The sequence below is a fragment of the Algibacter sp. YIN40 genome (assembly GCF_057219435.1).
This window is the reverse complement of the sequence record NZ_JBXVVC010000002.1, coordinates 634,386-692,056: the sequence shown is the minus strand read 5'-3', so window position 1 is coordinate 692,056 and position 57,671 is coordinate 634,386. Positions and strand designations below refer to the sequence as shown.

The window sequence follows — 57,671 nt, the reverse complement described above, 5'->3', positions numbered from 1 at the left end:
GCTGTTGGTAGCGTATTTGGCATGAACGAATTATTAGGAAACCCATTTAATAAAACACAGCTTACCGAATTTGCAATAAAAGGTGAAGCGTTGGCTAGTAAATGTGAACATGCCGATAACCTCGCTCCTGCTCTTTTTGGTGGATTCACATTAGTTAAAAGTGTTTCTCCTTTACATGTTTTAGAAATTCCAACCCCAGATGATTTGTATGCAACAATTATTCATCCACAAATTGAGATAAAAACGTCTGAAGCTCGTTCCATTTTACCATCTAAAGTCGACCTTAGCGATGCTATTAATCAATGGGCTAATGTTGGAAGTTTAATTCACGCCTTACATACTAGCGATTATAACTTAATTAAAAATTCATTACATGACGGGATTGTTGAACCGCATAGAAGTAAGCTTATTCCCCATTATAATGAAGTAAAGAATGCAGCCTTAAATGTTGAGAGTTTAGGTTGTGGTATTTCTGGTTCTGGACCTTCCATTTTTTCATTAAACAAAGGTTTAGAAACTGCTAATAAAGTTAAAGATGCTATGCAAAATGTATATTCAAATACAGGAATTGAATTTGACATGCATGTCTCAAAAATAAACACTCAAGGTGTTAAGATTATAAGTTAGGATGAACTATTTTGTCACCTTGAGCATTGGTGAAATGAAAATATTTTTTCATTTAAAGCACCTTGCGAAGCAAACAGAAAGGTTTTAAAAACTAATATCCGTCTTCCGTCAATGGTCTTCGGTCAAAATTAAGAAAAAATGATTTACTATTCACTCAACCATAAAGCCCCAAACACATCTTTCAGAGATGCCGTTGTGAGAGGATTAGCACCGGATAAAGGATTGTACTTTCCAGAAAGTATTACGCCGATGCCTAAATCATTTTGGGATAATTTTGATAACCTATCTTATTCTGAAATAGCGTTTGAAGCAATTAAGCAATTTGTTTCTCCTGAAATTCCTAATGACATTTTAAAAACGATAGTCGAAGAAACCTTGTCTTTTGATTTTCCGATAGTTAAGCTGAATGATAATATCTCGACTTTAGAATTATTTCACGGACCAACAATGGCGTTTAAAGATGTTGGCGCACGATTTATGGCGAGATGCTTAGGTTATTTTAATCAGGATAATACTAATGAAGTAACTGTTTTGGTGGCCACATCTGGTGATACAGGTGGTGCTGTTGCTAATGGCTTTTTAGGGGTTAAAGGCGTTAATGTTGTTATTCTCTACCCTAGCGGAAAAGTGAGCGATATTCAAGAGAAGCAATTAACTACGCTTGGCCAAAACATTAAAGCATTAGAAGTTAATGGCTCCTTTGATGATTGCCAAGCCATGGTTAAAACAGCATTCTTGGATGAGTCACTTACTAGTAAAATGCAATTAACTTCAGCCAATTCTATAAATGTAGCACGTTGGTTACCACAGCTCTTTTATTTTATGTTTGCTTACAAACAATTATATAAGAATCATAAAGATATTGTGTTTTCTGTACCTAGTGGAAACTTTGGAAATATATGTGCTGGTATGATGGCACAGCAATTGGGACTTCCTATCAATCATTTTGTAGCATCAAACAATGAAAATAATGTCGTAACACGCTATTTAACATCACAGTTATACAAACCAAAGCCATCGGTACAGACTATATCTAATGCTATGGATGTTGGAGCTCCAAGTAACTTTATTCGTATTCAAGAAATCTATAAAAATGAGTTTCCTACTTTAAAAGAAAATTTATTTTCTTATAGTTTTTCTGACACAGAAACAAGAAAAGCAATGCTTGAAATTTATAATAACTACAATTATGTATCAGACCCACACGGCGCTGTTGGTTATTTAGGCTGTAAATCGTATTTAAAAGAAAACCCAGATGCACAATGTGTGTTTTTAGAAACTGCGCACCCAACAAAGTTCTTAGATGTTGTTGAAGAGGTTATTAAGGAAAAACAACCACTTCCAGAACAAATACAAGCTGTTATGGGTAAAGAAAAAGAAGCGGTTTTAATTTCTACTTATGAGGATTTAAAGAACTTTCTATTGAATTAATCTTGTCATTCAGCTCTTGATGCGAAATCCACATTAAAAAAAATATAATATGACTTCAGTAGACTGGCTTGGTTTTTTAGGTGTTTTTCAAATACTACTCGCATACTTCTTAAATGTTTTGGGTAAAATCTCTAATAACGACTTATCTTTTATGCTTTTAAATCTTTTTGGTGCAGCTATGGCTTGTTTAGCCTCAATTCTTTTAAATTATTGGCCTTTTATAATATTAGAAGCTATTTGGGCTTTGGTGTCTTTATATTCATTATTTAAGTTTAGGAAAAAATTAGCATAAATTGTTTAGAGGAATGAACCAAAATCCTTTAAAACAAAATTTATGTCATTGAAACGAAACTTTCCAAATTTTCGATTTAAAAAGCCAAAATTTTTCAACTCAACTTTAACAAACCTTTTACTCATTCCACGAAATCGTTAATATAAATTTTCAATACATTTGCTTTGATCTAAATTAAAGTAAATTTTAAATGAAAAATACGGCCTTATCAAAAACTCACGATGCTCTTGGAGCTAAAATGGTGCCCTTTGCTGGATACAATATGCCAGTTCAATACGAAGGAATAAACACAGAACATGAAACGGTACGTAATGCCGTTGGTATTTTTGATGTGTCGCACATGGGTGAATTTTTAATAGAAGGAATACATGCACTTGAGTTAATACAGAAAGTATCTAGTAATGACGCCTCAAAATTAACAGTTGGAAAAGCCCAATATAGTTGTTTGCCAAATGATGATGGTGGTATTGTAGATGATTTAATCATTTATAAAATTAAAGAGGAGAGCTATTTATTGGTTGTAAATGCTAGTAATATTGAAAAGGATTGGAATTGGATTCAGTCTAAAAACAATGTTGGCGCAGACATGACAGATTTAAGCGAAGGATATTCCTTACTCGCTATTCAAGGCCCTAAAGCTGTTGAAGCTATGCAGAGTTTATCAAGTCATGACTTGTCGGCTATTAAATTCTACAATTTTGTAGTAGGAGATTTTGCGGGCATTGAACATGTTATTATTTCTGCCACTGGTTATACAGGAAGCGGTGGATTTGAAATTTATTGTAAAAATGCTGAAGTAAAACAGGTTTGGGATAAAGTTTTACAAGCAGGAGCAGATTATGGTATTAAACCCATTGGGCTAGCGGCTCGAGACACCTTAAGATTAGAAATGGGTTATTGCCTATATGGAAATGATATAAATGACAGCACCTCTCCTATCGAAGCTGGTTTGGGCTGGATAACAAAATTCACAAAAGAGTTTACAAACTCTGATGCTTTAAAGGCAGAAAAAGAACGTGGACCAGAACGGAAGCTTATTGCTTTTGAACTTGATGAACGCGGTATTCCAAGGCATGATTACGATATTGTTGATAGTAACGGAAAGGCCATTGGTGTAGTGACTTCTGGCACTATGAGTCCATCTTTAGGTAAAGGAATTGGTCTTGGTTATGTTCCAACCATTTTTGCCGATGTTGGCAGTAAAATAAATATTCAAATACGGAAAAAAGCAATACCAGCAACCGTTGTAAAATTGCCTTTTTATAAAGGATAAATATGCTAGATTTTCAGAAAATACTTAATGGAATATATCAAGAGTTAGCTCATAATTCTGACAAAGGAAAAGTAGCAGATTATATTCCTGAATTAGCAACTATTGATAAAAACAAGTTTGGTATTCATTTAAGAACTTCTAATGGTAATGTTTTTGGGACTGGCGATTTTAATAAAAAATTTTCAATTCAAAGTATTTCTAAGGTTTTTGCTCTTGCTAAAGCTATGGGAATTGTAGGTGAAACCATCTGGGATAGAATAGATGTAGAACCATCTGGACATCCCTTTAATCAATTAGCGCTTTTAGAAGTAGAACATGGAATACCTAGGAACCCTTTTATTAATTCTGGAGCCATTGTTATCGCAGATATTTTATTGTCTAATCTAGAAAATCCAAAGGAAGACTTCTTGCAATTTATAAGAGATTTATCGGGTGATGCCACAATCAATTATAATCCGAATGTAGCACGATCTGAAGAGTCAACGGGTTTTAAAAATTATGCTACTGCAAATCTTCTAAAATCATTTAATAACTTACATAATCCAGTAAACGAAGTTTTGGATTTTTACTTTTATCAATGTTCGATTGAAATGACTTGTAGTCAATTAACTAGCGCTTTTTTCTTTTTAGCGAATAAAGGTAATTGCCTTTTAAATAAAACAAGGCTCACTAAATCTCAAGCTAAGAGAGTTAATGCATTAATGCTAACGTGTGGTTTTTATGATGAAGCAGGAGAATTTGCCTTTGAAATAGGCTTGCCAGGTAAAAGTGGTGTTGGCGGTGGTATCGTTGCACTACTTCCGGACGAGTACGTCATTGCCACATGGTCGCCAGGATTGAATAAAAAAGGTAATTCCTTAATTGGCTTGCAAACATTAGAGCAATTTACAACTAAAACAAAGCTTTCAATATTCTAGAATGGCTTCCTATTGAAGACGGATGTATGATTAAGAGAGAAGAAAAGAATAGAATATTAATTTTAGGTGCTAATGGATTTCTAGGCGGTGCCATTTACAAGGAATTGTGTTCCTATTTTGGAACCTTCGGCACTTATAATGTTACGAACAAACAGTTTGAAAAGAATCATCATTTTTTTCAGTTTAATGTTGAAGAAGATGATATTTATGAGATTTTAGATCTTGTAAAGCCAACAATTATTATTTCGGCAATACGTGGTGATTTTTCAAAACAAGTTTTAATGCATGAACACCTAGCAGAATATGTTTTTTATAATAAAATAAGGTTACTTTTTTTATCGTCGGCTAATGTTTTTGATGCTTACAGTAAATTCCCGAGCTACGAACAAGATAAAACGTATAGCAATAGTATTTATGGTCACTTTAAAATTAAAATAGAAAATATGCTATTGCGACTACCCAAAAAGCAAGTTACTATTTTACGGTTACCAATGGTATTTGGTGCGCAATCACCTCGAATTCAAGAAATTGTTCAGAAAATAAAAGATAATGAACCTATAGAGGTATTCCCTAATTTAATAATGAATGTGACAACAGATTCAAAAGTTACTCAGCAAATTCATTATATAATTAATAGAAATAAATCGGGTGTGTTTCACTTAGGCAGTAGTGATTTGGTGCATCATGATGATTTTGTGAAAGAGATAGTAACATCGTTAGAATTGAAAGAAAGTGCTATTTATAAACGTGTATATACAACTAATGACGATAGATACCTAGCAGTGTTACCAAAGTTTAATAAACTCCCTAAACATCTTCAGCTAACAAGTCAGGTTGTTTTAAAGGAGTTAAAAATTAATTGATTATCAAATTCAAATTCATTAAATTGGTTATAAGTAAACTAAATATATTATGAGTAAATTATCAGAACAAGACATAGAGAAAAAATTACTTCGCTTTCCAGATTGGGATTATTATGAAGATGCCATTCATGCAGAATTTGAATTTGAAAATTTTAAAGATTGTTTTAGTGCTATGAGCAGAATTGCCTTCGAATGTGAAGCATTGAATCATCATCCAAACTGGTCTAATGTATATAATGTACTTACCATATCACTATCAACGCACGACGTTAATGGTGTTACTAATAAAGACTTTAAGCTTGCTGAAGCTATTGAAAATATTGTAGAACCTGATGAATAATTTGTTTTTGATTTGTAGATTTTTAAATTTGTTAAAATTATAATATTAGATTATGGGAAGAGCTTTTGAGTTTAGAAAAGCAAGAAAAATGAAACGTTGGTCGGCTATGAGCAAAGCCTTTACCAGAATAGGTAAAGACATTGTTATGGCTGTAAAGGAAGGTGGTCCAGACCCAGATAGTAATTCGCGTTTAAGAGCTGTTATACAAAATGCTAAGGCGGTAAATATGCCTAAAGACAATGTAGAACGTGCTATTAAAAAAGCAAGTGAAAAAGGTCAAGGCGATTATAAAGAGGTTGTTTTTGAAGGCTACGCGCCTCATGGAATTGCAGTTTTAGTAGAAACCGCTACCGATAATAACACGAGAACCGTTGCCAATGTGCGAAGCTATTTTAATAAATGTGATGGTAGTTTAGGCACATCAGGTTCTGTAGTTTTTATGTTTGATCATACATGTAATTTTAGAATTAATGCAGAAGGATTAGATCCTGAAGAGATTGAGCTAGAATTTATCGATTATGGTGCTGAGGAAGTTTTTGCAGATGATGATGGGATTTTAATTTACGCGCCTTTTGAAAGTTTTGGAGCTATACAGGCCGAATTAGAATCGAGAAAAGTAGAAATTCTATCTTCCGGGTTTGAGCGAATTCCGCAGGTAACAAAGTTACTTTCTGAAGATGCAGCAGCAGATGTTGAAAAATTATTGGAAAAGCTTGAAGAAGATGATGATGTACAAAATGTGTATCACACAATGGAAGAAACAACTGAATAAGCAGGTTTGAATATTATTAAAAAGAAGACATAGTTCCTGTTTTTTTGATCTATTTATTTCTAACATAAATTAATTTAAACCTTCCATTGGTTTGGTCTCTTTGTTCTAATTCAAAATGATCTAAAGATTTAAATAGTGGTGTTAATTTTGCAAAGCCAAAGTTTCTGGAGTCAAAATTGGGTTGCTTTTTCAAAATTAAAGATCCCACATCTCCCAGAAAAGCCCAACCATCGTCATCTGCAGCATCATCAACAGAATTCTGAAGAAGCTTAATAACTTTGGGTGTTATATTGTATAAATTTTCTTTTTTCTTCTTTCCGGACTTTTCACCTTTTTCGTTATCCTCGTCGTTGGCAAGAATTTCTAAATAAATAAATTTATCACATGCCACGATAAATGGATTTGGCGTTTTCTTCTCACCCATTCCATAAACAACCATGGCGGCTTCACGCAAACGAGTCGCTAATTTTGTAAAATCGCTATCAGAAGACACCAAACAAAACCCATTAACTTTTTCAGAATATAAAATATCCATCGCATCAATTATCATAGCAGAATCTGTTGCATTCTTACCAGTTGTATAGCCATATTGTTGTATTGGTGTTATGGCGTTTTCTAACAACACATTTTTCCATTTCGATAAATGCGGTTTTGTCCAATCACCGTAAATTCTTTTTATAGTTGGAGTGCCATACTTAGCTATTTCTTCCATCATTTCAGAAATGTACTTTGATGGTATATTATCACCGTCAATTAATACGGCTATTTTTGTGTCTTTTATCATAGGTCGAAAGTTACTGAAATATAATGATTTATTTGTATGAAGGATTATTAGTTTTATTATGTAAGTTCCAAATAAGGCAGAAAAACAAAAGCTACTCTATATTAGAGTAGCTTTATTTTTTATGGATAGGCGAATGTTTCTTTTTAGGAACAAATAATTGTTTACTTTATGTTTCATTCGTTATACTTTGAATATTACAATTTCTATGCCAGAATCATTATGACATAATATTAAGAGTAGTGAGGTACTTTTCCTTTAACATGCTTAAAGAAGCTTTGCATGTATTCAAAATCGGCATCTTTGTCGTTTGTTGGATAAAATGGTTCTGAGATTTTATTTCGTTTATTTTCAAAATCTAGCGTAAACATAATAATTGGAACATTAGCTTCTTTAGCAATATAGTAAAAACCTGTTCGCCATTTGTTTACTTTTTTTCGGGTTCCTTCCGGTGATAATGTCATTCTGAATTCGTCTTTATTTTTAAATAATTCAGCAATGGCATTTACTTTATTTTCTTTTTTATGCCTATCGATAGGAGCTCCACCAAGTATTCTGAATAGCCAGCCTAACGGAAAAACAAATAGTTCTTTTTTTCCAACAAAATTAGTTTTAATTCGTAATACAGATCTAAGTAATACACCAATATAGAAATCGTGCCAGCTTGTATGAGGTGCAGCAATTATAATAGCTTTTTTTACGGAATCTTTAGAAAAATTGGTATTGCCTTCAACCTGCCAACCTAGAATTTTAAAATATACAAGTTTAGCCAGCCATCGCATACTACATTTTTAAATAAAGTTGTCTTAATTTTTTTGGTGTGATAGTTTTTTTCCAGTTTTTACCAAGTGCATTTTCCCAAAGAGGTTCTAAGCTTAAAGATATATTTATCATTGTATCGATATCTTTATCACTTAAATCGGCACAAATACCAGTAGGCAATTCAATGTTGTGTTTTAGTTTCATTGCCTTAAAAAGTTTTACATCTTCTGGGTAAAACTCCTCTAAATGATCAAAAACAATGCAATTACCAATACCATGTTTTGTTCCTAAAACAAAAGATAAACCATAACTCATAGCGTGAGCTACACCAACTTGTGAATAAACAATACTCATTCCTCCATGCCATGAAGCCATCATAAGCTGATCTTGAGCATCTTCTATAGATAAGTTATCATCTAAAAAGATTTCTTTACATTGTGCATAAGCCATATCTCCATAACTCTTACTAAAAGCGTTTAAGTAAGTACCATTTAAAGATTCTACACAATGAATAAAACAATCCATACCCGTATAGAACCATTGATCTCTAGGTACCCCTTTAGTTAATTCAGGGTCTAATATAACTTGATCGAATGGCGTGAAATCTGAATTTATACCTAATTTTTTTGTTGGGCCCGTCAATACAGTGGTTCGCGAAACTTCGGCTCCAGTTCCAGATATTGTTGGAATACCTACATGGTATATACCAGGATTTTTTACTAAATCCCAACCTTGATAATCTTTTGTTTCTCCTTTATTAGTTAGCATAATAGCAACCGCCTTAGCTAAATCTAACATGCTCCCTCCTCCTATTCCAATAATTCCTGATGGGCGTTCTTTACAATTTAAAATAATATCTTCAACCAGTTTATCTACCTGAGAAGTACTGGGTTCTTCCTTTGCAGATTCATAGATAACCCTGTCATCATAGGATAAAGGGATTCGAGAAGTTAACCATGAATTGCTTTTAAAAACATCGTCTACAATGTAAATAAAAGGGGCTTTCATGCTTAAGCGTTTTGGAGCTATAACCTCGCTTAATTGATTGAAACTACCTCTGCCAAACATTACATTTGACACCATTGGAAAGTTTTTATAACTCATTTATTAATTTTCTTTTGTAAAATGTAAAAATAGCATTATTTAATTTCTACTGGTTTAAATATTCCTGAAATTTTTCTGAAAATATTCCTACATGATAACCGTCTACTAAAGCGTGATTTACACATACTGAAACATTCATTATTAATTTATCTTCAACATATGAAGCTTTGCCAAAAGCAAATTTAGGCACAGAATCTATTGTATTAGAAACTGGTTCTTTATGCCCTGAGAAATTAAGCCATGGCATAGCAGAGCAGTGTATACAATCTAAACTGTTTTTAGGTGGATAAAGATCATTAGAATTTTGAATTCTAAGTTTTTCTTTCTCAAAATTTTTAGCAAATTCATTCAAGTTTTCATCATATTCAATAAATGAAAACCCAAAAGTATTATCGCTTCTCATGATTGTAGGCGATGCATGAATAATTTTATATACTATAACTTTCCCTTCTTCTATTCTATATTTAAAATTTTCAACAGCATTTATTGCTTTCATGCAATCGTGTAAGTATTTTATAAAAAAACTCACATTATTTTGTTTCGAATATTTGTAAGCCTTAGTAACATCGAATGGAATAACGATCGAAAAATAGGGGTCTGACAACGACATAAAATGTTCATAATGCTTTTTTCTATTCCATGTATTAATATCTATTTCTGTCAAATTAACTCAAAATATTTAAAATTTCATTTAAAGAATTAATGGTTTTATAAGCTTTCCCATTGGTTTCCTTCTCACTTACCTCTTCATGTGCCCAAGTGGTATGAAAAGGAACATGAATGGCATTAGCTCCAATATTTACTAATGGTAAAACATCAGATTTTAATGAATTACCTATCATTAAAAACTCATTGGGTTTTATATCTAAATGATTTAGTAATTTAGAATAATTCACTTCTTGCTTATCACTTAAAACTTCAATATGGTGAAAATAATCTGTTAATCCAGATTTCTCTAGTTTACGTTCTTGGTCTAACAAATCTCCTTTAGTGGCTAATATAAGTCTGTATTTTTTTGACAATGTTTTAAGGACATCTTCAACGCCATCTAATAATTCTACTGGTTTATTCAACATCTCTTTGCCAATATTTAAAACAGCGTTAATAGTTTGTGGTGATATATTATTATTAGATAACTCTAAAGCGCTCTCAACCATAGATAGAACAAATGCCTTAACGCCATATCCATATAAAGGAAGGTTGTCAATTTCTTTTTTGAATAACTCTTGGTCTATTTTATTTGGTGTTTCGTACTTCGATAATAACTTGGCAAACTCCTTTTCGGCTTCACGAAAATATGTTTCGTTAACCCAAAGAGTATCATCGGCATCAAAACCTATTACCTTTATGTTTTGAGAATTCACCTCCATAACCTTCTTGCGCGTTCTAGATCTGCTGGTGTATCAATTTCTACGCCTTCAATATCTGTTTCAACCATTTTAATTCGTTTGCCATATTCTAAATAGCGTAACTGCTCAAGTTTTTCAGAAGCTTCTAAAGTGAGCATTGGTAAATTGTAAAAATCTAGAATAGCTTGTTTTCTAAAGGCATAAACGCCTTTATGTTTATAGTACTTTACTGGAACACTTTTATCTCTTTGGTACGGTATCGGGCTTCTAGAAAAATATAATGCAAAATTTAATTGATCTACAATTGTTTTAACGGTATTTGGGTTTTTAATTTCTTCTTCATTTGTAATATGCACCATTAGCGACGCTAAGTCTATCTCTTTATTGGAGTCATTCTTAAAAGCGTCTATGAGCATACTTAAGGAGTTCTTATCGATAAAAGGTTCATCTCCTTGCACATTAATAACAATATCAATATCCATGTTTTCTACTGCTTCTGCTATTCTATCACTTCCGCATTCATGTTCTTTGATACTCATTATGGCTTTTCCACCATTATTAACAACTTCATCAAAAATAATTTCACTATCTGTAACCACAAAAACATCTTCGAATAAATTCGTTGCAACAGTTGCCTCGTAAGTTCGCATAATAACTGTTTTGCCTCCAAGGTCTTGCATAAGCTTTCCTGGAAAACGAGACGCACCATAGCGTGCTGGAATCATAGATATTATTTTCATGCTTTAGAGTAAATTGTATATGAAAATCATATAATAAGGCTTAATTATTTAATTTCAAAAATAGTATAATTATTATTGCTTTTGTTCTCTAGGGGATTTAAACTTCTTGAAGATTCTGAAAATTATAAATAGAATAATAATTACTAGGACAATTGCTAATACAGGCAAAAATATTGACACTATAGACATGACCGCCGCAGTGCCAGTTTCTATGGTAGAAACTACAGGATTTGCTAAACCTCCTGTTGTTACTGTTGATGCTAAGCGTGTGGTACTTGATGATCCAGCAATTGCAGCTGCCGTACCTCCACCCGCAATAATAGCCAAAGACCAAGTAATAACAGGGCTTAAATCTGCAACAGTTGAAAGCATTACAGCTGTTCCTGCCAATGCTGCTAATGGTACCGCAATACTATCTAATAAATTATCTATATAAGGGATAAAATAGGCGGCTATCTCTACCAGTGTTGCTGCACCTAAAGTAACCAATGCGGTTGTGCTCCCTACCCATTGCCAAGATTCATTAAGTTGCCAAACATCAAAATAGGAAGCTAAACTTAACACAAATAATGGTAAAAATACTCGAAAGCCAACAGATGCTGCTAAGCCAACACCAAGGCAAATACTAATTATGGTTTCTACTGTCATGTTTAATAAATATCAAAAACTATTCCTCAAAAAAATCGTCTTTAAAGCCTATAAGATATAACTTTTCTTTTGCTCTTGTAACTGCCGTATACAACCATCTTAAATAATCTTTATCAATACCATTTGGTAAATATGGTTGTTCTACAAAAACCGTATTCCATTGTCCACCTTGCGATTTATGACATGTTATGGCATAAGAAAATTTCACTTGCAAAGCATTAAAGTGCTTGCTTCCTTTAACTTTTAAAAATTTTTTATAGTTGCTAGTTTCATTTTCAAAATCCCTCATAATCTCCTGATATAATCTATTAGAATCATCATAGGGCAAAGAAGGTGTTTCAGCATCTATTGTATCTAACAACAGTACCGTTTCAAACGGACGCATTCTTGGGTAATCTACCATGCGTACTTTTACTTCCGCGAAGCGAAAACCATAAAGTTCTTCTATTTTAAAAATTTCGAGAACCTCGATTATATCACCGTTTGCAATAAAACCTGCCTCAGTTGTTGGTTTAATCCAGAAATAATTGTTTTTAACAACCATCAAGTAATCACCTGCCGACAATTCGTTTTCATTAAATAAAATACGACTTCGTATTTGCTGATTGTACATATTAGCACGCTTATTACTTCTAACTATTATGGCTGTTTCTTCGTTGCCCAAATTACTATAAGCATCGTTAATAGCATCCATAATTTCGTAGCCATCAATAAGTCTAATAATATCTTTATATCCTTTTAAGTCGAATTTAAAAGCCTCATAAAATGCATGTGCTATGGCATCTCGTAATAGTGTAGCATTTGCCAGAATACCAGAGTTTTGTTCTTGCCTTACAACTTCATCAAGTTCCATTTTAGTAACTTCTTTATTGTAATTTAAAGACAGTAAATTTTCATCTAAAGCGGGGCTTAAATCTAGTTTTACTGGAGGAAGTTGTGCTGTATCACCAATTAATAGAAGTTTACATTGATGACCGGAATACACGTACTGCATCAAATCGTCTAATAACGATCCGTTTTCAAATAACTTAGATTCCCCTGGTGTATCAGGTACCATAGAAGCTTCATCAACAATAAAAAGCGTGTTTTTATGCTTGTTTGGTTGCAAAATAAATTTGACGCCTCCACCCTTTTCTTTTTTTGGAAAATATATTTTTTTATGAATGGTAAATGCCTCTTTTCCTGAATAATTAGATATCACTTTTGCCGCTCTGCCTGTTGGAGCCATTAATACAGCGCTCTTTTTCGCTTTCCATAAGTTTGTAACAATTGAACCAACTATTGTTGTTTTTCCTGTACCTGCATAGCCTTTAAGAACATACAAACTGTTAGGGTCTTTGCTAAAAATAAATAGCGCAAGTTGCTGTAATACAATATCTTGCTTTTGTGTAGGTTCAAAAGGAAACTGTTGTTTTATAATGGAATAAAATTCGGATGACGTCATTTACAACTCGAAACAAATTAGAAATAATTCAAAGATAGAAATGATTTTTACCTGCAATGCTTTTACGATTAAAAAAAAATTGTAGATTTGCTAAAACCGTTAATTTAATTTTAAAACATCGAATATGATTTTTTACATTATCCTTGCAATCGCAGTAACAATTGGCTTAGTTTGGTTAGTTGATAAGTTTATACCTTCTAAGTTTAGACCAATAGTAATGATTGTACTATGGGTTATTATTGGATTTTTAGCCTATAATACATTTATGTCTGTATATATGCCTATTCAATTTAACAAAGAAAAGGATAAACGTTATGCTAAAGTAATAGAGAGTTTGGTAGATATAAGAGATGCGCAATTAGCTCATAGACAAGTAACTGGTAAATTTGCTGGAAATTTTGATGGACTTGTAAAGTTTATTGATACTGCAAAATTTACTATTACACAACGTCGTGATTCTAGTGTTTTAGATGTTGAACTAACTAAACGTTTTGGTGGTGTTGAAACTTATAAGGATATTGTAATTATTGATACATTAGATTTTGTATCAGTAAAAGATTCATTATTTGGTGCAGATGCTAGGTACAAAAATATGATGAACGTCCCAGTTGGTGAAGAAGGTGCTAAGTTTGCCCTTAAATCAGGCTTCTTAGAACAAAATGATATTAGAATTCCTGTTTTTGAAGCTTCTGTAAAGAAAGCTGTTATTCTGTTCGATCAAGATAAAGATTTAATTAATTCTGAAAATCAAGTAGTATCTGTTGAAGCTGTAAATGGTGATGCGCTTAAAGTAGGTTCAATGGATGAAGTAAATACTAATGGAAACTGGCCAAAAGTATATGGCACAAACGACTAATACGATAAAAAAATTAAACAATCTAGAACTGTCCATTCAAATTAGTTTGAGTGGACTTTCTTTTTGTATTCTACAGAAAAAAGAAAATAGTGTTTCCTACCTAAAGCATGTTGACTTTGATAAAAAGTTGAACCCTTTTGAAGTTTTGGATAATCTTAAAAATTGTTTTGATTCTGAAGAAGAACTTAAGCAAGATTTTTCCGCGGTAAACGTTGTTCATACAAATGAGATTTCCACATTAGTTCCGAAACCTTTATTTAAAGAAGACTGCTTAGCAGATTATTTAAAGTTCAATTCTAAAATTTTAAAGTCAGATTTTATTTCCTTCGACGATATTGAAATAAATAATAGTGTTAATGTCTATGTCCCTTACGTGAATATAAACAACTATATCTACGAAAAATTCGGTTCATTTATTTATAAGCACTTTTCAACTATTCTAATAGACAATATTTTATTAGCAGAAAAAAAAGCGGAAGCACTTAAAATATATGTTCATATAGACAAAGGACATTTTGAAGTATTAGTTTTAAATAAAGGAAAACTAACATTATACAATACTTTTGAATATAGTACTAAAGAAGATTTTATTTATTACATTCTCTTTACTTGTGAGCAATTACAGTTAAATCCTGAAACAATCGATCTTATTCTTCTAGGCAATATTACAAAAGATGATGAGCTCTACAACATCGCTTATAAATACGTTAGGCATGTTACAATTAGCAATAGACTAGGTACTATTAAACCTGAAGGTGATTTTGCTTCTAATAAATCAAATTACATCTTACTAAATAGCTTTTAATGCGCATCATATCTGGATTATACAAAAGCAGAAAAATAACTGCTCCTAAAAATTTACCTGTTCGCCCAACAACCGATATGGCGAAAGAATCCTTATTTAATATTTTAAATAATCAATATTATTTTGATGATATTACCGTTTTAGATCTTTTTGCAGGAACAGGTAATATAAGTTACGAGTTTGCCTCACGCGGGACTCAAGATATATTATGTGTCGATCAAGATTTTGGATGCATTAAATTCATCAACCAAACTGCTGAAACTTTTAAGATGCCAATAAAAACAATTAAAAGTGATGTGTTTAAGTATTTAGAAAAAGCGACTATAAAAAGTGATGTTATCTTTGCCGACCCACCTTATAACTTACTAGATGAGCAATTCTATAAAATTCCAGAATTAATTTTTAAGAATGAATTATTAGTAGATGATGGTATTTTAATAGTGGAACATTCAAAGCAAACAGACTTATCTAATTTAGAACATTTTAAATACTCTAAAAGCTATGGTGGTAACGTTTTTAGCTTTTTCAAATATACTTCTTAATACACAAATTATTTTATATTTCCTTTTTTTTAAGTACTTTAGAAGTCTCCTTTAAAGATAGCACCCTAAATCTGTCATATCTAAAATCAATGTTTACATTAGTTTTGTGCAAATCCTTCTTATCTATTGGTAGCTATTTATTAACCAAAACCACTAACCAATGAAAAAAATTTTATTACTTGGGTTGGCAATAATTTTATTTGTTGCTTGCCAAAATCAACCACAACGCTATTTTTCTGAATCTGCAGAAATAGCATCCTTTAAAACAAGCATAGAACAATATAAAAATGGCGAATGGGACGCTTGGAGTGCCCATTTTGCTGATACTACAAAATTTCATGTGAATTCTAATAAGGGTATCTCTTTAGAAGAATTTAAAAATGGTCAACACGGTATAACATCAAATTTTTCAAGTTATGGATTTTTAGACAAAGGGTCATTTGCAGAAATGGTTATCGATAAAGATGATGAAACTTGGGTAAATTATTGGGCTACATGGCAGGGAACACTTAAAGCCAATGACAAAAAAATTAATATACCTGTGCATATTACCTGCAGATATATTGATGGCAAAGTAGTAGATTTTTATAATTATTGGGATTCGGCACCTTTAACAACTGCTTTGGCTGAAATTGAAGCCGCAAAAGAAGCAGCTGCAGCTGTAGTAGAAGAAGAATCGGAAGAATAATAATTTATTGACTAACTCAAAATAACTTTAAAAATGAAAAAACTTTTTTTATTAGGACTTACTTTAGTCTTATTTATGGCTTGTCAAGAACAAAAGCCACAACGCTATTTTGCTGATTCGGCTGAAATAGAAACCTTAAAATCTGGCATAAAAGCCTATGAAGCTGGTGATTGGAATACATGGAAAAGCCATTTTGCTGATACGGCAAAAGTATTTGTTAATTCTGTAAAACCTATTAGTATAGACGAAAGAGCAAATGGACTACAAGAAATGGCCAGTGCCATGTCTTCTTATGGATTTAACCATGATAAAGAATTTATTGAAATGGTACTTGACAAGGAAGATGAAACTTGGGTTTATTATTGGTCAGCTCATAAAGCTACAATTGGTGCAAACGGTAAGGAAATAATAATACCAGTTCATTTAGCTGTTCAATTTGTTGAAGGTAAAATAGTTGAAGAACATGTTTACTTTGATGGTACAGCTATGAATGCAGAATTTGCCTCTTTAGCGGAAGCTAAGACTGAAGCTGCTGCTGCCGAAGAATCAACAGAATAATAATTTATTGACTAACTCAAAATAACTTTAAAAATGAAAAAACTTTTTTTATTAGGTCTGGCGCTATTGTTATTTGTAGCTTGCCAAGACAAACCAGAAAGATTTACAACTACTTCTCCAAATATTGATGTCGTAAAGAAATTAGTGGCTGATTACCACAATGGAGATTGGGAAGCTTGGCGCACAAATTATAGTGATTCAGCAAAATTGTATCATAACACTTGGAAAAATTCTGCCACACCAGAAGATATTCGTGATGCCCTAAAAGGATTGCTTGCAAACACATCAAAATATCATTTTGATGAAAGTGAGGATATGATATTTTACGAGCAAATCATAGATAATGAGGATAAAACCTGGGTGAACTTTTGGGGTAACTGGCAAGGTACTTTAGCCGCCAATGGACAAGAATTACAAATACCAGTGCATTTATCTTGCCTTATGAAAGATGGTAAAATTGCTGCAGAATATGGCTTTTACAATCTAGGAGAAATTAACGCTGCATTAAAAGCTATAGCCAAAGCAGAAGCCGAGGCTGCAGAAGAATCAGAAGCAACAGAATAAATTAATTGACTAACCCAAAATAATAATTATGAAAACAATTAAAAAGACCTTATTACTGCTAGTCGCATTATGCTTTGCAGGTAATATCAATTATGCACAAAAAATGTATAATGTGCATCAAGACAATGTTAAACCTTCCATGATGATGGAATATGAAAAGATTGCAAAAAAGTTCCATGAAGCATGTGAAGAGCATAATCCAGATACAAGTTGGTTAACAGTTTCAACTGATGATTTTACTTATATGTATGTAACGCCAATTGAAAATTTTGCAGATTTAGACAAGCGCCCAATGGCAGAAATGGCCAAAGCTATGGGTGAAGACTTTGGTAAGATGTTTGAAGAATTCGATAAATGTTACGACTCTCATGGAAATTATATAATTACATTAGACGAGAAACTTAGCTATATGCCAGAAGGCATTACGCAAGCTCAGGAAGGTCAAGACAATAGGAGTTTTTATTACATACACTATACCCCTAAAAACGGAAAAAATCTTTGGGAAGCAATGAAAGCCGTTAAAGATATGTTTACAGAGAAAGGTTCTAAAAGTTACTATAGAGTATACAGAACAGGTTTTGGTTCTATGGACAACTTCTATATGGTAGCTATGTCAAGTGAAAGCAAAATACATGCGGCTCAAAAAGAAAAAGCAAACGAAGAACTATTAGGTCCAGAACGTTATGAAGTATTCCAAAAAGTTTTAGCAAATGCAACTAAAATGGAAGAAGTTACAGGATCAATAAGAAGAGATCTTTCCTATTCAGCTAAAAAAGAATAATAAAGTTTAAGCTTTTATTTTTAATTAAAACCCTTCTTAAAACTTAAGAAGGGTTTATTATTTTTAAGTAAATCTATAAGCCGAATTCTGTACTCCAAGGAGCCCTTATCATTTATCTGAATGCATTGTTACCAATACACTTTAGCTGTCTACCCTCCAGTATCAAGCGTGCCGCTTTTAAGCACTGGTATACATGACATTGCACCACATAGAGTTTACCTGGTTTCACTACAGCATAACCTGTACATACTTTCTGTTGCACTTTTCCTAGCCTCTCGGCTGGTGGCCATTAACCACTATGTTGCACTATGGTGTTCGGACTTTCCTCCATCTCGATAAATCGAAACAGCGATAAGGCGATTTACTTCTAGCAAAAGTACATAAATTGTTAATAACTCATGCTAAATTCTATCACGTGAATTCTAATTTCTAAATTGAATTTTTAACTTTGTTATGTTAGAAATTTAGTATCGAAAAATACTGAATTCAATTCAATATTTAATGGAACACTTTGTAGTATCGGCTAGAAAATATAGACCACAATCATTTAAGGATGTTGTGGGGCAGCAAGCTATTACAAATACATTATTAAATGCCATTCAAAATAACCATTTAGCACAAGCCTTATTGTTTACAGGTCCTCGTGGTGTTGGTAAAACGACTTGTGCTCGTATTCTTGCTAAAATGATAAATAGCGATGGTACAGAAAATGGAGATGAAGATTTTGCTTTTAATATTTTTGAATTAGATGCGGCTTCAAATAATTCTGTAGATGATATAAGAAGTCTAACAGATCAGGTGCGTATTCCGCCGCAAGTAGGTAAATACAAAGTTTATATTATTGATGAGGTACATATGCTCTCTCAAGCTGCCTTTAATGCTTTTCTTAAAACTCTAGAAGAACCGCCAAAGCATTGTATTTTTATTTTGGCAACAACAGAGAAGCATAAAATTATTCCAACCATTCTATCACGTTGTCAAATTTTTGATTTTAAGCGAATAACTGTAAAAGATGCTAAAGGATATTTAAAATACATCGCAGAGCAACAAGAGGTTAAAGCAGAAGATGACGCACTTCATATAATAGCTCAAAAAGCTGATGGTGCTATGCGCGATGCTCTGTCAATTTTTGATCGTGTTGTTAGTTTTTCTGGTAAAAACTTAACTAGAAAAGCGGTTACCGAAAATCTAAACGTCTTAGACTATGAAACGTATTTTAAGAGCACAGATCTTATATTAGAAAATAAGATTCCTGAACTTTTACTTCAGTTTAATAATACATTATCTAAAGGCTTTGATGGTCATCATTATATTGCTGGTTTAGCTTCTCACTTTAGAGATTTATTAGTTTGCAAAACACCACAGACAATAGAATTGCTTGAAGTAGGCGATCAAACCAAACAAAAATACTTAGAGCAGTCGCAAAAGACATCACAAGAGTTTCTTTTAAATGGTATTAATTTAGCCAACGATTGTGACCTCAAATATAAAACTAGCAAAAACCAACGCTTACTTGTTGAGTTATGTATCATGCAGCTTGCCTCTATCACTTTTGATGGAGAAAAAAAAAATAGCAAAAACTATATAATTCCACCTTCTTATTTTATCAACAAAGGTATTACACCAATTCCAGTTGTAAAACCAGAAATCCCAATACAAAAAAGGGAAGAATCTACTTCTGCTCCAGAAGAAAAGGAAATGGAAGAAAATATAGCTGTTAGTGAACCAGTTGTAGTACTTGAACGCCCGAAAATAATTTTAAATCGAGAAAAAACATCTCCATCAGGCTTATCGCTAAGTAGTATAAGAGCAAAGAAAGAACATCAAATAAAGCAAATGGAAGTTGTTATTGATGAAGAGAATTTGCCAACAGATCCATTTACGGAAAGCGAACTTATAAAAGTTTGGAATAAGTATACCGATGAATTAAAGAATAACGGTAAACACAATTTGGCTTCTATCTTATCTATTGATAAGCCAACAGTTAAAGAAAGCACAATACATTTAGAATTTCCAAATGAAACGAATAAGGTGGAGCTAGAACGTCAACAATATGAACTGCTAAGTTACATTAGAAAGTCATTGAACAACTTCGACATCAGCCTTTCTATAAGTGTTAATGAAGTTTTGAAAAAAAAATATGCTTACACTGCTACTGACAAATACAATAAACTAAAAGAGAAAAACCCTAATATAGAACTCTTAAAAAATACTTTCGGATTAGATGTTTAAGTTATTTTAAATGAAAAAATTAATCACTTTATTTTTAATAGTTTCCGTCGCATTTATTAGTTGCGATGGTAGAGATAGAAAACATAAAACTGATACGCCGAATACTAATGGTAATAAGAACTTAGACTCTTATTCTGAAAGCATTTATTTTCATCCTGAAGAATATTCAGAAGTTACAACGGATACTATTTTAACAAATGGCTTTCAGGTAAAAATAAAAACTGTAACAGACATGAATAATGCTGTTTTACAGCAAAAAGATAAAGATTCACTTAAGTATAAACATTATTTCAGAAAGCTTGTTTCTCATGTTTCGATAACAAAAGGTTCAAAAGAAATTTTCAATAATCCAGTTGATGCTAGTTTTTTAAAACATTTTGATGAAATAAATGACTTAGACATTAAATCGGCAATAATTTCCGCATCGTTAGATGAATCTTCAGAACTCAAAACAGATGATGTTGTAATTCTTTGTATGATTTATCTACCAAAACCTAATAAGTTGAATTTATATAATCTGATTATAAATAAATCAGGAAACTACACAATAGAAAGTGTTTAATTTAAAATGGCATGCTAGGACTTAAATTACCAACCGACCCACGTTGGGTGAACATCGTTGAGAAAAACATAGAAGAGATACTTACCGATCATGCTTTTTGCGAACAAAAGGCAACAAGTACGGCTATTTCGTTAATAGTTAGTTTTCCAGAATACACCGAATTAGTTCAAGAAATGGTAACCTTGGTGAAAGAAGAAATCAGCCATTTTAAGATGGTGCATGATAAAATTATTGAGCGTGGTTGGACTTTAGGACGCGATAGACGTGATGATTATGTGGTTCAACTAGTCAAGTTTTTCCCTAAAGGAGGTAGTAGAACAACACAATTGGTGCATCGTTTGTTATATGCTGCCTTAATAGAAGCAAGGAGTTGTGAACGTTTTAGATTGCTTTCAGAAGAATTAGAAGAAAAAGAATTAGCTGAATTTTATAGAAAACTAATGGTTAGTGAAGCAAATCATTATACCATGTTTTTAGGTTTTGCCAGAAAGTATGGTAATAAAAAAGAAGTTGACACCAAATGGCAGCAACTTCTTGAATATGAATCTGAAATTATATCAAACCTCGGAAAAACCGAAGCTATTCATGGTTAAAACTTAAAACCAAATCCGAATTGAATATTCGAATTCTTAGCCTCAAGAACTTGATCATCATCTAGAGCATTAGATAGTCCTACAGTATATCTTGCATCAACAAATAATTGATGAGATATTTTAAATTCTATCCCTCCAACACCAGAGTAAGCAAAATTCCGAACACCATCCTCATATTCATGGATTTTAACTCCTACTTGAGGACCAACACCTAAATGGAATTTTTCACTCAATCTAAATTTTAAATACAATGGAATCTGTAAATAATCTAATCTAATGGCTTCGTCTTTTCCTCCTTCAGAAGAAAATTGAAGTTCTGGAGAGAATAAAACAGATTTAGATAAACCAAATTCTCCAAAGAAACCAATCATAAATCCATTTCTATGCTTATTTACAAATGTTGCGTCCGGGTCAAAATCTATATTAGATATATTTAGACCTGCACGTACTCCGTATTTAGTGTCTTGGGAAAATCCATAAATGGTTGAAAAACCAACAAGTACAGCTAAGATTAATGTTTTTTTCATAATTAATAGGTTTGGGTTAATGTTTAATAGCAAACAATTATGCAGCGAATATAATTTTTTTTGTTAAAAGTTATATATTTTAAAGGTGAATTGCAGAATTTTACTGTGTATTGCTTGAAACAGTATCGTAATATATACTTTTTATAATACCATCTGCCAATCCAATTTTAGGAACATAAATATTTTTTGCACCACTCCATTTCATTGCAGAAAGGTAAATTCGCATAGCAGGAATGATAACATCTGCCCTATCTTGATTTAGTGCTAATTCCGTGATACGCTCTTCATAAGAGTAGGTTTGAAGCGTGTTATAATAGGAAGTCATGTAAAAATATGATAATGGTTTTCCCATTGATTTTCCGGAAATTTTAAAGATTTTATTAATATTTCCTCCTGAGCCAATAACATCAATTTTATGGTATGATTTGGCATTAGAACCTATCCAAGCTTGTAAATCCTTCCAATCTTCTTTTTTTACCATATCGTTAAGCAGCCTTACAGTCCCAATTTTAAACGACCTAGATGCTACTTGATTTCCTCTGTGAATAACTGTAAACTCGGTACTTCCACCCCCAACATCAACATATAAATATGTTTTATTAGGGTCAATATATTTATTCAAATCTGTAGCAGCAATAATTGCTGCTTCTTCTTCTCCACCTATAACATCTATATTTAAACCAGCATGTTCTAATACTAAATTTACAACTTGTTTACCATTTGATGATTCACGCATTGCAGATGTGGCACAGGCCTTATATTTAACTACTTTGTGCGATTTCATTAATAATTTAAAAGCTAGCATAGTATCTAGTATGCGCTGTGTGTTTTCCTTTGAAATTTTATTCTTTAAAAAAACATCTGCCCCCAATCGAATTGGTACACGCACTAGAGAATTTTTTTTAAATTGAACTGGTTTTCCTTTTTGTTCAATAATATTTGAAATAAGTAATCGTACTGCATTGGAACCAATATCGATTGCTGCATATTTTTTTATTGATAGCATATTAGCTTTGTAGTTTTTTTCGATAATAATCGTATAGTGCAAACTGCGATCTTACTTCTTCGTTATTATCAACTTTATAAGCATTATCCTGTGAGGCATTTAAAATACGTGCTTTTACATTATCGCTCCAAGAAATATTGAAATGATCAATAATTTGTTGCTTGATGTCTTCATCGTATATAGGGCAGCTAACTTCTACTCGGTTATATATATTTCTAGTCATCCAATCAGCAGATGAAATATATACCATAGAATCTCCATTGTTACCAAAAATATACAATCTTGAATGCTCCAAAAATTTATCTACAACACTTATAACTTCAATATTTTCACTCATGCCTTTAACGCCAGGAATTAAACAACAAATACCCCTAACTATCATTTGAATTTTAACACCTGCTCTACTCGCTTCATATAATTTATCAATCATTTTATAGCTGGAAATGCTATTCATTTTAAGCCTAATAACACCATTGTTATAAAGTTTAGCATTTTCAATTTCTTTATCAATCAATTTATGAACGGCACTTTCTGTATAGTGTGGCGAAGTAATAAGGTGCTTATATCTATAAATTTTATAGTTAGTTTCAAAGAAGTTAAAAATTTTATTGACATCCTTCAAAATACTTTGATCTGATGTGAATAATGTGTGATCGGTATATATTTTTGCGGTGGATTCGTTGAAGTTACCAGTACTAATAAATCCATAACGTTTTAGCTTTTTACCTTCTTCTCTTTCGACTACGCACATTTTACTATGCACTTTTAATCCAGCAACACCAAAAATCAGGTTCACACCTTCATCTTCCATTTGTTGGGCATAGTCAATATTGGCTTGTTCATCAAATCGCGCTCGTAACTCAATAGAAACAGTCACGGTTTTACCATTTATAGCAGCATTAATTAATGAACTAGCGATATGAGATATTTGTGCTAAGCGATAAATAGTAATTTTTATAGTTTTCACTTTCGGATCTAATGCTGCTTCGCGCAAAAACTTAACGACATAAGAAAATGTTTGATAAGGTGCATAAAGCAAATAATCCTTCTCGGCAATTGCCTCGAAAATACTCGCCTCAAAACTTAATCCTTTTATAGGAAGCGGTTCTATTTTGTCGTAAAGTAAATCCGTTCTTCCTAAACTTGGAAAACTCATATAATCCCTCCTATTATGATAACGACCACCAGGAATAATACTATCAGTATCTTCAATACCCATTTTTGACATTAAATACTGTAGTGTTTCTTCATCTATTGTTTTGTCATAAACAAATCTTACTGGCTCCCCAATTTCCCTGTGTTTTACACTATCAGATATTTTATCAATAAAACTCTTACTTAAATCACTTTCAAAATCAAGTTCTGCATCACGTGTTATTTTAATCATGTGCGCAGAAACACTTTTATAGTCGAAGATGTTAAATATATCAGCCAAACAATGCCTAAGTAGGTCGTCTATCATTATTATATAACTCTTATCACCTTGTTTTGGTAGCTCGACAAATCTATTTATATTCTTTGGTATTTCTATTAGGGCGAATTGTTTTGAATCATCAACCATAAACATTTTAACCGCTAAATACGCACCACTATCTTTTAAATTTGGAAGCCTTACATCATCATTTAATATTATTGTAACCAATGCGGGGCTTACCTTTTGAATAAAATATTTTTTAATAAAATCGTGCTGATTCGCATCAATTTGACTTTCATCTATAATATATATATCCTCTTTTTCAAGACAAGATTTAATATTATTTAAAATTTCTAAACTTTTACTTTGTTGTTTAATAACAATTTGAGTGATTATTTCTAATAACTCCTTTGCTTTAATACCACCAAGCTCACTTTTACCACCTTTACCTGCTTCCACAATACGCTTAACAGTGGCATACCTTACTTTAAAAAATTCATCTAAATTATTAGAAAAAATACCTAAAAAACGTAATCTTTCTATCAATGGAACACTTAAATCTGAAGCTTCTTGAAGTACTCTTTCGTTAAATTGTAACCAACTTATCTCTCTATTTATGTATGTATTGTCCGCATCGGGGCTTGGAGTCATGCTTATCTATTCTAATGAATCACAAATATATTGTATTTGAGAATAAATTTAGTCTAAATGTATTTGATTATTGAAAATTAAATTTCATGAATTACAGCTTATAAATATATATTGTAGAATTATTTTAATTATATATTTTGTTTTAAATCTCTAGGAAACAATGTATCAATTGTTTTACCAGGTTTTAAATCTTTCCAGTTTTTAATTTCAAACTCAATAATTACCACACCACAGGTAGGTACATTCTCTATATATTTATTGCCATATGAGTTCACAAAGGCAGTTATAGCATGATTATGCCCGAAAACCATAAGTCTATCTACTTCATAATTACAGTTTTTAATTGTGTTAATTAAATTATAACCAGAAAAATCATATAATTCATGGCTGTATTCAATAATTTGACTGTCTATTTTTAGAGCTTTTATGAATTGATCCGCTGTTAACTTGGTTCGATTAGAATCACTAATCATAACCTTATCAGGGTTTAACCCTTTGTTTATGAAGTAATTTGATACCATTTTAGAATCAGAAACACCACGATTATTTAGTGGTCTTTCATGATCAATTACATTATGTTTCCAAGATGATTTTGCATGTCTTATTATAATTAAGGTTTTCATAAAATGTCGGTAAAGAGTTAATTTTTATCGATAAAATGTTGTTTTTCTCGTTTAAAAGGATTTTATTTGCTTATTAGAATGATAAAAGTATAAACTTTAAGTAACTAAATTAAAAGAATTATGGATTAAAAGCACCTTTAATTAAATGGATTTAATAATCTGTTGTCGGCAAATCATACAAATTAACCGATTAAACGTGTGAGAAACACCTCTTGTCGACTTTTTGAGTGATTTAACATATTTTTTTGAATTAATAATAACATATACGTTGTTTTGTTCTAGCTATTAACTGAAAGATGACCCCAAATCTAATTTCACATACAAAGTTCTTGACGACCCTATTGGGCGTCTTTCCCTCATTACTTTTTAATAATAACGAAACATGCATGGATAGCAATGAAGCTATGCCATCATTTATATATTTAAAAGTTGCTAAAGTCAATACAAATCTACAAGCTTATGAAAACTAATACTTTTCCAAATATGAAAAAAATCACACTTACAGGTTTATTAACTTTATTGGTATTGTTGTTTGCGTCAACTGAAAGCTATTCACAAACAATAGTTTTAGATGGTGACCAATGTTTAGATGAATATGGAACTCCCGATACCCCTGATGGTGATGATGGTTATTCTGCACCTTCAGAAATCTTGAACTTTTGGGGGAGTTATCAAATAGATAATGATGACCCTTACATTTATTTTGCGTTCGATAGAGAGGCTAGTGGTGCCGCAGGATTTGCAGTATATATTGATAATGATTGTGATCTGACAAATGGTGAACAGACTCAAGAGGCAATTGACGCAGGAAGAGAAGGAGCTGATATAGCTGCTTTTTTTGGTGTTAAATCGAATGGAGACATAAGTCCTGTAACAATTTTTGATTGGGAAAATGGTTGGGTTGATAATGAAAAAACTTTTGAAGCGGCAATTGGCTCGCCTAATGCCGACATTTGTGACGAGTTTACAGATACTACCGATCATGGACAATTTTTGGAAATAAGAATTGCATTAGCTGATATTTATGATATTACTCAATGTGAGGTTTGCCCCAGTTTAAAAATTTTACCAAGTACAACGTATGCATCAGGTAGTTTTAATTCAACTCCACAAGACGGTTTTGAAGCTGATATAAGCTTTAATGTTGGAGCACCTATGATACCTTCACAAAACCCTTGGTGTACAGTTGAAACACTTGCAGATCTAGACGCAACAGTGATGGGTGCCGGAAATACTAGATGGTACAGTGATCCTGGTATGACTACGGAGTTAGCACCTCCTTTTAATCTAATACCTTTACAGAATGGATCTTATTGGGTAACACTAACACTTGAAGGTAGTACTTGCGAGAGTGATCCAGTTGAAGTGGTTATTTTATTGGATACTACAGGTCCAACAATTACTGCCCCGGCAGATTATACGGTTAATGGTTGTGATGAAACTGATTTGACAGATACTGCGGATGAATTATTATATAATTTTGGAAATGCAGGAGGTCCAACGGATGCCTTAGCATTAGAAAAAGCAAAGTTTTTACTTTTAAAAGGTGGAAGTAGTGCACTTCCTAATCCAAGTGATGTTACTTATTTGGGGTATTATGATAGTGTTGTAGATAGTACTAATCCATGTGCAAAAACGTTTACCAGAACATTTATAGCTTTTGATGATTGTAATAATGACACTCAAGTAACTCAAGTTATTACAATACAAGATACTACAGATCCTGTTTGGACAAATGAGCCTACGGATATGACTTCTGTACAATGTGATCCTGCTACTAATGCAGCAGCATATACAGCTTGGTTAACAAGCTTCTCAGGAACTGATGTTTGCGGAGATGCAACAGTAACTAATAACGATCCAGGTCTAAGTGACCTTTGTGGTGGAACAGGAACAGCAACGGTAACTTTTACCTTGACTGATGATTGTGGTAATGATATTACCAAAGATGCCACATTTACTATTATAGATACTACAGATCCTGTTTGGACAAATGAGCCTACGGATATGACTACTGTACAATGTGATCCTGCTACTAATGCAGCAACATATACAGCTTGGTTAACAAGCTTCTCAGGAACTGATGTTTGTGGAGATGCAACAGTAACCAATAACGATCCAGGTCCAAGTGACCTTTGTGGTGGAACAGGAACAGCAACGGTAACTTTTACCTTGACTGATGATTGTGGTAATGATATTACCAAAGATGCCACATTTACTATTATAGATACTACAGATCCTGTTTGGACAAATGAGCCTACGGATATGACTTCTGTACAATGTGATCCTGCTACTAATGCAGCAACATATGCAGCTTGGTTAACAAGCTTCTCAGGAAGTGATGTTTGTGGAGATGCAATAGTAACCAATAACAATCCAGGTCTAAGTGACCTTTGTGGTGGAACAGGAACAGCAACGGTAACCTTTACCCTTACTGATGAATGTGATAACTTTATTACTCAAGATGCAACCTTTACTATTATAGATACTACAAAACCAACATGGGATACAGCGCCTTCAGATATGACTACTGTACAATGTGATCCTGCTACTAATGCAGCAACATATGCAGCTTGGTTAACAAGCTTCTCAGGAAGTGATGTTTGTGGAGATGCAATAGTAACCAATAACAATCCAGGTCTAAGTGACCTTTGTGGTGGAACAGGAACAGCAACGGTAACCTTTACCCTTACTGATGAATGTGATAACTTTATTACTCAAGATGCAACCTTTACTATTATAGATACTACTGCTCCTGTAATTGCAGCATTGCCTGGTCCGACAACAATAGAATGTCCTGCAACACCTTCATTTGCTATAGCAACAGCAACAGATGCTTGTGATGCAACGGTGACCTTAACATTTGCCGATGTAACAACACCTGGTTCATGTGCAGCCGAATATAGTATTAAAAGAACTTGGACTGCTACAGATACTTGTGGAAATACTTCTACGAAATCTCAAACTATAACAGTTCAAGACTCGACAGCTCCAATATTAACCATTCCTGCAAACGCAAGTATTGAATGTGACGAAGACAGTTCACCTACTGGTACTGGTATGGCAACTGCAACCGATAACTGTGATTCTTCAGTATCAGTAACTTATATTGATGACTATTGCTTTGGTACACAAGGTTCAGTAAACCTAGCTGCTAATGCAGCTGGAAGTACATTTGAATTTGATATAAGTCAAATACCTGCAAATTATACTGCAAATGATATTGAAAGTCTTTCTCTTAATTTTGATGTAAACCAAGCTTTAGGTAATGCAGAGTTTTGGATAATTGCACCTAATGGTCAAGCAGTCATTCTAATCGGACCTTATTGTGATTCAGAAGCGAGTTGTAATTTAACCGGTAACTTTGATATTAACTTTTCTTCTGATGCTACTCCTGTATGGAATAATGGTACTTACTCTGCCTTAGAAGAAGACTATCAGCCTTATGGAGGAACTAGTACAATCAACACTGAAAATATTGTTAGTCAAGCTATAGGATTAACAGTTACACTTGAGTCAAGTTTTGATGACTTTACAGGTGATATGAATGGAACATGGAGACTTTGGGGTCGTAAAATAACTGACGATGGTGGTCTTGGTGTTGTAATATTTAATAGTGTTTGCCTTACGCCTGCATTAAATGAATGTGAAAACAGCGAAATTTTTGTTAGAGTTTGGACCGCTACTGATGCTTGTGGAAATACAACAACAGGAAATCAAGTAATTGTTGTAGAAGATACAACTGCACCAACAGCTTCAAATTTAGATCCGATTAATGTAGAATGTATCGACAATGTACCTGCATGGGATATTTTAGATGTAATAGATGAAGCAGACAATTGTACTGCTAACCCTATGGTAGCATTTGTAAGTGATGTATCTGATGAAAATTCTTGCCCAGAAGTTATTACAAGAACTTATTCTGTAACGGATGATTGTAACAATTCAATTGAAGTAGAGCAAATAATTACAATAATTCCAGCAACCTTACCAGATGTACCAGTAAATGGTTCAGATACAGTTGAATGTTTAGTTGACGCAGTACAAGTTGCAGCACCAGTTGTAACGGACGTTTGTGGAAATGACATTACAGCGGTTATTACAGAAAACGCAGATCCAGTTTGTGAAGGCGATAAGATTTACACGTATACATATACAGACTGTGCAAATAATGTTTCTGTTTATACTTATACTTACACGATAGACATTCCAGACTTTACTTTACCAGCAGATGGCGCAAGTACCGTTGATTGTTTAGTAGATGCACAAGTTCAACCAGTAGCACCATCAGTAAATGATGCCTGTGGAAATGCGATTACACCCGTATTGACAACTACACCGTCAGATATTCCATGTGATGGAACGATGACTTGGATTTATACCTATACAGATTGTGAGACTAACACCCATGATTGGAGTTATGTTTACACGATCGACATTCCAGACTTTACTTTACCAGCAGATGGCGCAAGTACCGTTGATTGTTTAGTAGATGCACAAGTTCAACCAGTAGCACCATCAGTAAATGATGCCTGTGGAAATGCGATTACACCCGTATTGACAACTACACCGTCAGATATTCCATGTGATGGAACGATGACTTGGATTTATACCTATACAGATTGTGAGACTAACACCCATGATTGGAGTTATGTTTACACGATCGACATTCCAGACTTTACTTTACCCGAGGACGGATTTAGTTCAGTAAATAATTTAGCAGAAGCAGTAGAGCCAACTCCTCCACTGGTAAATGATGCCTGCGGGAATGCAATAACACCTTCAGGGCCTGTTGTTTCGGATTCACCAGTATGTCAGGGTTCTATTGTATATACATTTACGTACATAGATTGTGCTGGAAATACAAATGATTGGAAATATACATATTCAATTATGTTGCCTACGTTTACATTACCTGAAAATGACGGCAGTAGTATAGAATGTATTGTAGAAGCAATTGTTCCAATACCACCAACCATTTACGATGCGAATAATATAGAAGTGGTACCTGTTATGAATGAAAATGCAGATCCAGCCTGTGAAGGGAATAAAGTTTATACTTTTTCTTATACAGACTGTGCTGGTAATTCAGCGGATTGGTTATACACTTATACAATTGATGTAACAAGTTTACCAGTAGTTCCGGCTGATGCAGGAATTACAGTAGAATGTTTAGCAGATGCAGTTCAACCAGATGCACCAGTAGTAACAGATGTTTGTGGAAATACCATTACAGCAGTGATTACAGCAAATGCAGATCCAGTATGTGAAGGCGATAAGATTTACACGTATACATATACAGACTGTGCATTAAATGAATCAGTATACACATACACTTATACAATTGATGTAACAAGTTTACCAGTAGTTTCGGCTGATGCAGGGTCAACGGTAGAATGTATCTCAGACGCAGTTCAACCAGATGCACCAATCGTAACAGATGTTTGTGGAAATAATATAGTTCCAGTAATTACGGAGAATTCAGATCCAGTATGTGAAGGCGATAAGATTTACACGTATACATATACAGACTGTGCAGGAAACGAATCGGTTTACAATTATACATATACGATTGATGTAACAAGTTTACCAGTAGTTTCGGCTGATGCAGGATCAACGGTAGAATGTATCTCAGACGCAGTTCAACCAGATGCACCAATCGTAACAGATGTTTGTGGAAATAATATAGTTCCAGTAATTACGGAGAATTCAGATCCAGTATGTGAAGGTGATAAGATTTATACGTATACATATACAGACTGTGCAGGAAACATATCGGTTTACAATTATACATATACGATTGATGTAACAAGTTTACCAGTAGTTCCGGCTGATGCAGGATCAACGGTAGAATGTTTAGCAGATGCAGTTCAACCTGCAGCACCAATCGTAACAGATGTTTGTGGAAATGATATAACCGCAGTAATTACGGAGAATTCAGATCCAGTATGTGAGGGCGATAAGATTTATACGTATACATATACAGACTGTGCAGGTAATACAGGTACATGGGATTATGTCTATACTATTGATGTACCAATGTTTACCATTCCAGCTAATGGCGGATCAACTGTAGACTGTTTAGCAGATGCAGTAGAGCCAGCAGCACCAGTGATTCCAGATTTCTGTGGAACTAATGATATCACAGGTGTGTTAGTGGGTCAAAGTGATGATCCTGATTGTAATGGAACAAAAACTTATACATTCAGTTTAACTGACTGTGCAGGTAATACAGGTACATGGGATTATGTCTATACTATTGATGTACCAATGTTTACCATTCCAGCTAATGGCGGATCAACTGTAGACTGTTTAGCAGATGCAGTAGAGCCAGCAGCACCAGTGATTCCAGATTTCTGTGGAACTAATGATATCACAGGTGTGTTAGTGGGTCAAAGTGATGATCCTGATTGTAATGGAACAAAAACTTATACATTCAGTTTAACTGACTGTGCAGGTAATACAGGTACATGGGATTATGTCTATACTATTGAAGATACAATTAATCCTATATTTACTGCGCCCGCAGATATTACTATAAATTGTGAAGACAATGAATTAGATTTAACAATAACGGGAGATGTAACTGATGAAGCAGATAATTGTTCTTCAGGTTTACAAGCTACTTTCTCTGATAGTATTACTGATGGAAATTGTCCAAATGAGCAGGTGATTACAAGAACATGGAGTTTATCTGATGACTGTGGTAATCCTGCAGAAGTTAAAGTACAAACTATCACTGTAGTTGATAAAACATCACCAATACCAGTGATAGCACTTCCAACTGAAATTTCAGTAAGTTGTACAAGTATTCCTGAAGCCGTGTCTCCTGGATTTACGGATAACTGTTCTGCAGTCATAGACATAGTTATTAGTGAAAGTGAGGTGTCTACATACAATCAAGATACACCTCAAGACTATGAGATTATTAGAAAATGGACAGCAACTGATGCATGTGGTAATCAAACTACTGTACAACAAACAATAACAGTTACTGCCGATGAATTTATGGCAACTACAACCGACAGCAAATGTTACGATGATGGTGAAATTGATTTAAATGATTACATCACAAATACGAATCAAAATGCAAGTTGGTCATTTATTTCTGGAGTATCGACTCCTAGTCTTGATGGTAGCATTTTTAATCCAAGTAATTTGGCTGATCAATTAGGAGATTATGTGTTTAGTTACACCTATATAAGTCCAACAGGTTGTTTAGAAACAACTGAAGTAACAATAACTATTGATTCAAGCTGTATTGTATTGCCATGTAGCGCTGAAGATGTTATTATTGCTAAGGCAGTAACCCCGAATGGAGATCAATTTAATCCGTCTTTCGATATCTATGGTATTGAAGCCTGTGGATTTGTTGCCAACGTAAAAATATTTAACCGTTGGGGTGCTCTAATCTATGAGTCTGATAACTATACGCTTGGTGAAGGACAAGGTAACTGGGAAGGTCAAGCACATAAATCATCAATTGGGAACGCAGACACTGTACCAAATGGAACGTATTATTATATAGTAATCTTAGAAAATAGTGGATTGGAACCATTTACCGGACCAGTTTACTTAGGAACCAAATAAAACTTTAACCTATGAAACTTATTAAACATTACATAATCGCTATTGCATTGTTTAGCTGTACGTTTGGAGTTGCACAACAATTACCACAATTCACACAGTACATGTACAATACAATCTCTGTAAATCCTGCATATGCAGGTAGTAGAGAAGCCTTAAGCATTGTTGGATTACATAGAAGCCAATGGGTTGGTTTTGATGGAGGTCCTGAAACTCAAACGCTTTCAATCCATACACCTCTTAGAAATGATAGGATTGGTTTAGGTCTATCTTTTATAGATGATGACCTTGGTCCGGAAAATTACTCGTATTTATATGGGGATTTTTCATATAGCTTGCCAATAGGTGTTGATGGAAAATTGGCATTTGGTATAAAAGCTGGATTTACAGGCTATAGCTTAGATGCAGATTTTCGTCAATCTCAAAGTTTTGACCCTTCAATTTATGGCATAGAAGATCGTTGGAGTCCAAATGTTGGTCTAGGGGTATTTTGGCATACCAATAAATGGTATTTAGGTTTATCTGCACCAAGAATACTTAATACTAACCGAAACATAGAAAATGGCTATGAAGCCCTAGAGCGATTGAGTTATTATTTTACAGGTGGCTATGTATTCGATTTAAGCAAGAGTGTTAAGTTTAAACCTTCGTATTTAGTAAAAGCAACCAATGGAGCGCCAGTTTCTTATGATGTTACTGCTAACTTCTTATTTAATGAGAAATTTTGGTTAGGAGGTTCTTATAGAGTTAATGAAAGTACTGGAGCGTTTGGTGGATTTGCAGATTTTCAAGTATCTAGACAATTACGTGTAGGTTATGCTTACGAGAAACCAAATTCAGATATTAATAATTATAGTAATGGAACACATGAGGTATTACTTATCTACGAATTTAAGTTCCTGAACTCAAAACTAAAATCACCTAGATATTTCTAATAAAAAAATCACCCCATGAAATTAAAAAATTACATATTAGTTTGTATCCTATTGACGGTGAGTTTTACAGCTTCGGCGCAATATGGAAAACAGAAAAAAGCAGATACTTTATTTAATAAGTTTTCATTTGTAAAAGCTTCTGAAGCTTATCAAGAACTTATAGAAAATAAGTACAACGAGGATTATGCCATTAGAAGATTAGCAGATTGCTATGCGCTTCTAAGAGATTCTAAGAACGCAGCTAAATATTACAAAAAAGCTGTTGCTCAAGAGAATATTCCAATTGAATACTATTATAACTACGCACAAGCTTTAAGAGGTATTGAAAAATACGACGATTCTAAAGAATGGTTGCAACGTTATAAAGATTCTGGTGGAGTTATAAATACCAGCAAATATTTGAAGAAAGGTAATTTCATAACAAATATCTTTAATGCAAAGCAACAATACTTTCTAAAGAAGTTTAATCACAATTCAAAATTAAGTGATTTTGGAGCCTATGAGCATAATGGTAAAATCTATTTTGCTTCTACTCGTGATGAAGGTGTATCTATCAAGCGATTATATGGCTGGAACGAGCAACCTTTTCTAGATGTATATGCTGTTGAAAAAGATAGAAAAGAACCTGCAGATCATACTACAAAAATAAGTGGTGATGTAAATTCTATTTACCACGATGGCCCTGTTACTATTACTAATGATGGTAATACCATGTATTTTACCAGAAATAGCTTTATTAAGAATGTTTATGACAGTAATAGTAAAGGTATTAACCAAGTAAAAATTTATAGAGCAACATTAGCCGATAGTACTTGGACTAATGTTGAAGATTTATCTATTAACAATTCAGAATATAGCACACAACACCCAGCCTTGAGCCCTGACAATAAAAAACTATATTTTGCATCAGATAGACCTGGTGGCATTGGAGCATCAGATATTTATTCTGTTGATATTAATGATGATGGTTCTCTAGGCGAGCCTGAAAACTTAGGAGAAGTTGTAAATACTAAAGGAGCCGAAGGTATGCCATATTTGAATAATGAAGGAAATTTATTCTTTTCTTCAGATGGTCATGTTGGTCTTGGAATGTTAGATATTTTTGGAACTATCGCCAACAAAGAAGGTGACATAGTAGATATAATAAACCTAGGTGTCCCAGTAAATTCAAGTAAAGATGATTTCTCTTTTACAATGAATGAAGATGGGCTTTCAGGTTACTTTGCTTCTAATAGAGCTGGTGGTATGGGAGATGACGATATTTATGCATACAACAGAGTACCATTATTAAATGTTGAAGGTACTGTTACAGATATTGTGAATAAGAAACCTGTACCTAATGCGATAATTACATTGTTAGATGGTAATGGTAAGCAGATTGCCTATATGGAAACTGACGAAGAAGGATATTATGAAATCAATATCGATAGAGATGTAGATTATAAAATTACTGCTAGCCAGAAAAAATATGAAGATGATGTTAAAAATTTCACTTCTAAAAACATTGAAACTAGCGTAACAACTATTACTGCAGATCTAGAATTAACGCCAGTACGCGATGTTGTTAAATTAGCCGATTTAGGTATTATCTACTTCGACTTCGATAAACACAATATTCGTCCTGATGCAGCTTTAGAACTTGATAAGATTGTTAAGTTAATGAACGTAGATTACCCAGGAATGGTAATTAGAATTGAGTCGCATACCGATTCAAGAGGTACATTAACATACAACGATAAGTTATCTATTGATAGAGCAAATTCGACGTACGAGTACTTAGTTTCTCAAGGAATTGATGCTGCAAGAATTACAGAACACCAAGGGTTTGGTGAGCGTAAATTAACTAATGGATGTGATGGTAGTGTGAATTGTGAAGAAGATAATCACCAGTTAAATAGACGTACTGAATTTATAATTATTCAGATGGAATAAAAGTTTGATCCTAAAATTAATTTTAAAACCATCAAGTGAAAGCTTGGTGGTTTTTTTATTAACTTTATATAGTGGAAAAAATATTATATTAAGTTAATTATGAAAAATCCTGCCTAGCCATTATTATTCTTGTTTTCTCATGCAGTTCTAATTCCAAATTGAAAGAAGTAGACATTGAAGGATTTAAGGATATGTCTAAAAATTTATAGTCCTTATACATGGATGGGAGCGAAAATTGTGAAGACATTTTATTATTGATGGATAAAAATATAAAGATGTCTGAGATTAGTTTTTCAGGAGCATTAAAAAGTTACACCTATGATCAGCTTAAACAGTTTCGTCAACATCTACCAAATAAACATGTTATACATACTATAACAGAGCAGAAATTACTTAATCCAATAATAGGGTATGATTTTTAAGCCAATTATATTTAAGGAAAAGCATGGGAGATACCGTAAGGGAAACTAGTTCACGAATTTGGCAAAATAAAAATGGTAAGTGGAAAATTATTCAGATGAATAATGTTTTAAGAAAGGAAAGTTATTAAAATTAAAAAATCCTCTCATTTCTGAGAGGATTTTATACCTAAAGCTAAATTCAATAACAACTTTGTTATTAAAAAATAACCATTTAATTACCAATGTAAATAGTCATAAGACTATACTTAGTTGCTACTAATCAATAAATAAAAGGTTATGGGATTATTGTTTAATAATATTAAACAATATTATTTTTTTATGAAGATGTTGGTATAATACCACTTTCCTTCAGTGTTTTGTTCAGCAGAAATTTCAAAATTTGTAAAATCGCCTTCTATGTTTGCTTTATGTCCTTCACTTCTAATCCAAGCGTTAACTACAGACAGTGCAGAGGTATATCCATAAGCAACATTTTCCGATACTACTTTGGCTCCAGCGTTACTTTTTAAATAACTACTTCTAGTATAAAAATTATCGTGAGAAACAACAGCATTATCAACCATATAATCTGTATGTGTATATGCTACCGATTTTACAACAGGTAATGCATTTAGTGGATTTAGACCTTCAGAAAGTCTATGATCATTAATAAGTTCTAAGATTTCAATCTCAATAGTTTTTGCAGTAGGCACTACAAGTTTTTCAGTAATAACCTCAACTTGATCATCTACACTATCCGTTGAACATGAGTAGGTTAGGATAGTAAACAGTGCCAATAAAGGCAGTTTTCTTAATAACTTCATAAGTAGGTAAATTTAGACTTGGTTCTGTAAAATTAGCAGCCTACTTAGAAGAGAGTGTTAAGAAAATGTTAAAATCGACTAACTACGTGTATTTTGTCGATATATTATGTTTTTAATCGATGAATTACATTGTTCAGATTAAAAATTGTGTATTTCAGCGATATTTCATGGAGATAATCGATTAATTAACCAGTTGTAGTCCTTTTGAAGTTGGTAACGGATTCTATCATGAAGTCTATTAGGACGCCCTTGCCAAAATTCAATTTCTACTGGCTTTACAATATAACCACCCCAAGTTTCTGGTCTAGGAATTTCTTTACCTTCAAATGCTTTTTCAAGGGATAATAATTCTTTTTCTAAGGCACCTCTATTAACTACAATTTCACTTTGTTTGGATACTAACGCCCCTAATTGACTTCCTCTTGGACGCGATTCAAAATAGCCATCACTTAAATTTGATGCAATCTTTTCTGCTTTACCTTTAATAATAATTTGTCGCTCTGCTCCATGCCAGAAAAAAGAAAGACATACGTTAGGATTTACTTCTATAGCCTTTCCCTTTTCGCTTGCATAATTTGTATAGAATATAAATCCTTCATAGGTGTACTTTTTAAGTAGCACTACCCTGTTTTTTGGAAAGCCATCAAGACCCATAGTGGAAATAGTCATCGTGTTGGTTTCATCTTCAGGAAAAAAACTATCTACCTCATGAAACCATTTTTGAAATAGTTCCATAGGGTCTGCAGGTACTTCGTTTAAAAGTAATTCGCCTTTCTCGTAAGATTTTCTGTAGTCGCCTAAATCCTTTTCCATACAGTTGCAAGTTACGTGTTTTTTAAAATAATTGTAAAACATTTTTGATTATATTAAGACCAAACTTTATATTATGAGATTTGTTTGTACTACCGAAATCAATAAACCAATTATTGAAGTGGTAAAACATTTTGAAGATCCTGAAGCCTTAAAAGAATCGCAGAAAGGTTTCTTAAAAATGGAACCAATAAGTGGTACTGAGGTGAGGCTGGAGCAAAATGTAAATTGGTTTATAAAAAGTTTGATTTGATAGAAACCATAATTCACAACAAATTACCCGACGAGTTTTATGCAACTTACGAGCATAAGAGTATGACAAATACCATGCTATCAAAGTTTACTGCTATAAATGAAAACAAAACCAAGTTAGATACAGAAATTGAGTATTTAGAATTCAAAGGTTTTGTTGCAAAACTAATTGCTAAACTTTTCCCAAATATGTTTAAAAAACAAGTAGATAAATGGCTTGTGAGATTTAAAGCTTATTGTGAGAAAGTATAATTCTATTTAAAATTGAAGGTTTTACCGTCTTCAGCTAATTCCACATGATCAAAAACTTCTTTAGCTTCTTCTTTAAAAGCATTTAAGCCATCGTAACGCGTTGAATAATGACCAAGTATTAATGTGCCTACATCAGCTTGTTTCGCAATACTAGCAGCTTCTTTGGCGGTAGAATGCTTCGTTTTTGGTCCTAGATGGGCATGTTTTTCTAAAAACGTAGATTCGTGATATAAAACATCTACATTTTTTATTATTGGGACGATACTTTCTTTATAAACAGTATCACTACAAAAAGCATAACTTTTTGGTTTCTTACCATCTTTGGTAACAAGCTCGTTCTTTATTAATTTTCCTTCCTCGTTTGTTACATCAAAACCTTGTTTGAGTTTTCTGTAATAGGCAACATTTATATTTGCTTCTTCAACGGCATTAATATCTAATTTACGGTCTTTAGGTTTCTCTTTAAACAAAAAACCATTTGTGTAGACCCTATGTTCTAAAGGAATGGTGTGAACTTCAACAGTATCGTTTTCAAAAATTAATTCTGATTCTGTAGAAGTAAGTTCATGAAATAAAAGGTTGTAATTAGTCCAGGAATCAGCGAGTTTCATTTGAAGCGTGACCACTTCTTTTATACCTTTTGGTCCATAAACATGTAAATCGGCTTCTCTAGTAAGCAATCTAAACGTAGAAATTAAACCTACCAAACCAAAAAAATGATCTCCATGTAAATGAGAAATAAATATATGCTTTATACGATTAAATTTTATTTTATGCCTCCGTAGCTGTACTTGAGTTCCTTCACCACAATCTATTAAAAACATGTGGTTACTAATTTCTAATACCTGAGATGTTGTGTTGTTTAAAGCTCTTGGTGTGGCACTATAGCAACCGAGTATTGATAATTTCATGTTATTTACTCGGTTTATAATTTAAATAATCATTTGCCGAAAATTTACTTTTAAAACTAAATGCAAAAGGAGTATCTCCATGAGCGTTTAGATAATCTAATCTATTTTTTGCATCTTGAAACGTTGGTTCATAACCAATTGGTACATACCAAAAGGCCATGTGCATCATTTTCATTTTAGAAAACCATTCTTTTTTACGTTTAAAAACTTCAATATGACCAGAATTATAAGTGTAATTAAATAGGGCTTCTAAGTCCATCCAAACAGACATATTAATAATTAAGGTCTCATCCTGAAAGACTTCAACTGCCTCATCTTTATCTTCATCTTGAAGACGCCAAATGAATCCTTCAGCTTTATCGGCAATAGCATTTATTCTGTCTAAGTTATTTACAAAATCTTGCATGATTGGGTCTTCCATAGGCGCCAATCGTTTTGCAATATTTACTTGTGCTAAATGAAAATTACCCATTTTAAAACCCTAAATCACGCTCCATTTCTTCCATTTCAATAACATCGTAAGCTTCTTGAATGCTAGGAACTACAACTATTTCATCTGGTACAACGTCTAAATCTACCTTATCTGAAACAATTACAAACGAATGCTTCGTATTTCGATGTGTGTTTGATAATTGAAGAAATTCAACGATATCTTCTAAACTTATTTTATTTAAGCTAGTGAGACTAATTATAATATTATCATTCTTAAATTTCGGATATAATGTTTGAATCTTTTTTACTAATTCAATTATAGTCGCCTTTTCTTGGGTAATGATTGAGACATTACCATTTTTATCTATTATCATACCTCTTGTTTTATTTTTGATGCTAGCAAATAAATAGCTGCCATTCTTATAGCAACACCATTTTGTACTTGATCTAGAATTATAGCTTGTTTTGAATCAGCAACATCACTCGTTATTTCAACACCTCTGTTAATTGGCCCAGGATGCATAATAGTAATTTCTTTATCTAAGGAATCCAATAAGTCTTTATTAACTCCAAACTGCTGTGTATATTCTCTAGTAGAAGGAAAATAACTTATTTCCATACGTTCGTTTTGAACTCTCAACATATTTGCAACATCGCACCAATTTAAAGCTTTACGCAAATTAGTTTCTACTTTAACCCCTAGTTTATCTATATATTTTGGCAATAAGGTTTTTGGACCGCATACCATAACTTCTGCACCTTGTAATTGTAGCGCGTAAATATTGGAAAGAGCGACTCTACTATGTAAAATATCGCCTACAATAACTACTTTTTTACCCTTTACCTCTCCTAGTTTTTCTCTAATAGAATAAGAGTCTAATAATGCTTGCGTTGGATGCTCATGAGCACCATCTCCTGCATTAATGATACTTGCATTAACATGTTTAGACAGAAAAACACCTGCTCCAGGATTAGGATGTCTCATAACAACCATATCTACTTTCATAGATAGAATATTATTTACGGTATCTATTAAGGTTTCCCCTTTTTTTACTGATGACTGAGCTGAGGAAAAGTTTATAACATCTGCCGAAAGGCGTTTCTCAGCTAATTCAAACGATAATTTAGTTCTTGTAGAGTTTTCGAAAAATAAATTGGCAATAGTAATATCTCTAAGTGAAGGTACTTTTTTAATTGGTCTATTGATTACTTCTTTAAAGTGGTCGGCTGTTTTAAAAATAAGTTCAATATCTTGTATGTTAAGATATTTTATTCCTAATAAGTGATTCACACTTAATTCGCTCATTGTAGCTCTTATTAGATATTTTTATTAATTTAATTAGGTTTCGACTGCGCTCAACCTGACAAGAGCTTCTATCTTCATGCTCCCGTCTTCAAACTTTAATTATTTTTCAATTAAGTAAACCGAATCTTCATCGTCATACTCTTTCCAATTTACTTTTACTTTTTCGTTATTAATAACATCTACCTGTCTCCCTCTGTAATCTGGTTGAATTGGCAAATGTCTACTAAAACGTCTATCTATTAAAGTTAATAATTCAATTTCATTTGGTCTTCCAAAAGACTGAATAGCTGTTAGCGCTGCTCTTATACTACGACCAGTATATAATACGTCATCTATAAAAATGATATTCTTATCTTCTACAATAAAATTAATTTCTGTTTTATTGGCTGCCAATGTTTTATCGCCTCGACGAAAATCATCTCTGTAAAATGTAATATCTAAATGTCCTAATTGAATGTTTTTAACCTTATAATGTTCTCTTAGTATTTTAGCTATTCTATCTGCTAAAAATACCCCACGAGGTTGTAAACCTATTAAAACCGTGTTAGAAAAATCGTTATGTTTTTCAATTAGTTGACAAGCCAATCGATGAAGAATGATGTTTACCTCTTTTGCGTTAAGTAAAACTTTTTGACTCATATACAATCCAAACGTATCTGGAGTACAAAGGTAATGCAAAAAATTAAAAATGTAGATGATAAATAATGATAATAAAAAAAGCCTTCAATTTCTTGAAGGCTTTTAATTTTGCAATGGATTATAAAAACTTATTTCTTACTTTTCTTACCGTCCATTTTATCTTTAAGAGCTTGTAGAGCATCATTGGCATCACCTAAAGTTGGTTTTGCTTCTGCTGCTGCAGTTGCCGCTTTTTTGGCCGCTGCTTTTACATTTTTAATCTCTTCAGCTTTAAATATTGCTGTATGAGACGCTACTACACGTTTAAACTCTTTGTTAAATTCAATGATTTTGAATTCTGCTTCTTCTCCTTTTTTAAGTTTATTACCATCTTCTTTTTCAAGATGACGTGATGGTATAAAGGCAACGATATCTTCGTTAAATGCTACAGTAGCACCTTTATCAACTATTTCAGAGATTGCTGCTTTATGAACAGTTTCTAAAGCGAACTCAGTTTCATACTTATCCCAAGGATTATCAGTTGTTTGTTTGTGACCTAAACTTAATTTACGTCCTTCTACATCTAATTCTAAGACAACAACGTCTAATTTATCACCTACGGCACAGAACTCACTTGGGTGCTTGATTTTCTTAGTCCAAGATAAATCTGAGATATAAATTAATCCGTCAATACCTTCTTCTAATTCAACAAATACACCAAAGTTTGTAAAGTTACGTACAATACCTGTGTGCTTAGAAGCTAATGGGTATTTACCTGTGATATCTGTCCATGGATCTGGCGTTAATTGCTTAATACCAAGAGACATTTTACGATCTTCTCTATCTAAAGTTAAGATAACTGCATCTACTTCATCTCCAACAGAAACAAAATCTTGAGCTGAACGTAAATGTGTAGACCAAGACATTTCAGAAACGTGAATTAATCCTTCAACACCATCAGCTACTTCAATAAACGCACCGTAATCTGCAATAACAACTACTTTACCTTTTACTTTATCACCAACTTTCACCTCTTCTGCAAGAGCTTCCCATGGGTGCTTAGATAATTGTTTAAGACCTAATTGGATTCTTGATTTATTTTCATCAAAATCAAGGATTACAACATTTAATTTCTGATCTAACTCAACAATCTCATTTGGATGATTGATTCTAGACCAAGATAAATCTGTAATATGAACTAATCCGTCAACCCCTCCAAGATCAATAAATACTCCATAAGAGGTAATGTTTTTAACAACACCTTCTAGTACTTGACCTTTTTCTAATTGACCAATAATTTCTTTCTTTTGTTCTTCAATATCAGCCTCAATAAGTGCTTTATGAGAAACTACTACGTTTTTAAATTCGTGGTTGATTTTTACAACTTTGAATTCCATAGTTTTATTTACGTACTGATCGTAATCTCTAATTGGTTTAACATCAATTTGAGAACCTGGTAAGAATGCTTCAATTCCAAAAACATCTACAATCATACCTCCTTTTGTTCTGCACTTAACAAAACCGTTTACAATTTCACCTGTATCATGAGCGCTATTTACACGATCCCATGCCTTAATTACTCTTGCTTTTCTGTGAGATAATACTAATTGTCCTGTTGCATCTTCACGAACATCAATTAATACTTCTACTTTGTCACCAACCGCTAAGTTAGGATTGTAACGAAATTCGTTTAAAGAAATAACGCCTTCAGATTTTGCATTGATGTCAATAATAGCATCACGATCTGTAATATGTATTACAGTTCCTTCTACTACTTCGTCATCTAAAGTGTCAACAAAATTTTCGGCTACTAGTTTTTCAAATTCTTGTAATTGCTTGTCGTCAACTTCATCAATACCTTCTTGGTAATTGTGCCAATTGAACTCTTTTAAGAATTTTTCTGGATTTGCTTGCGCCTCAGAGACTACTGGAGCTTCAACTGCTGTAGTTTCAGTTACTTCAACTTCAGCTTGTTTTTCGTTTTCAGCCATGTGCTGATTAAGATTTGTATTCTATTTATTTCGGAAGATTTAAGCAACTAATAAACAGAAGTGTTAAATAAATTTTTATGTTTCATTCCTTTTATCTTTCCGACTATCCGCTAAAAGGAGCGCAAAAATACATATTATTGAGGTAATTACCTAAAAATGAGAAAATAAATGATAAAATTAATTAATCCTTACTTATGGTGTAATGAGCCCATATAAATGATTGAAAAAAATGTGACTTTTTTAAGTTGTTAGTGTCTTAAAAAAAGATACCAAAAGTAAAGCCTTAATTTATTAAAAAAGATAAGAAATTTATTATCTTGTAAAACTCAAATTAATTTAAAACTCACAATTATGACAATGAAAGCAAAATACCAATCAGTATTAGAATTAGGAGAATCATTAAACATTCAAGACGGTAGTGTAACTGAAAAAAATGGTGTTCTAAAAGTAAAAGGAACTGCAAATACCCCATATGAAAAAAATATAATTTGGGACAAAATAAAAGAAATAGGTGGTGATAGTCCCTCTGATATTATGGCAAACATCGCGGTGGCTGATGACAGAGTTTATCACAGACATGTGGTTAATAGTGGCGAAACTTTAGGAAAAATAGCGAAACATTATTATGGTGATGCCATGAAATATAAAGAGATTTTTGCAGCAAACTCGGATATATTGAAGAACCCAGATTTAATTTATCCAGATCAAGAATTGATTATTCCGAATTTATAATAATAAAGAAACATTTAATAATAAAAAAAACGGCAATCTGCCGTTTTTTTATTCCATGTCCTCTATGGCCATTTTTGCTAATTGTAATATTTTTTCAAATTGATCTTGTAATGTCATATTGGAGTTATCTAATGCAATAGCATCCGCCGCTTTTACAAGAGGAGAATCTTCTCTATTAGAATCGATATAATCTCGCTCTTGAACATTTTTCAAAACGTCTTCATAAATAATATCGTCTCCTCGTTCTAAAAGCTCTTGGTAACGTCTTATTGCCCTTGTTTCATCTGAAGCAGTCATAAATAATTTAAGCTCAGCATCTGGAAATACAACTGTACCAATGTCTCGCCCATCCATAACGACGCCTTTATGCATTCCCATTTGTTGCTGTTGATCTACCAGTTTTTGTCTTACTTCTGAAATAGCAGCTACTTTGCTAACAAAGCTGGAGACATCGAGGGTTCGAATATCTTTCTCAATATTTTCATTATTCAAATAAACTTCAGCAAAACCTAGTTCTTTATTAAACTTAAAACTTATATCAACAAGTTTTAATTGAGATACTAAGCGTTCAACATCAAAATGATCTTTTCCAATAAAGCCATTTTTCATGGCAAAAAAAGTAACAGCGCGATACATAGCACCAGAATCGACATAAATATACCCTAGATGCTTGGCAATTTGCTTAGCTACAGTACTCTTTCCTGTGGAAGAGAACCCATCAATTGCTATGGTTATTTTGTTATTACTCATCGCGGATTTAAATCAATTTGCAATCCAAAAAAGTTCGAATTGGCTGCACTAGTATACTTAGCATGCGTATAACTAAAGCGCATTTTATTCATTTTTATCGAAATTCCTGCTGATAGTCCAGAAAAATTTCGTTGATCTATAATACGTAGCTCCTCACCTCTTCTAAAGTTATAACCAAGTCGAATATTAAATCCCCCTTCAGGAAATAATTCAGCTCCAAGGATGGTGTGTCGTATAACCTGCCCAAGAAAACCTATCTTCTCAGAAGTTTGGTTTCCTCCTAAATCACTAGTAACTCTTGCTGGATTAGGTCTTGCAATTGGCCAATCTTGTAGGTTTTCAAAAGTTACATGCCATCTTAATGGCACATGTTCTAATGTCTGCGACATTCCAAAAGCGATTTCAAAAGGTAATGGTTCGTTCAAGCCAGCATAAGTTGTAATTTGTGATCCTAGATTTCTAACTGCTAATGCTGCATTAAAATCTATATTTTCATTTATATACAATAAGCCTAAATCTACAGCAGCTCCAATAGAATTATATTGTTCTAATTTTGATGTTATTAATTTAGCATTCGCTCCAAAATAAAAATTAGAATACCCTAATTGCAAGGCATATCCAACTGATAGTGCAGCTTCGTTACCTGTAAATGTTCCTGTAGAATTTCCATCTTCATCATAACCATCGAAAGTACCATAGTTAATATAGGTAATTCCTGCATGAAACGTTTGTGTACGTCTATCAACAGTATATGCATACGACGCGGTTCCGTAACCAATATCTCCCAAATAACTCGTATAATTTAAGGCTAATTGATTGTCCATTTCTGGATTTATAGTAGCTGGGTTGAATAGAGCTTGAGTCACATCGTAATCTACATTTGTAAGGACCTTTCCTCCCAAAGCAGCTTGACGAGGAGAAGATACCAAATTTAAGAATTGATAGGTAGATTCGCCTCCTACTTGAGCATACAAGCAAACACTCAACAACAAATAAAAAATTATGATATTCTTTTTCAGCATATTTACGGCACAAAGAAAGTAAATCTATCTTAAAACGATGGCATGTCTCATTTATTTTAAAACACAAAAAAACCTCGGATTAATCCGAGGTTTTTAAATGTAATATCAAAATTTATAGTTTTTTAGCGTTCTTAACTTTTTGATCCGTTATAGCTAATTTTATAATATCACTCATATCTGTAACATAGTGGAATGTTAATCCTTTCAAATATTCCGGCTTAATTTCGTCAATATCTCGTCGGTTATCTTCACAAAGCAAAATTTCCTTAATCCTAGCACGTTTAGCTGCAAGAATTTTTTCTTTGATACCTCCTACTGGTAAAACCTTGCCTCTAAGTGTAATTTCACCTGTCATTGCTAAACTTTTCTTAACTTTTCGCTGTGTAAATAAAGACACTAATGATGTGAGCATAGTAACCCCTGCACTAGGACCATCTTTTGGGGTAGCTCCTTCTGGCACGTGAATATGAACATTGTACTTATCAAAAACTGCAGTATCTATTCCAAACTCATCAGCATTCGACTTTATGTATTCCATAGCAATAGTGGCAGATTCTTTCATTACCTTACCTAAGTTTCCAGTAATTGAAAGGGTACCTTTACCTTTTGATAAAATGGATTCAATAAATAAAATATCACCACCTACACGAGTCCAAGCTAAACCAGTTACGACACCTGCTACATTATTGTTTTCATATTTATCCCGCTCTAATTTTGGTCCTCCTAGAACTTCTATTATATCTTCATTGGATACTTTAATGTCGTAGTTTTCCTCCATAGCAATGTTTTTAGCCGCATAACGTACCATTTTCGCTATTTGCTTTTCAAGACCACGAACACCAGACTCTCGTGTATAACCTTCCACAATTTTTTCTAATTGTGGCTTACCAATCTTCAAGTTATCACTAGTTAAACCATGCTCTTTTAATTGTTTTGGTAACAAATGTCTCTTTCCTATTTCAACCTTTTCTTCAATGGTATAACCTGTTACATTAATAATTTCCATACGGTCACGTAAAGCTGGTTGAATTGTAGACAAACTGTTTGAAGTAGCTATAAACATAACTTTAGACAGGTCGTAACCCATTTCTAAAAAGTTATCATAAAACTCACTATTTTGCTCAGGATCCAATACTTCTAGCATAGCAGAAGAAGGATCTCCTTGATGTGAATTCGATAACTTATCAATTTCATCTAAAACAAAAACTGGATTCGACGTTCCCGCTTTTTTCAAACTTTGAATAATACGCCCAGGCATAGCACCTATGTAAGTTTTTCTATGTCCACGAATCTCTGCCTCATCTCGCAATCCACCTAAAGAAATGCGCACATATTCTCTACCCAAAGCCTCTGCTATAGATTTTCCTAAAGATGTTTTGCCAACACCTGGAGGCCCATATAAACACAAAATAGGGGATTTCATATCGTTGCGAAGTTTTAAAACCGCGAGATATTCAATGATCCTGCGCTTTACATCTTCCAAACCAAAATGATCTCGGTCTAATATTTTTTTGGCTCGTTTTAAATCAAACTTATCGGTGCTAAACTCATTCCATGGTAAATCTAAAAAAAGCTCCAAATAATTACGTTGAATAGAATATTCCGCCACCTGCGGGTTCATACGTTGCATTTTAGCAATTTCCTTTTCAAAATGCTTCGCTACATCTTTGTCCCATTGCTTTTCAGTAGCACGGGCTTTCATTTCTTCAATTTCTTCATCATGACTCACACCACCAAGTTCTTCTTGAATAGTTTTCATTTGTTGATGTAAGAAATACTCGCGTTGCTGCTGACTCATATCCATTTGAACTTTAGACTGGATATCATTCTTAAGTTCCAACTTCTGAAATTCAACATTCATAAACTTCAGGGTAGCTAAAGCACGTTCTTTCAAATCATTCATCTCAAGCAAAGATTGTTTCTCAGTAACTGAAAGATTCATGTTTGATGATACAAAGTTTACTAAAAACGAATTACTTTCTATGTTCTTAATAGCAAAAGAAGCCTCACTTGGAATATTAGGACTTTCTTTGATTATTTCTAATGCCAAATCTTTTATAGAATCGATAATTGCAGAAAACTCCTTATTATTTACAGCTGGTTTCGCCTCAGGAATATCTCTGATAGTGGCGTTCATGTAAGGCTCCTCTGTAAGCACTTCGGCAACTTTAAATCGCTTCTTACCTTGAATAATAACGGTTACATTGCCATCAGGCATTTTTAAAACGCGTAATATTCGAGCTACCGTACCAGTTTCATGAATTTCTTTTGCTGATGGATTTTCAACCGATTCATCTTTTTGAGCAACAACTCCAATTACTTTCCCCCCTTTATTTGCATCATTAATAAGTTTAATCGACTTATCACGTCCAGCGGTTATTGGAATAACAACACCAGGAAATAATACAGTATTCCTTAATGAAAGTATAGGCAAGGTTTCAGGTAACTTCTCATTATTAATAGCTTCTTCATCCTCTGGAGTCATTAATGGAATTAATTCTGAATTTTCATCAAACTCCTGTAATGACAAACTGTCAAGGGTCATAATATTAGATTTCTTCATATATACATTTCAGTCAATCTGTCATTAAAACAGAAATGATCATTTCTTATAATTCAAATTAAATAATTTAAAATATTGAATATCAGTAATTTGAATATAAATTAAGATACACAATACTACTATAAAGTCAATAGCTGTGCCATATAGAAATCTAGAAGTGTAAAGTTTATATTTTACCAGCTTTCTTTAAAACAAATAACAATAGAATTGGCAGTGCCAATAAGCCGATCATCAATAAATTAGTCTCAAACAACCATGGTGAAAGTATTAAAGTAATAACAAACCCACCAATGGCTCCTCCAAAATGTGCATCATGTCCTATATTTCCTGTCCTTTTTTTCATCCCATAAATTGAATAAAGCAAGTAACCAATTCCTAAAATATAACCTGGAATGCCCAAATCTATATCTCCAATCCTTGACGGTAAAAAAAGGAAATAATACTCTCTGTCTGGATTTAATAGTATGGCAGAATATAAAATACCTGTAACAGCACCACTAGCACCTACCGCGCTATAATGGTATTCGTCTTTATGAAAATATAATGACAATATGCTGCCTGCGACTAGGCTACCAATGTAAACTATAAAAAAACTGTATTGACCAATTTCGAATATCACTTGGCCAGAAAAAAGGTATAAAGCAAACATATTAAAAAATAAGTGAGCAGTATCTGCATGTAAAAAACCTGAACTAAGCATTCTAAATTGTTCACCTCTCCTAATACTTCCAATATTGAATTTATGCCTTTCGAAAAAACTGAAATCGTTAAAACCTTTATACGAAACAAATATGTTCGCCGCGATAATTATAATAGTAATTACTTCTAAATTGCCCATTGATTCGAAAGGTTTAAAGTCAAATAATATATATTTGCAAATCTAAAATTTATTCATGCAATTTCTAGTTTATATTCTTGTTTATCCATTTTTATGGTTAATTTCTATATTGCCTTTTAAATTGCTTTATCTATTTTCTGATTTTCTTTATCTTTTAGTTTATTCAATTGTAGGCTACAGAAAAAAAATAGTTTATGAAAATTTGAGATTGGTTTTTCCTGAAAAACCTGAAGCTGAGATTAAACGTATTTCAAAAAAATTCTACCATCACTTTTGTGATTTAATTGTAGAGTCTATTAAATCTTTAACTATTTCTGAAACAGAAATGAAAAAACGCTTCACATTTACTAATGTAGAATTAATTCAAAATCTAGAAAATAAACAGAGAAGCACAATTTTAATGTGTGCTCATTATGGGAATTTTGAATGGATTTTCATTCTTCAAACTTATGTTAATAGTAAAGGATATGGAGTATACAAACCATTAGCTAACAAATATTTTGATGCATTAATAAAGCGTAAAAGAGCCAAATATAATAGCTATTTAGTTAGCACAAAAGAAACAATTCCGTCACTTATTAGAGCAAAAAAAAACAACGAATTAACCATAAGTGGCTTTGTTGCAGACCAATCACCAAGATTGGATAAAGCCTTTTATTGGAATGAGTTTATGGGTGTTAATGTACCTGTGCATACGGGTGCAGAAATGCTTGCTAAAAAATTAGATATGCCCGTAGTGTTTTTTGGTGTTAATAAAGTAAAACGTGGGTTTTATGAAACAACGTTCGAAACAATAACTAACTCTCCAAAAGATTATAAGGATTATGAAATTACTGATAAGTACTTAAATTTGGTAGAAGCACAAATTCTTAATGCTCCGGAGTTTTATTTTTGGACTCATAAACGATGGAAGCATCGTAAAAAGCAGAGCTAATTTATAGCCGCTTCTTCAATTTCTATTATAAACTTATCTGCTAAAGCATCTGCTTCCTTTTGTGATTTGGCCTCTGTATAAATTCTAATAATAGGCTCTGTATTACTTTTTCGTAAATGAACCCAACTATCTGAAAAATCTATTTTTACACCATCGATAGTTGTTAAAATTTCATTTTTATACCGATTTTCCATCGTATTCAAAATACCATCAACATCTAAACCAAGTGTTAGCTCAATTTTCTTTTTACTCATAAAGTAATTAGGATATGTTTTACGAAGTTCGCTAACTCTCATTTTCTTATCTGCCAATAAACTTAAAAACAATGCAATACCAACAAGCGCATCACGACCGTAATGAGACTCTGGATAAATAATTCCACCATTGCCCTCTCCTCCTATCACCACCTTGTTTTTTTTCATCAAATTAACGACGTTAACCTCTCCTACCGCACTAGCTTCATAAGTGCCACCATGCTTTTCAGTTACATCACGAAGCGCTCTTGTAGAACTCATATTACTTACAGTGTTTCCTGGTGTTATGCTTAGTACATAATCTGCACAAGCAACCAAAGTATATTCCTCACCAAACATCTCACCATTTTCATCTACAAACGCTAAACGGTCTACATCTGGATCGACTACGATACCAAAATCTGCACGTTCTTTTACTACTTTCTCAGATAAATCTGTTAAATGCTCTTTAAGTGGCTCAGGGTTATGAGGAAAATGACCATTTGGGTCACAATATAACTTAATAACATCAACACCTAAACGCTCTAAAAGCAAGGGAATAATAACGCCTCCCGAAGAATTAACACCATCTACAACTACTTTAAATCTAGACTGTTCTATAGCCTTAACAGTAACTAATGGTAAATCTAATACTTCAATAATATGTAAATCGAAATATGCCTGATTTTTAGTTATTTTTCCTAAGCTATCAACATCTGAAAAAGACATCCTATCACTTTCTGCTATTTCTAAAATTTTAGCACCTTCTTCACCATTCAAAAATTCACCATCTTTATTTAGAAGTTTTAGTGCATTCCATTGCTTTGGATTATGGCTAGCAGTTAGGATAATTCCCCCATCAGCATGTTCCATAGGAACAGCCATTTCCACTGTAGGTGTGGTTGAAAGCCCTACATTTACAACATGGATTCCTTGACCAACCAATGTATTCATAACTAAATTCTGAACCATCTTACCTGAAATTCGAGCATCACGTCCAACGACTACTTTGTAATTTTCTTTTTGGCGTTGTTGTTTAACCCAAACACCGTAAGCTGCCGCAAACTTAACAACATCGATAGGTGTCAAATTATCCCCAACTTGACCGCCAATAGTGCCTCTAATTCCAGAAATTGATTTTATAAGTGTCATGAATAAAAGTTTTTATTAAGCGACAAATATACAATTAGAAAACTGTAATTCTTAAATCCTAATTCGTAAATTACACGAATGAATTTTTTAGCACATATCTATCTTTCTGGAGAAAATGATTTAATTACAATTGGCAATTTTATTGCTGATGGCATCAAAGGAAAAGACTATAAAAAATATCCCATAGACATTCAAACAGGCATATTGTTGCATCGCAATATCGACACCTATACAGATGCTCATAAGACTGTAAGGTTAAGCACCAAACGATTGCATGAAAAATATGGACATTATTCTGGTGTGATTGTCGATATTTTATACGATCATTTTCTAGCTAAAAACTGGAGTATTTATTGCAATGATCCTTTAGATGATTATGTGCAAAAATTTTATGACTCCTTAGAAGAAAACTATGATATATTACCACTTCGTATACAAAAAATGATGCCTTTTATGGTAACAGACAACTGGCTTTTGAGCTACGCTTCTATTGAAGGTATAACAAGGGTTTTAGAGGGCATGAACCGAAGAACAAAACATCGTTCTGGTATGAATGAAGCTGTAAATGAGCTAGAAGAATTCTATTCAGCATTCGAAAAAGAGTTTACACATTTCTTTGATGAACTCATCGAATTTTCTAAATCAAAACTAAACGAATTAACTTCACAATTATAAAATATGAATCGAATTTTTTATTTATTATTTTTTATAACAATCACAGTTTTTACCTCATGTAAAAGAGATAAGTCATTAGAAAACAATAAAGTATTAAAAAGAGGACTTATTACTAATAATGCCATGGTAGTTTCGGCACGAGCTGAAGCTTCTCAAATTGGAAGTGATATTCTTAAAAAAGGTGGCAATGCTTTTGATGCTATGGCTGCAACCCAATTAGCTTTAGCTGTAGCCTATCCATATGCTGGCAACATTGGCGGTGGCGGATTCATGGTTTATAGGAAATCCAATGGTGAAACGGGTGCATTAGATTTTAGAGAAAAAGCGCCATTGGCAGCGACAAAAGACATGTATCTAGACAAAAATGGTGATGTAATTCCAGAAAAAAGCACATTAGGTGCTATGTCTGTTGGAGTACCAGGTTCTGTTGCTGGGGTGTTTGCTGTTCACGAAAAAATGGGTAGTCTGCCGATTGAAGATATAATAACTCCATCCATTGAATTAGCCAAGAAAGGTGTTATAGTAACAGAAAAACAGGAAAAAAAGATAGTCAAATATATGACTGGTTTTAATAAAGCTAATAAAGATTCCATATTATTTCAAAAGTTTTGGAAAGCTAAAGATACTATCAAATATGTTGCGTTGGCGGAAACTTTAACTCGAATAATGGAACATGGTAAGGATGAATTTTACGAAGGAGAAACAGCTAAAATTTTAGCAAATTTTATACAAGATAATGGTGGAGTCTTGACGGTAGAAGATCTGAATAGATATGAAGTAAAATGGCGTAAGCCAACAACTTTCACTTATGATGACTTAAGTATTATTTCTATGCCTCCTCCATCAAGTGGAGGTATCTGTTTGGCACAAATATTAAAAATGATAGAACCTTATCCATTGGATGAATATGGACATAACTCCCTCAAAGCAATTCAATTAATAACTGAGGCTGAACGTCGTGCTTATGCAGATAGAAGCTTTTATTTAGGTGATCCAGATTTTGTTTATATTCCAAATGATGAGTTAATAAGCAATGCTTATTTGAGTGATAGAATGAGTTCGTTCTCTTTTGACGGAGCAACGTTATCAAGTGATGTTTCACACGGAAATGTTGAAGTCATTGAAAGTAATGAAACCACCCACTACTCTATTGTCGATACTTTTGGGAATACCGTTTCTGTTACTACAACTCTAAATGGTGCTTATGGCTCAAAATTATATTGTTCAGAGTTAGGATTCTTTTTAAACAATGAAATGGACGATTTTAGTAGTAAACCAGGCGTTCCAAATATGTTTGGTGTAACTGGTGGTGAAGCGAATAGCATCTTACCTGAAAAACGTATGTTGAGTTCTATGACGCCAACCATTGTTGAAAAAAAAGGAAAATTGTTTATGTCTCTTGGTACTCCTGGTGGCTCAACAATTATTACTTCTGTTATGCAAACCATACTAAATGTTCATGAATATAATATGACTATTCAAGAAGCAGTTGATGCCCCTCGTTTTCATCATCAATGGCTGCCAGATGAGATTAGAATGGAACCAAATTCTTTCGATAAAAAAATTATTACAGAATTAGAACAATTAGGATATCCTATAAACGAATCCCGTTCTCCTGTAATTGGCAAGGTCGACGGAATACTTGTTTTAGATGACGAAACGTTAGAGGGTGGTGCAGATCGTCGAGGGGATGATACGGCTGTCGGTTTTTAAGTTTTTTACTTCTTTTAGTGCTTTGTAGTTAGTAATTTAGCTAGAAGTAGATAGCATTTTTAGATTGAAATCTACAGCAATATTATAATGAAGTTAAAAAAAATAATTAAAATATCTATTGGGGTAATTATATTTTTTACACTACCAAGCCTAATACTTTATGGCTTTGTATATTTTAAATATAACGAAGATTTACCAACAGGTTTGCAAGGAGACCAAGCAGATGCCCTTGCATACAAGATGTTGAACGCATTAGATTATGAAGCTTTTGAAAATACCGATTACATAGAGTGGACATTTAAAAAGAGACGTCATTATAAATGGTATAAAAATGAGAATAATTGTGATGTCCTTTGGAAAGACTATAAAGTAAATATCAATCTTAAGGATGGGTCACTAAATAAAGCTTATGTACATGGATTCATCATTGAAGGTGATGTAGGCGAAGAACTTATAGAAAAAGCAGTTAAATATTTTAAAAATGATTCTTTTTGGCTAGTTGCACCCTATAATGTTTTTGATAAAGGAGCTGAAAGGCGTTTGGTTAAAAACGAAGGACTTCTGGTAACTTATAAAGACGAAAAGGCCTCAACTCAAAATTCTTATTTATGGTTGTTAGATGAACACGGCAAACCAAATGCCGTTAAAATGTGGACATCGCTCTTACCTATAAATGGCCTTGAAGCTTCTTGGAATGATTGGACAATCACCGAAAGTGGTGCACAATTACCCACCAACCATAGGTTTATTTTTGGCAACTTAGGAATCCAAAACTTAAAAACAAGTTTGTAAAACTTCCTGTCTTTTACTTGGAACGCTGCCCAACAAAATTATGACTCTTCGATTTAAACAATACATTAAAGCTAGTTAAACTACCATATATTCTAGTTATATATTGTTGTAAATCTGTCTTACCCTGTTCATCTAGGTCACTAGAATTAATTCGTTGTTCCATAACACGTAACCTGTCTCGAACCATTGTTATTTTATGAAAAAATGTATCAATTGGTAATTCATAAGATTTCAAACTTGTATCTGCTGGTTCAAAAATAATTCTACCACCTTTATATTTATCTGCAATAGGTACAATCTCACTTGCATCACTCCACTTTTTTAAAATTTTAACCAAACTACTTTCTACTTCAAAAAAACTAACAGTATCAACATCGCCATCTGCTGCTTCAATAACTTCAAAATCGCTGTCTATATCTATAGTTTCTAACCCACTTTCAATAAACGTAACCCAATAATGTTGCGATGTTACGTTAGTAACTACACCTTTACCGTATTCAGAATGATTAATTCTAGAACTTATACCTAATAATTTCATCTATCAAATTTTATAATAATTACAACAAAAATTTTACTAATTCTTTACAAGTATAATAAATCTGAGATTAATCTTCACAAGAATTTAACATCTAAAATTGTACCTTTGCAACTTTGCATTTTATGAGCCACTTTGAAGAACATATTGAAGTAAAAGGTGCTAGAGTTCACAACCTTAAAAACATCGATGTATCCATACCTAGAGAAAAACTTGTAGTTATTACAGGTCTTTCAGGTAGTGGTAAATCATCATTGGCTTTCGATACAATTTATGCTGAAGGTCAGCGCAGGTATATAGAAACTTTTTCGGCATATGCACGACAGTTTTTGGGTGGATTAGAACGTCCAGATGTCGATAAAATTGATGGGCTTTCTCCTGTAATTGCTATTGAACAAAAAACAACTAGTAAATCACCCCGATCTACAGTAGGAACCATCACAGAAATTTATGATTTTTTACGCTTACTGTTTGCAAGAGCAAGTGATGCTTATAGCTATAACACTGGTAAAAAAATGGTTAGTTATAACGATGAGCAAATTAAAAACTTAATTCTCGAAAACTTTAAGGATAAACGTATAAATATATTAGCGCCTGTAGTTCGTTCAAGAAAAGGACATTACAGGGAGTTATTCGAGCAGATTGCGAAACAAGGTTTTGTTAAAGTAAGAACTGATGGTGAAATTCGCGATATAGCCAAAGGCATGCGACTTGACCGCTACAAAACTCATGATGTAGAAATTGTTATAGACAGACTTGTTATAAATGAAACTGTCGATAATGATAAAAGACTAAGCGAAAGTATTAATACAGCCATGTATCATGGTGAAGATGTTCTGCTAATAATAGACCAAGACACTAACGAAACACGCTATTTTAGTAGAAGCTTAATGTGTCCTACTTCGGGAATCTCCTACCCAAACCCAGAACCCAATAATTTCTCATTTAATTCCCCAAAAGGAGCTTGCGATACTTGCAATGGTATTGGAGAATTATACCAAGTAAATGAAAATAAAATAGTTCCAGATGATAGCATTTCGATAGATGCTGGGGCTTTGGCGCCACATGGTCCAGCAAAAAACAGTTGGATATTTAAACAGTTTGAAATCATTTCACAGAGGTTCAATTTTAAGTTAACCCATGCATATAAAGATATCCCTCAGGAAGCAAAAGAAATGATTTTATATGGCGGCAATGATAAGTTTTCTGTTGAAAGTAAAACTTTGGGTGTTACCAGAGATTATAAAATTGACTTTGAAGGTGTTGCTAATTTTATTGAAAACCAGTACAAAACAGCAGAATCTACTTCATTAAAACGTTGGGCCAAGGATTATATGGACAAAATTAAATGTCCTGTATGCGAAGGATCGAGACTCAAGAAGGAGTCGCTTTATTTCAAAATAAGCAATAAAAACATAGCAGAATTGGCTAATATGGATATTGTTGAAATAGCTGAATGGTTTGAAAATTTACATGAGCATTTATCAGAAAAACAGCTAAAAATTGCTGAAGAAATAATAAAAGAAATAAAATCGCGCCTTCAGTTTTTATTGGATGTTGGACTTGATTATCTAGCTTTAAATAGAAGCTCTAAATCCTTATCTGGTGGAGAAGCACAGCGCATAAGGTTAGCAACTCAAATTGGATCGCAATTAGTGGGCGTGTTATATATTTTGGATGAGCCTAGTATAGGATTACACCAACGAGATAACGAAAAATTAATCAATTCATTGATT

56 protein-coding genes and 1 other RNA gene (2 of these 57 cut by a window edge) are annotated in these 57,671 nt (G+C 33.1%); 30 read left to right on the top strand and 27 right to left on the bottom strand.

What is annotated here, in order from left to right:
- From AC2D6V_RS10825 to AC2D6V_RS10790, 8 genes are all read left to right on the top strand, one after another.
- Positions 1-627, top strand: the 3' portion of a protein-coding gene (locus AC2D6V_RS10825; protein ID WP_484648195.1) for a homoserine kinase. The gene continues 297 nt to the left of window position 1, outside the view; the window shows 627 of its 924 coding nt (coding positions 298-924); its start codon lies off the left edge, out of view; its stop codon occupies positions 625-627.
- Positions 628-765: 138 nt separating this feature from the next.
- Entirely contained in the window at positions 766-2,058 is a 1,293-nt protein-coding gene (gene thrC, locus AC2D6V_RS10820; RefSeq protein ID WP_484648182.1) for a threonine synthase, read from the top strand.
- Between the two features lie 49 nt (positions 2,059-2,107).
- Positions 2,108-2,350 carry a CBU_0592 family membrane protein gene (locus AC2D6V_RS10815; protein ID WP_484648181.1) on the top strand — a complete coding sequence of 81 codons (243 nt, stop codon included), beginning with the start codon at positions 2,108-2,110 and terminating at the stop codon, positions 2,348-2,350.
- A gap of 190 nt (positions 2,351-2,540) precedes the next feature.
- Positions 2,541-3,623 carry a glycine cleavage system aminomethyltransferase GcvT gene (gene gcvT / locus AC2D6V_RS10810; protein WP_484648180.1) on the top strand — a complete coding sequence of 361 codons (1,083 nt, stop codon included), beginning with the start codon at positions 2,541-2,543 and terminating at the stop codon, positions 3,621-3,623.
- A gap of 2 nt (positions 3,624-3,625) precedes the next feature.
- Positions 3,626-4,540 (top strand): glutaminase, encoded by a 915-nt coding sequence (locus AC2D6V_RS10805; protein ID WP_484648178.1) that lies wholly within the window; start codon positions 3,626-3,628, stop codon positions 4,538-4,540.
- A gap of 26 nt (positions 4,541-4,566) precedes the next feature.
- Positions 4,567-5,403, top strand: coding sequence for a sugar nucleotide-binding protein (locus AC2D6V_RS10800; protein ID WP_484648177.1), 837 nt, complete (start codon positions 4,567-4,569; stop codon positions 5,401-5,403).
- A 49-nt stretch (positions 5,404-5,452) separates the two neighbouring features.
- A complete protein-coding gene (locus tag AC2D6V_RS10795) occupies positions 5,453-5,743 on the top strand; it encodes a 4a-hydroxytetrahydrobiopterin dehydratase (protein WP_484648176.1) in 291 nt (96 codons plus the stop codon).
- A 52-nt stretch (positions 5,744-5,795) separates the two neighbouring features.
- The gene (locus AC2D6V_RS10790) at positions 5,796-6,515 is read left to right on the top strand and encodes a YebC/PmpR family DNA-binding transcriptional regulator (protein WP_484648175.1); all 720 of its coding nucleotides are present in this window, start codon (positions 5,796-5,798) and stop codon (positions 6,513-6,515) included.
- 49 nt (positions 6,516-6,564) lie between these two features.
- Here the strand turns inward: AC2D6V_RS10790 and AC2D6V_RS10785 are convergent, their stop codons facing one another.
- The 8 genes from AC2D6V_RS10785 to AC2D6V_RS10750 form a co-directional block, all read right to left on the bottom strand.
- Complete coding sequence (locus tag AC2D6V_RS10785; protein WP_484648173.1) at positions 6,565-7,299, bottom strand: NYN domain-containing protein; 735 nt, start codon at positions 7,297-7,299, stop codon at positions 6,565-6,567.
- 230 nt (positions 7,300-7,529) lie between these two features.
- Positions 7,530-8,078 carry a 1-acyl-sn-glycerol-3-phosphate acyltransferase gene (locus tag AC2D6V_RS10780; protein ID WP_484648172.1) on the bottom strand — a complete coding sequence of 183 codons (549 nt, stop codon included), beginning with the start codon at positions 8,076-8,078 and terminating at the stop codon, positions 7,530-7,532.
- Between the two features lies 1 nt (position 8,079).
- Complete coding sequence (locus AC2D6V_RS10775) at positions 8,080-9,162, bottom strand: iron-containing alcohol dehydrogenase family protein (protein ID WP_484648171.1); 1,083 nt, start codon at positions 9,160-9,162, stop codon at positions 8,080-8,082.
- Between the two features lie 46 nt (positions 9,163-9,208).
- On the bottom strand, positions 9,209-9,826 hold the full coding sequence (locus AC2D6V_RS10770) for a CatA-like O-acetyltransferase (RefSeq protein WP_484648170.1): 618 nt from the start codon (positions 9,824-9,826) through the stop codon (positions 9,209-9,211).
- Position 9,827: 1 nt separating this feature from the next.
- Positions 9,828-10,532, bottom strand: a complete 705-nt coding sequence (locus AC2D6V_RS10765; protein ID WP_484648169.1) for an HAD family hydrolase — start codon at positions 10,530-10,532, stop codon at positions 9,828-9,830.
- The gene (kdsB, locus tag AC2D6V_RS10760; protein WP_484648168.1) at positions 10,523-11,251 is read right to left on the bottom strand and encodes a 3-deoxy-manno-octulosonate cytidylyltransferase; all 729 of its coding nucleotides are present in this window, start codon (positions 11,249-11,251) and stop codon (positions 10,523-10,525) included. The genes AC2D6V_RS10765 and kdsB overlap by 10 nt, the downstream gene beginning before the upstream one ends.
- A 72-nt stretch (positions 11,252-11,323) precedes the next feature.
- On the bottom strand, positions 11,324-11,899 hold the full coding sequence (locus tag AC2D6V_RS10755) for a DUF4126 domain-containing protein (RefSeq protein WP_484648166.1): 576 nt from the start codon (positions 11,897-11,899) through the stop codon (positions 11,324-11,326).
- A gap of 19 nt (positions 11,900-11,918) precedes the next feature.
- Positions 11,919-13,343 (bottom strand): ATP-dependent DNA helicase, encoded by a 1,425-nt coding sequence (locus tag AC2D6V_RS10750; RefSeq protein WP_484648164.1) that lies wholly within the window; start codon positions 13,341-13,343, stop codon positions 11,919-11,921.
- Positions 13,344-13,467: 124 nt separating this feature from the next.
- Here AC2D6V_RS10750 and AC2D6V_RS10745 point away from each other — a divergent pair, with 124 nt between their 5' ends.
- The 7 genes from AC2D6V_RS10745 (at position 13,468) to AC2D6V_RS10715 (ending at position 18,137) form a co-directional block, all read left to right on the top strand.
- Complete coding sequence (locus tag AC2D6V_RS10745; protein ID WP_484648162.1) at positions 13,468-14,199, top strand: hypothetical protein; 732 nt, start codon at positions 13,468-13,470, stop codon at positions 14,197-14,199.
- Positions 14,162-15,004 carry a DUF3822 family protein gene (locus tag AC2D6V_RS10740; RefSeq protein ID WP_484648161.1) on the top strand — a complete coding sequence of 281 codons (843 nt, stop codon included), beginning with the start codon at positions 14,162-14,164 and terminating at the stop codon, positions 15,002-15,004. Before AC2D6V_RS10745 ends, AC2D6V_RS10740 begins: the two co-directional genes overlap by 38 nt.
- A complete protein-coding gene (locus AC2D6V_RS10735; protein ID WP_484648159.1) occupies positions 15,004-15,546 on the top strand; it encodes an RsmD family RNA methyltransferase in 543 nt (180 codons plus the stop codon). The genes AC2D6V_RS10740 and AC2D6V_RS10735 overlap by 1 nt, the downstream gene beginning before the upstream one ends.
- A gap of 160 nt (positions 15,547-15,706) precedes the next feature.
- Positions 15,707-16,234, top strand: coding sequence for a nuclear transport factor 2 family protein (locus tag AC2D6V_RS10730; RefSeq protein ID WP_484648157.1), 528 nt, complete (start codon positions 15,707-15,709; stop codon positions 16,232-16,234).
- 33 nt (positions 16,235-16,267) lie between these two features.
- On the top strand, positions 16,268-16,792 hold the full coding sequence (locus tag AC2D6V_RS10725) for a nuclear transport factor 2 family protein (RefSeq protein WP_484648155.1): 525 nt from the start codon (positions 16,268-16,270) through the stop codon (positions 16,790-16,792).
- Between the two features lie 33 nt (positions 16,793-16,825).
- The gene (locus AC2D6V_RS10720; RefSeq protein WP_484648154.1) at positions 16,826-17,356 is read left to right on the top strand and encodes a nuclear transport factor 2 family protein; all 531 of its coding nucleotides are present in this window, start codon (positions 16,826-16,828) and stop codon (positions 17,354-17,356) included.
- Between the two features lie 28 nt (positions 17,357-17,384).
- Complete coding sequence (locus AC2D6V_RS10715; RefSeq protein WP_484648151.1) at positions 17,385-18,137, top strand: hypothetical protein; 753 nt, start codon at positions 17,385-17,387, stop codon at positions 18,135-18,137.
- Between the two features lie 60 nt (positions 18,138-18,197).
- Here AC2D6V_RS10715 and rnpB read toward each other — a convergent pair.
- An RNA gene (rnpB, locus tag AC2D6V_RS10710) (RNase P RNA component class A) lies at positions 18,198-18,505 on the bottom strand.
- Between the two features lie 133 nt (positions 18,506-18,638).
- On the opposite strand from rnpB, the gene AC2D6V_RS10705 reads away from it, so the two are divergent.
- Genes AC2D6V_RS10705 through AC2D6V_RS10695 form a run of 3 tightly spaced genes read left to right on the top strand, consistent with a single transcriptional unit; the run spans position 18,639 to position 21,524 of the window.
- On the top strand, positions 18,639-20,369 hold the full coding sequence (locus tag AC2D6V_RS10705; protein ID WP_484648150.1) for a DNA polymerase III subunit gamma/tau: 1,731 nt from the start codon (positions 18,639-18,641) through the stop codon (positions 20,367-20,369).
- A gap of 10 nt (positions 20,370-20,379) precedes the next feature.
- Positions 20,380-20,931 carry a hypothetical protein gene (locus tag AC2D6V_RS10700; RefSeq protein ID WP_484648147.1) on the top strand — a complete coding sequence of 184 codons (552 nt, stop codon included), beginning with the start codon at positions 20,380-20,382 and terminating at the stop codon, positions 20,929-20,931.
- Between the two features lie 11 nt (positions 20,932-20,942).
- Positions 20,943-21,524 carry a MiaE family protein gene (locus tag AC2D6V_RS10695; RefSeq protein ID WP_484648146.1) on the top strand — a complete coding sequence of 194 codons (582 nt, stop codon included), beginning with the start codon at positions 20,943-20,945 and terminating at the stop codon, positions 21,522-21,524.
- On the opposite strand, the gene AC2D6V_RS10690 is transcribed toward AC2D6V_RS10695, so the two are convergent.
- The 4 genes from AC2D6V_RS10690 to AC2D6V_RS10675 all read right to left on the bottom strand — a co-directional run bounded on the left by AC2D6V_RS10690 (position 21,521) and on the right by AC2D6V_RS10675 (position 25,745).
- Positions 21,521-22,051: a porin family protein gene (locus AC2D6V_RS10690; RefSeq protein WP_484648145.1), complete on the bottom strand. Its 531-nt coding sequence runs from the start codon at positions 22,049-22,051 to the stop codon at positions 21,521-21,523. The two genes, AC2D6V_RS10695 and AC2D6V_RS10690, sit on opposite strands and share 4 nt — an antisense overlap.
- A 100-nt stretch (positions 22,052-22,151) precedes the next feature.
- On the bottom strand, positions 22,152-23,057 hold the full coding sequence (locus AC2D6V_RS10685) for a Ppx/GppA phosphatase family protein (protein WP_484648144.1): 906 nt from the start codon (positions 23,055-23,057) through the stop codon (positions 22,152-22,154).
- A gap of 1 nt (position 23,058) precedes the next feature.
- The gene (gene ppk1, locus AC2D6V_RS10680; protein ID WP_484648143.1) at positions 23,059-25,122 is read right to left on the bottom strand and encodes a polyphosphate kinase 1; all 2,064 of its coding nucleotides are present in this window, start codon (positions 25,120-25,122) and stop codon (positions 23,059-23,061) included.
- 128 nt (positions 25,123-25,250) lie between these two features.
- Positions 25,251-25,745, bottom strand: a complete 495-nt coding sequence (locus AC2D6V_RS10675; RefSeq protein WP_484648141.1) for a SixA phosphatase family protein — start codon at positions 25,743-25,745, stop codon at positions 25,251-25,253.
- A 459-nt stretch (positions 25,746-26,204) separates the two neighbouring features.
- Here AC2D6V_RS10675 and AC2D6V_RS10670 point away from each other — a divergent pair, with 459 nt between their 5' ends.
- From AC2D6V_RS10670 to AC2D6V_RS10655, 4 genes are all read left to right on the top strand, one after another.
- The gene (locus AC2D6V_RS10670; RefSeq protein ID WP_484648140.1) at positions 26,205-33,335 is read left to right on the top strand and encodes an HYR-like domain-containing protein; all 7,131 of its coding nucleotides are present in this window, start codon (positions 26,205-26,207) and stop codon (positions 33,333-33,335) included.
- Positions 33,336-33,346: 11 nt separating this feature from the next.
- On the top strand, positions 33,347-34,267 hold the full coding sequence (locus tag AC2D6V_RS10665) for a PorP/SprF family type IX secretion system membrane protein (protein WP_484648139.1): 921 nt from the start codon (positions 33,347-33,349) through the stop codon (positions 34,265-34,267).
- A gap of 15 nt (positions 34,268-34,282) precedes the next feature.
- Positions 34,283-36,199 carry an OmpA family protein gene (locus AC2D6V_RS10660; RefSeq protein WP_484648138.1) on the top strand — a complete coding sequence of 639 codons (1,917 nt, stop codon included), beginning with the start codon at positions 34,283-34,285 and terminating at the stop codon, positions 36,197-36,199.
- Positions 36,200-36,417: 218 nt separating this feature from the next.
- Positions 36,418-36,621 (top strand): hypothetical protein, encoded by a 204-nt coding sequence (locus tag AC2D6V_RS10655; RefSeq protein WP_484648136.1) that lies wholly within the window; start codon positions 36,418-36,420, stop codon positions 36,619-36,621.
- Positions 36,622-36,929: 308 nt separating this feature from the next.
- On the opposite strand, the gene AC2D6V_RS10650 is transcribed toward AC2D6V_RS10655, so the two are convergent.
- Positions 36,930-37,424, bottom strand: coding sequence for a CAP domain-containing protein (locus AC2D6V_RS10650; protein WP_484648134.1), 495 nt, complete (start codon positions 37,422-37,424; stop codon positions 36,930-36,932).
- Between the two features lie 165 nt (positions 37,425-37,589).
- Positions 37,590-38,237 carry a pyridoxamine 5'-phosphate oxidase gene (pdxH, locus tag AC2D6V_RS10645; RefSeq protein ID WP_484648132.1) on the bottom strand — a complete coding sequence of 216 codons (648 nt, stop codon included), beginning with the start codon at positions 38,235-38,237 and terminating at the stop codon, positions 37,590-37,592.
- A gap of 73 nt (positions 38,238-38,310) precedes the next feature.
- On the opposite strand from pdxH, the gene AC2D6V_RS10640 reads away from it, so the two are divergent.
- A complete protein-coding gene (locus AC2D6V_RS10640) occupies positions 38,311-38,487 on the top strand; it encodes a hypothetical protein (RefSeq protein ID WP_484648131.1) in 177 nt (58 codons plus the stop codon).
- Complete coding sequence (locus AC2D6V_RS10635) at positions 38,484-38,738, top strand: hypothetical protein (protein ID WP_484648130.1); 255 nt, start codon at positions 38,484-38,486, stop codon at positions 38,736-38,738. The genes AC2D6V_RS10640 and AC2D6V_RS10635 overlap by 4 nt, the downstream gene beginning before the upstream one ends.
- A gap of 2 nt (positions 38,739-38,740) precedes the next feature.
- Here AC2D6V_RS10635 and AC2D6V_RS10630 read toward each other — a convergent pair whose 3' ends face one another.
- The 6 genes from AC2D6V_RS10630 to rpsA all read right to left on the bottom strand — a co-directional run bounded on the left by AC2D6V_RS10630 (position 38,741) and on the right by rpsA (position 43,996).
- A complete protein-coding gene (locus tag AC2D6V_RS10630) occupies positions 38,741-39,649 on the bottom strand; it encodes a ribonuclease Z (protein ID WP_484648128.1) in 909 nt (302 codons plus the stop codon).
- Between the two features lies 1 nt (position 39,650).
- Positions 39,651-40,121, bottom strand: a complete 471-nt coding sequence (locus AC2D6V_RS10625) for a DUF3291 domain-containing protein (protein ID WP_484648127.1) — start codon at positions 40,119-40,121, stop codon at positions 39,651-39,653.
- A gap of 1 nt (position 40,122) precedes the next feature.
- Entirely contained in the window at positions 40,123-40,455 is a 333-nt protein-coding gene (locus tag AC2D6V_RS10620) for a ribonuclease Z (protein ID WP_484648125.1), read from the bottom strand.
- Complete coding sequence (locus AC2D6V_RS10615; RefSeq protein ID WP_484648124.1) at positions 40,452-41,387, bottom strand: aspartate carbamoyltransferase catalytic subunit; 936 nt, start codon at positions 41,385-41,387, stop codon at positions 40,452-40,454. The genes AC2D6V_RS10620 and AC2D6V_RS10615 overlap by 4 nt, the downstream gene beginning before the upstream one ends.
- Before the next feature lie 99 nt (positions 41,388-41,486).
- Positions 41,487-42,026, bottom strand: coding sequence for a bifunctional pyr operon transcriptional regulator/uracil phosphoribosyltransferase PyrR (gene pyrR / locus AC2D6V_RS10610; RefSeq protein ID WP_484648194.1), 540 nt, complete (start codon positions 42,024-42,026; stop codon positions 41,487-41,489).
- A 128-nt stretch (positions 42,027-42,154) separates the two neighbouring features.
- The gene (gene rpsA, locus AC2D6V_RS10605; RefSeq protein WP_484648123.1) at positions 42,155-43,996 is read right to left on the bottom strand and encodes a 30S ribosomal protein S1; all 1,842 of its coding nucleotides are present in this window, start codon (positions 43,994-43,996) and stop codon (positions 42,155-42,157) included.
- A gap of 351 nt (positions 43,997-44,347) precedes the next feature.
- Between rpsA and AC2D6V_RS10600 the strand changes: the two genes are divergently transcribed.
- A complete protein-coding gene (locus AC2D6V_RS10600; protein ID WP_484648122.1) occupies positions 44,348-44,728 on the top strand; it encodes a LysM peptidoglycan-binding domain-containing protein in 381 nt (126 codons plus the stop codon).
- A 48-nt stretch (positions 44,729-44,776) separates the two neighbouring features.
- Here AC2D6V_RS10600 and cmk read toward each other — a convergent pair whose 3' ends face one another.
- From cmk to AC2D6V_RS10580, 4 genes are all read right to left on the bottom strand, one after another.
- On the bottom strand, positions 44,777-45,478 hold the full coding sequence (gene cmk / locus AC2D6V_RS10595; protein ID WP_484648121.1) for a (d)CMP kinase: 702 nt from the start codon (positions 45,476-45,478) through the stop codon (positions 44,777-44,779).
- Positions 45,475-46,500, bottom strand: coding sequence for a type IX secretion system protein PorQ (gene porQ / locus AC2D6V_RS10590; protein WP_484648120.1), 1,026 nt, complete (start codon positions 46,498-46,500; stop codon positions 45,475-45,477). The genes cmk and porQ overlap by 4 nt, the downstream gene beginning before the upstream one ends.
- A 112-nt stretch (positions 46,501-46,612) precedes the next feature.
- Positions 46,613-49,063 carry an endopeptidase La gene (gene lon, locus AC2D6V_RS10585; RefSeq protein ID WP_484648119.1) on the bottom strand — a complete coding sequence of 817 codons (2,451 nt, stop codon included), beginning with the start codon at positions 49,061-49,063 and terminating at the stop codon, positions 46,613-46,615.
- A gap of 166 nt (positions 49,064-49,229) precedes the next feature.
- The gene (locus tag AC2D6V_RS10580) at positions 49,230-49,901 is read right to left on the bottom strand and encodes a rhomboid family intramembrane serine protease (RefSeq protein WP_484648118.1); all 672 of its coding nucleotides are present in this window, start codon (positions 49,899-49,901) and stop codon (positions 49,230-49,232) included.
- A 55-nt stretch (positions 49,902-49,956) separates the two neighbouring features.
- Here AC2D6V_RS10580 and AC2D6V_RS10575 point away from each other — a divergent pair, with 55 nt between their 5' ends.
- On the top strand, positions 49,957-50,835 hold the full coding sequence (locus AC2D6V_RS10575) for a lysophospholipid acyltransferase family protein (protein WP_484648117.1): 879 nt from the start codon (positions 49,957-49,959) through the stop codon (positions 50,833-50,835).
- Here the strand turns inward: AC2D6V_RS10575 and glmM are convergent.
- Positions 50,832-52,220, bottom strand: coding sequence for a phosphoglucosamine mutase (gene glmM, locus AC2D6V_RS10570; protein WP_484648116.1), 1,389 nt, complete (start codon positions 52,218-52,220; stop codon positions 50,832-50,834). The two genes, AC2D6V_RS10575 and glmM, sit on opposite strands and share 4 nt — an antisense overlap.
- A gap of 78 nt (positions 52,221-52,298) precedes the next feature.
- Between glmM and AC2D6V_RS10565 the strand changes: the two genes are divergently transcribed.
- The 3 genes from AC2D6V_RS10565 (at position 52,299) to AC2D6V_RS10555 (ending at position 55,400) form a co-directional block, all read left to right on the top strand.
- The gene (locus tag AC2D6V_RS10565) at positions 52,299-52,895 is read left to right on the top strand and encodes an acyl carrier protein phosphodiesterase (protein WP_484648115.1); all 597 of its coding nucleotides are present in this window, start codon (positions 52,299-52,301) and stop codon (positions 52,893-52,895) included.
- 3 nt (positions 52,896-52,898) lie between these two features.
- Complete coding sequence (gene ggt / locus AC2D6V_RS10560) at positions 52,899-54,608, top strand: gamma-glutamyltransferase (protein WP_484648114.1); 1,710 nt, start codon at positions 52,899-52,901, stop codon at positions 54,606-54,608.
- An 87-nt stretch (positions 54,609-54,695) separates the two neighbouring features.
- Positions 54,696-55,400 (top strand): hypothetical protein, encoded by a 705-nt coding sequence (locus AC2D6V_RS10555; protein WP_484648113.1) that lies wholly within the window; start codon positions 54,696-54,698, stop codon positions 55,398-55,400.
- A gap of 13 nt (positions 55,401-55,413) precedes the next feature.
- Here the strand turns inward: AC2D6V_RS10555 and AC2D6V_RS10550 are convergent, their stop codons facing one another.
- Positions 55,414-55,938: a hypothetical protein gene (locus AC2D6V_RS10550; RefSeq protein WP_484648112.1), complete on the bottom strand. Its 525-nt coding sequence runs from the start codon at positions 55,936-55,938 to the stop codon at positions 55,414-55,416.
- A gap of 122 nt (positions 55,939-56,060) precedes the next feature.
- Between AC2D6V_RS10550 and uvrA the strand changes: the two genes are divergently transcribed.
- Positions 56,061-57,671, top strand: partial view of an excinuclease ABC subunit UvrA gene (gene uvrA / locus AC2D6V_RS10545; RefSeq protein WP_484648111.1) — the 5' portion only. Its footprint extends 1,221 nt past the window's final position; only the first 1,611 of its 2,832 coding nucleotides appear in the window; the start codon lies at positions 56,061-56,063; the stop codon falls past the right edge of the window.

Coding starts and splice junctions, on each gene's coding strand:
- AC2D6V_RS10655 (WP_484648136.1), top strand. CDS start 36,418: ATGGATGGGAGCGAAAATTGTGAAGACATTTTATTATTGATGGATAAA.
- AC2D6V_RS10705 (WP_484648150.1), top strand. CDS start 18,639: ATGGAACACTTTGTAGTATCGGCTAGAAAATATAGACCACAATCATTT.
- pyrR (WP_484648194.1), bottom strand. CDS start 42,026: ATGAGTCAAAAAGTTTTACTTAACGCAAAAGAGGTAAACATCATTCTT.
- ppk1 (WP_484648143.1), bottom strand. CDS start 25,122: ATGACTCCAAGCCCCGATGCGGACAATACATACATAAATAGAGAGATA.
- AC2D6V_RS10650 (WP_484648134.1), bottom strand. CDS start 37,424: ATGAAGTTATTAAGAAAACTGCCTTTATTGGCACTGTTTACTATCCTA.
- AC2D6V_RS10665 (WP_484648139.1), top strand. CDS start 33,347: ATGAAACTTATTAAACATTACATAATCGCTATTGCATTGTTTAGCTGT.
- AC2D6V_RS10725 (WP_484648155.1), top strand. CDS start 16,268: ATGAAAAAACTTTTTTTATTAGGACTTACTTTAGTCTTATTTATGGCT.
- glmM (WP_484648116.1), bottom strand. CDS start 52,220: ATGACACTTATAAAATCAATTTCTGGAATTAGAGGCACTATTGGCGGT.
- AC2D6V_RS10690 (WP_484648145.1), bottom strand. CDS start 22,051: ATGAAAAAAACATTAATCTTAGCTGTACTTGTTGGTTTTTCAACCATT.
- rpsA (WP_484648123.1), bottom strand. CDS start 43,996: ATGGCTGAAAACGAAAAACAAGCTGAAGTTGAAGTAACTGAAACTACA.
- AC2D6V_RS10745 (WP_484648162.1), top strand. CDS start 13,468: ATGATTTTTTACATTATCCTTGCAATCGCAGTAACAATTGGCTTAGTT.
- AC2D6V_RS10640 (WP_484648131.1), top strand. CDS start 38,311: ATGAGATTTGTTTGTACTACCGAAATCAATAAACCAATTATTGAAGTG.
- AC2D6V_RS10720 (WP_484648154.1), top strand. CDS start 16,826: ATGAAAAAACTTTTTTTATTAGGTCTGGCGCTATTGTTATTTGTAGCT.
- AC2D6V_RS10800 (WP_484648177.1), top strand. CDS start 4,567: ATGATTAAGAGAGAAGAAAAGAATAGAATATTAATTTTAGGTGCTAAT.
- porQ (WP_484648120.1), bottom strand. CDS start 46,500: ATGCTGAAAAAGAATATCATAATTTTTTATTTGTTGTTGAGTGTTTGC.
- AC2D6V_RS10735 (WP_484648159.1), top strand. CDS start 15,004: ATGCGCATCATATCTGGATTATACAAAAGCAGAAAAATAACTGCTCCT.
- AC2D6V_RS10625 (WP_484648127.1), bottom strand. CDS start 40,121: ATGGGTAATTTTCATTTAGCACAAGTAAATATTGCAAAACGATTGGCG.
- AC2D6V_RS10740 (WP_484648161.1), top strand. CDS start 14,162: ATGGAAACTGGCCAAAAGTATATGGCACAAACGACTAATACGATAAAA.
- AC2D6V_RS10575 (WP_484648117.1), top strand. CDS start 49,957: ATGCAATTTCTAGTTTATATTCTTGTTTATCCATTTTTATGGTTAATT.
- AC2D6V_RS10790 (WP_484648175.1), top strand. CDS start 5,796: ATGGGAAGAGCTTTTGAGTTTAGAAAAGCAAGAAAAATGAAACGTTGG.
- AC2D6V_RS10620 (WP_484648125.1), bottom strand. CDS start 40,455: ATGATAATAGATAAAAATGGTAATGTCTCAATCATTACCCAAGAAAAG.
- AC2D6V_RS10805 (WP_484648178.1), top strand. CDS start 3,626: ATGCTAGATTTTCAGAAAATACTTAATGGAATATATCAAGAGTTAGCT.
- AC2D6V_RS10660 (WP_484648138.1), top strand. CDS start 34,283: ATGAAATTAAAAAATTACATATTAGTTTGTATCCTATTGACGGTGAGT.
- AC2D6V_RS10815 (WP_484648181.1), top strand. CDS start 2,108: ATGACTTCAGTAGACTGGCTTGGTTTTTTAGGTGTTTTTCAAATACTA.
- AC2D6V_RS10580 (WP_484648118.1), bottom strand. CDS start 49,901: ATGGGCAATTTAGAAGTAATTACTATTATAATTATCGCGGCGAACATA.
- AC2D6V_RS10715 (WP_484648151.1), top strand. CDS start 17,385: ATGAAAACAATTAAAAAGACCTTATTACTGCTAGTCGCATTATGCTTT.
- AC2D6V_RS10780 (WP_484648172.1), bottom strand. CDS start 8,078: ATGCGATGGCTGGCTAAACTTGTATATTTTAAAATTCTAGGTTGGCAG.
- AC2D6V_RS10600 (WP_484648122.1), top strand. CDS start 44,348: ATGACAATGAAAGCAAAATACCAATCAGTATTAGAATTAGGAGAATCA.
- kdsB (WP_484648168.1), bottom strand. CDS start 11,251: ATGAAAATAATATCTATGATTCCAGCACGCTATGGTGCGTCTCGTTTT.
- AC2D6V_RS10550 (WP_484648112.1), bottom strand. CDS start 55,938: ATGAAATTATTAGGTATAAGTTCTAGAATTAATCATTCTGAATACGGT.
- gcvT (WP_484648180.1), top strand. CDS start 2,541: ATGAAAAATACGGCCTTATCAAAAACTCACGATGCTCTTGGAGCTAAA.
- AC2D6V_RS10785 (WP_484648173.1), bottom strand. CDS start 7,299: ATGATAAAAGACACAAAAATAGCCGTATTAATTGACGGTGATAATATA.
- pdxH (WP_484648132.1), bottom strand. CDS start 38,237: ATGGAAAAGGATTTAGGCGACTACAGAAAATCTTACGAGAAAGGCGAA.
- AC2D6V_RS10795 (WP_484648176.1), top strand. CDS start 5,453: ATGAGTAAATTATCAGAACAAGACATAGAGAAAAAATTACTTCGCTTT.
- thrC (WP_484648182.1), top strand. CDS start 766: ATGATTTACTATTCACTCAACCATAAAGCCCCAAACACATCTTTCAGA.
- AC2D6V_RS10615 (WP_484648124.1), bottom strand. CDS start 41,387: ATGAGCGAATTAAGTGTGAATCACTTATTAGGAATAAAATATCTTAAC.
- AC2D6V_RS10675 (WP_484648141.1), bottom strand. CDS start 25,745: ATGAAAACCTTAATTATAATAAGACATGCAAAATCATCTTGGAAACAT.
- AC2D6V_RS10730 (WP_484648157.1), top strand. CDS start 15,707: ATGAAAAAAATTTTATTACTTGGGTTGGCAATAATTTTATTTGTTGCT.
- lon (WP_484648119.1), bottom strand. CDS start 49,063: ATGAAGAAATCTAATATTATGACCCTTGACAGTTTGTCATTACAGGAG.
- AC2D6V_RS10685 (WP_484648144.1), bottom strand. CDS start 23,057: ATGCTATCAATAAAAAAATATGCAGCAATCGATATTGGTTCCAATGCA.
- cmk (WP_484648121.1), bottom strand. CDS start 45,478: ATGAGTAATAACAAAATAACCATAGCAATTGATGGGTTCTCTTCCACA.
- ggt (WP_484648114.1), top strand. CDS start 52,899: ATGAATCGAATTTTTTATTTATTATTTTTTATAACAATCACAGTTTTT.
- AC2D6V_RS10700 (WP_484648147.1), top strand. CDS start 20,380: ATGAAAAAATTAATCACTTTATTTTTAATAGTTTCCGTCGCATTTATT.
- AC2D6V_RS10565 (WP_484648115.1), top strand. CDS start 52,299: ATGAATTTTTTAGCACATATCTATCTTTCTGGAGAAAATGATTTAATT.
- AC2D6V_RS10630 (WP_484648128.1), bottom strand. CDS start 39,649: ATGAAATTATCAATACTCGGTTGCTATAGTGCCACACCAAGAGCTTTA.
- AC2D6V_RS10555 (WP_484648113.1), top strand. CDS start 54,696: ATGAAGTTAAAAAAAATAATTAAAATATCTATTGGGGTAATTATATTT.
- AC2D6V_RS10695 (WP_484648146.1), top strand. CDS start 20,943: ATGCTAGGACTTAAATTACCAACCGACCCACGTTGGGTGAACATCGTT.
- AC2D6V_RS10765 (WP_484648169.1), bottom strand. CDS start 10,532: ATGGAGGTGAATTCTCAAAACATAAAGGTAATAGGTTTTGATGCCGAT.
- AC2D6V_RS10775 (WP_484648171.1), bottom strand. CDS start 9,162: ATGAGTTATAAAAACTTTCCAATGGTGTCAAATGTAATGTTTGGCAGA.
- AC2D6V_RS10750 (WP_484648164.1), bottom strand. CDS start 13,343: ATGACGTCATCCGAATTTTATTCCATTATAAAACAACAGTTTCCTTTT.
- AC2D6V_RS10755 (WP_484648166.1), bottom strand. CDS start 11,899: ATGACAGTAGAAACCATAATTAGTATTTGCCTTGGTGTTGGCTTAGCA.
- AC2D6V_RS10670 (WP_484648140.1), top strand. CDS start 26,205: ATGAAAACTAATACTTTTCCAAATATGAAAAAAATCACACTTACAGGT.